40 protein-coding genes and 2 pseudogenes (1 of these 42 only partly in view) are annotated in these 56,189 nt (G+C 41.8%); 20 read left to right on the top strand and 22 right to left on the bottom strand.

Translation table 11 applies throughout. The features are described from left to right. Window positions 1-206 (top strand): transposase family protein (locus tag AC5YCI_RS09665; RefSeq protein WP_496128521.1); only part of this gene is annotated, 206 nt, incomplete at its 5' end. Window positions 207-750: 544 nt separating this feature from the next. Here the strand turns inward: AC5YCI_RS09665 and AC5YCI_RS09660 are convergent. Further along, complete coding sequence (locus AC5YCI_RS09660) at window positions 751-1,842, bottom strand: transcriptional regulator (protein WP_370982439.1); 1,092 nt, start codon at window positions 1,840-1,842, stop codon at window positions 751-753. Between the two features lie 233 nt (window positions 1,843-2,075). Next, window positions 2,076-3,050 carry a lipoyl synthase gene (gene lipA, locus AC5YCI_RS09655; protein WP_496175495.1) on the bottom strand — a complete coding sequence of 325 codons (975 nt, stop codon included), beginning with the start codon at window positions 3,048-3,050 and terminating at the stop codon, window positions 2,076-2,078. Between the two features lie 342 nt (window positions 3,051-3,392). On the opposite strand from lipA, the gene AC5YCI_RS09650 reads away from it, so the two are divergent. From AC5YCI_RS09650 to AC5YCI_RS09625, 6 genes and pseudogenes are all read left to right on the top strand, one after another. Then, window positions 3,393-4,355 (top strand): thiamine pyrophosphate-dependent dehydrogenase E1 component subunit alpha, encoded by a 963-nt coding sequence (locus AC5YCI_RS09650; RefSeq protein WP_180058618.1) that lies wholly within the window; start codon window positions 3,393-3,395, stop codon window positions 4,353-4,355. A 15-nt stretch (window positions 4,356-4,370) separates the two neighbouring features. Beyond that, entirely contained in the window at window positions 4,371-5,390 is a 1,020-nt protein-coding gene (locus AC5YCI_RS09645) for an alpha-ketoacid dehydrogenase subunit beta (RefSeq protein ID WP_317098440.1), read from the top strand. Between the two features lies 1 nt (window position 5,391). Beyond that, entirely contained in the window at window positions 5,392-6,927 is a 1,536-nt protein-coding gene (locus AC5YCI_RS09640; RefSeq protein WP_496175494.1) for a dihydrolipoamide acetyltransferase family protein, read from the top strand. A gap of 11 nt (window positions 6,928-6,938) precedes the next feature. Next, the gene (gene lpdA, locus AC5YCI_RS09635) at window positions 6,939-8,339 is read left to right on the top strand and encodes a dihydrolipoyl dehydrogenase (protein ID WP_180058620.1); all 1,401 of its coding nucleotides are present in this window, start codon (window positions 6,939-6,941) and stop codon (window positions 8,337-8,339) included. Window positions 8,340-8,350: 11 nt separating this feature from the next. Then, window positions 8,351-9,136, top strand: coding sequence for an acetoin reductase (locus tag AC5YCI_RS09630; RefSeq protein ID WP_180058621.1), 786 nt, complete (start codon window positions 8,351-8,353; stop codon window positions 9,134-9,136). Window positions 9,137-9,157: 21 nt separating this feature from the next. Then, a pseudogene (locus AC5YCI_RS09625) lies at window positions 9,158-9,802 on the top strand (alcohol dehydrogenase catalytic domain-containing protein); the annotation flags it as partial. Between the two features lie 570 nt (window positions 9,803-10,372). Here AC5YCI_RS09625 and AC5YCI_RS09620 read toward each other — a convergent pair. Then, window positions 10,373-11,725: an MFS transporter gene (locus tag AC5YCI_RS09620; RefSeq protein ID WP_496175493.1), complete on the bottom strand. Its 1,353-nt coding sequence runs from the start codon at window positions 11,723-11,725 to the stop codon at window positions 10,373-10,375. 300 nt (window positions 11,726-12,025) lie between these two features. Between AC5YCI_RS09620 and AC5YCI_RS09615 the strand changes: the two genes are divergently transcribed. From AC5YCI_RS09615 to AC5YCI_RS09600, 4 genes are all read left to right on the top strand, one after another. Beyond that, window positions 12,026-13,276 (top strand): dienelactone hydrolase family protein, encoded by a 1,251-nt coding sequence (locus AC5YCI_RS09615; RefSeq protein ID WP_144723749.1) that lies wholly within the window; start codon window positions 12,026-12,028, stop codon window positions 13,274-13,276. 80 nt (window positions 13,277-13,356) lie between these two features. After that, on the top strand, window positions 13,357-13,887 hold the full coding sequence (locus tag AC5YCI_RS09610) for a flavin reductase family protein (protein ID WP_144723750.1): 531 nt from the start codon (window positions 13,357-13,359) through the stop codon (window positions 13,885-13,887). A 75-nt stretch (window positions 13,888-13,962) separates the two neighbouring features. Next, entirely contained in the window at window positions 13,963-15,048 is a 1,086-nt protein-coding gene (locus tag AC5YCI_RS09605; protein ID WP_496175492.1) for an LLM class flavin-dependent oxidoreductase, read from the top strand. Window positions 15,049-15,114: 66 nt separating this feature from the next. Next, window positions 15,115-15,978 carry a hypothetical protein gene (locus tag AC5YCI_RS09600; RefSeq protein WP_144723752.1) on the top strand — a complete coding sequence of 288 codons (864 nt, stop codon included), beginning with the start codon at window positions 15,115-15,117 and terminating at the stop codon, window positions 15,976-15,978. Between the two features lie 115 nt (window positions 15,979-16,093). Here AC5YCI_RS09600 and AC5YCI_RS09595 read toward each other — a convergent pair whose 3' ends face one another. The 4 genes from AC5YCI_RS09595 to antA all read right to left on the bottom strand — a co-directional run bounded on the left by AC5YCI_RS09595 (window position 16,094) and on the right by antA (window position 20,259). Beyond that, window positions 16,094-17,113: an AraC family transcriptional regulator gene (locus tag AC5YCI_RS09595; RefSeq protein WP_496175491.1), complete on the bottom strand. Its 1,020-nt coding sequence runs from the start codon at window positions 17,111-17,113 to the stop codon at window positions 16,094-16,096. A 160-nt stretch (window positions 17,114-17,273) separates the two neighbouring features. After that, window positions 17,274-18,311 carry an anthranilate 1,2-dioxygenase electron transfer component AntC gene (antC, locus tag AC5YCI_RS09590; protein WP_496175490.1) on the bottom strand — a complete coding sequence of 346 codons (1,038 nt, stop codon included), beginning with the start codon at window positions 18,309-18,311 and terminating at the stop codon, window positions 17,274-17,276. Between the two features lie 10 nt (window positions 18,312-18,321). Next, window positions 18,322-18,816, bottom strand: coding sequence for an anthranilate 1,2-dioxygenase small subunit (antB, locus tag AC5YCI_RS09585; RefSeq protein ID WP_144723755.1), 495 nt, complete (start codon window positions 18,814-18,816; stop codon window positions 18,322-18,324). A 3-nt stretch (window positions 18,817-18,819) separates the two neighbouring features. After that, complete coding sequence (gene antA, locus AC5YCI_RS09580) at window positions 18,820-20,259, bottom strand: anthranilate 1,2-dioxygenase large subunit (RefSeq protein WP_496175489.1); 1,440 nt, start codon at window positions 20,257-20,259, stop codon at window positions 18,820-18,822. A gap of 271 nt (window positions 20,260-20,530) precedes the next feature. On the opposite strand from antA, the gene AC5YCI_RS09575 reads away from it, so the two are divergent. The 4 genes and pseudogenes from AC5YCI_RS09575 to AC5YCI_RS09560 all read left to right on the top strand — a co-directional run bounded on the left by AC5YCI_RS09575 (window position 20,531) and on the right by AC5YCI_RS09560 (window position 28,668). Continuing rightward, entirely contained in the window at window positions 20,531-21,484 is a 954-nt protein-coding gene (locus tag AC5YCI_RS09575; RefSeq protein WP_144723757.1) for an aldo/keto reductase, read from the top strand. A gap of 321 nt (window positions 21,485-21,805) precedes the next feature. Further along, window positions 21,806-22,738 (top strand): annotated as a pseudogene (locus tag AC5YCI_RS09570) (IS5 family transposase). 253 nt (window positions 22,739-22,991) lie between these two features. Beyond that, the gene (locus AC5YCI_RS09565; protein WP_496175488.1) at window positions 22,992-24,326 is read left to right on the top strand and encodes an ISNCY family transposase; all 1,335 of its coding nucleotides are present in this window, start codon (window positions 22,992-22,994) and stop codon (window positions 24,324-24,326) included. 1,213 nt (window positions 24,327-25,539) lie between these two features. Continuing rightward, complete coding sequence (locus AC5YCI_RS09560; protein WP_496175487.1) at window positions 25,540-28,668, top strand: efflux RND transporter permease subunit; 3,129 nt, start codon at window positions 25,540-25,542, stop codon at window positions 28,666-28,668. 409 nt (window positions 28,669-29,077) lie between these two features. Here AC5YCI_RS09560 and AC5YCI_RS09555 read toward each other — a convergent pair whose 3' ends face one another. The 5 genes from AC5YCI_RS09555 to AC5YCI_RS09535 all read right to left on the bottom strand — a co-directional run bounded on the left by AC5YCI_RS09555 (window position 29,078) and on the right by AC5YCI_RS09535 (window position 34,461). Next, window positions 29,078-29,713, bottom strand: coding sequence for a tetratricopeptide repeat protein (locus AC5YCI_RS09555; RefSeq protein WP_496129503.1), 636 nt, complete (start codon window positions 29,711-29,713; stop codon window positions 29,078-29,080). A gap of 223 nt (window positions 29,714-29,936) precedes the next feature. Continuing rightward, the gene (locus AC5YCI_RS09550) at window positions 29,937-30,797 is read right to left on the bottom strand and encodes an isochorismatase (protein WP_496129504.1); all 861 of its coding nucleotides are present in this window, start codon (window positions 30,795-30,797) and stop codon (window positions 29,937-29,939) included. Between the two features lie 9 nt (window positions 30,798-30,806). Beyond that, window positions 30,807-32,441: a (2,3-dihydroxybenzoyl)adenylate synthase gene (locus AC5YCI_RS09545; RefSeq protein WP_496175486.1), complete on the bottom strand. Its 1,635-nt coding sequence runs from the start codon at window positions 32,439-32,441 to the stop codon at window positions 30,807-30,809. 1 nt (window position 32,442) lies between these two features. After that, window positions 32,443-33,669, bottom strand: a complete 1,227-nt coding sequence (locus AC5YCI_RS09540; RefSeq protein ID WP_496129506.1) for an isochorismate synthase — start codon at window positions 33,667-33,669, stop codon at window positions 32,443-32,445. Between the two features lie 21 nt (window positions 33,670-33,690). After that, window positions 33,691-34,461 carry an SDR family oxidoreductase gene (locus tag AC5YCI_RS09535; protein ID WP_496129507.1) on the bottom strand — a complete coding sequence of 257 codons (771 nt, stop codon included), beginning with the start codon at window positions 34,459-34,461 and terminating at the stop codon, window positions 33,691-33,693. A gap of 261 nt (window positions 34,462-34,722) precedes the next feature. On the opposite strand from AC5YCI_RS09535, the gene AC5YCI_RS09530 reads away from it, so the two are divergent. Genes AC5YCI_RS09530 through entS form a run of 4 tightly spaced genes read left to right on the top strand, consistent with a single transcriptional unit; the run spans window position 34,723 to window position 44,465 of the window. Continuing rightward, on the top strand, window positions 34,723-35,916 hold the full coding sequence (locus AC5YCI_RS09530) for an alpha/beta hydrolase-fold protein (RefSeq protein ID WP_496129508.1): 1,194 nt from the start codon (window positions 34,723-34,725) through the stop codon (window positions 35,914-35,916). After that, the gene (locus tag AC5YCI_RS09525) at window positions 35,913-36,128 is read left to right on the top strand and encodes an MbtH family protein (protein ID WP_496129509.1); all 216 of its coding nucleotides are present in this window, start codon (window positions 35,913-35,915) and stop codon (window positions 36,126-36,128) included. Before AC5YCI_RS09530 ends, AC5YCI_RS09525 begins: the two co-directional genes overlap by 4 nt. A gap of 10 nt (window positions 36,129-36,138) precedes the next feature. Continuing rightward, window positions 36,139-43,236, top strand: a complete 7,098-nt coding sequence (locus AC5YCI_RS09520; RefSeq protein WP_496175485.1) for an amino acid adenylation domain-containing protein — start codon at window positions 36,139-36,141, stop codon at window positions 43,234-43,236. After that, entirely contained in the window at window positions 43,233-44,465 is a 1,233-nt protein-coding gene (entS, locus tag AC5YCI_RS09515) for an enterobactin transporter EntS (protein ID WP_496175484.1), read from the top strand. The genes AC5YCI_RS09520 and entS overlap by 4 nt, the downstream gene beginning before the upstream one ends. Window positions 44,466-44,565: 100 nt before the next feature. Here the strand turns inward: entS and AC5YCI_RS09510 are convergent, their stop codons facing one another. The 7 genes from AC5YCI_RS09510 to aptA form a co-directional block, all read right to left on the bottom strand. After that, window positions 44,566-45,216 carry a 4'-phosphopantetheinyl transferase family protein gene (locus AC5YCI_RS09510; protein ID WP_496175483.1) on the bottom strand — a complete coding sequence of 217 codons (651 nt, stop codon included), beginning with the start codon at window positions 45,214-45,216 and terminating at the stop codon, window positions 44,566-44,568. A 117-nt stretch (window positions 45,217-45,333) separates the two neighbouring features. Further along, window positions 45,334-46,947 carry a PepSY-associated TM helix domain-containing protein gene (locus AC5YCI_RS09505; protein ID WP_496175482.1) on the bottom strand — a complete coding sequence of 538 codons (1,614 nt, stop codon included), beginning with the start codon at window positions 46,945-46,947 and terminating at the stop codon, window positions 45,334-45,336. Window positions 46,948-46,949: 2 nt separating this feature from the next. Then, entirely contained in the window at window positions 46,950-47,234 is a 285-nt protein-coding gene (locus AC5YCI_RS09500; protein ID WP_496175481.1) for a hypothetical protein, read from the bottom strand. Beyond that, window positions 47,224-47,487, bottom strand: a complete 264-nt coding sequence (locus tag AC5YCI_RS09495; RefSeq protein ID WP_496175480.1) for a hypothetical protein — start codon at window positions 47,485-47,487, stop codon at window positions 47,224-47,226. The genes AC5YCI_RS09500 and AC5YCI_RS09495 overlap by 11 nt, the downstream gene beginning before the upstream one ends. A 142-nt stretch (window positions 47,488-47,629) precedes the next feature. Then, complete coding sequence (locus tag AC5YCI_RS09490; protein ID WP_496175479.1) at window positions 47,630-49,024, bottom strand: amino acid permease; 1,395 nt, start codon at window positions 49,022-49,024, stop codon at window positions 47,630-47,632. Window positions 49,025-49,118: 94 nt separating this feature from the next. Beyond that, window positions 49,119-50,654 (bottom strand): CoA-acylating methylmalonate-semialdehyde dehydrogenase, encoded by a 1,536-nt coding sequence (locus tag AC5YCI_RS09485; RefSeq protein ID WP_496175478.1) that lies wholly within the window; start codon window positions 50,652-50,654, stop codon window positions 49,119-49,121. Window positions 50,655-50,664: 10 nt separating this feature from the next. Then, complete coding sequence (aptA, locus tag AC5YCI_RS09480; protein WP_496175477.1) at window positions 50,665-52,023, bottom strand: omega-aminotransferase AptA; 1,359 nt, start codon at window positions 52,021-52,023, stop codon at window positions 50,665-50,667. 103 nt (window positions 52,024-52,126) lie between these two features. Between aptA and AC5YCI_RS09475 the strand changes: the two genes are divergently transcribed. Further along, entirely contained in the window at window positions 52,127-53,050 is a 924-nt protein-coding gene (locus AC5YCI_RS09475) for a LysR family transcriptional regulator (protein ID WP_496129519.1), read from the top strand. 25 nt (window positions 53,051-53,075) lie between these two features. On the opposite strand, the gene AC5YCI_RS09470 is transcribed toward AC5YCI_RS09475, so the two are convergent. The 3 genes from AC5YCI_RS09470 to AC5YCI_RS09460 form a co-directional block, all read right to left on the bottom strand. Next, the gene (locus AC5YCI_RS09470) at window positions 53,076-54,452 is read right to left on the bottom strand and encodes an amino acid permease (RefSeq protein ID WP_496175476.1); all 1,377 of its coding nucleotides are present in this window, start codon (window positions 54,450-54,452) and stop codon (window positions 53,076-53,078) included. A gap of 281 nt (window positions 54,453-54,733) precedes the next feature. Next, complete coding sequence (locus AC5YCI_RS09465) at window positions 54,734-55,645, bottom strand: bestrophin family protein (protein WP_496129521.1); 912 nt, start codon at window positions 55,643-55,645, stop codon at window positions 54,734-54,736. An 82-nt stretch (window positions 55,646-55,727) separates the two neighbouring features. After that, window positions 55,728-56,189: the final stretch of a purple acid phosphatase family protein gene (locus AC5YCI_RS09460; protein WP_496175475.1), read on the bottom strand. It continues 1,233 nt past the right edge of the window; 462 of the gene's 1,695 nt are visible here — the last part of the coding sequence; the start codon falls outside the window, past its right edge; it ends in the stop codon at window positions 55,728-55,730.

The following is a 56,189-nucleotide window of genomic DNA, read 5'->3' as shown; positions in this document are numbered from 1 at the left end:
TAAAGAAAAAGAAGAATTTCCCGTTATTTAGTGTTGAGAAAAAGTACAATAAACTGATTGGAAAAATACGAGTTGTGATCGAACACATCAATAGTCAATTGAAAACATTTAGAATATTAAGTGAACGCTATCGAAATAGACGGAAAAGATTCGGTTTACGCATTAACTTAATTGCTGCACTGGTAAACCGAATAAACTTGCAATAACCACTTTCGCAAGAGATCTAATTAAATTTATGTTTAATAAACAACAAATTTAATTACTTAGAGTACTAAAGTTATAACTTGTAAAATATTTGGTTCATGAACCTAGCTATGAATAGATATTTTCCTACTAAAAAGGTCTTAAGAATAGACTAAATTTGTCTAGAAGAGTGGGGGCTATTCACACCTCATTGAAACCCCTTTAAGAAAGGGGATGCCGATCCTCTATACCACCAACGGTGGGTGAAGCTTGTCAGCATTCTTAAATATTTATCGTCACCATCACGGCATAGACGTGCGCTTATGGTAAATCATACTTACATAACTTAGACCTATAAGATTTGGCGGTTTTAACTATTAAAGCTGTAGTAATGGCATGGATACACCTTGCAGCGACAAACTAGGTGTCAAAGCTGGGTAAGTGAATTACTAGACTTCACTGTATTTAGTTCTCAATTTTAAGTTTTATTAAAGGAAGTATGAAAATCATACTTCCTTTTCAATCTGCTTCACAATAAAACTTTAGAGTTGAAGCAACAGATCAAATCTAAATCAGATTTGAAAAATAATTACGGTGGATACTGTCCTGTGGTAATAACTCTAATAAACGCTGTACCGCATCAATTCGGTCATGTGTTTGCCCAATAATTCTTAATAATTGATCGATATCCTTTATTTGATAGATCAACTGGCTTAAACGGGCATCAAAACAATGTCTCCAAGTGCTGAGTAAAGGGCTTTCTGATTTAGAGAGAAAGCTACCTTTATATAGCGAGAATGTACTGGAAATAAGATTTGCATTTAATGATTGTTCAGCGCGTAAAAAATCACATTGGACTTCACAGCTAAGCCTATAAATGCGAGCCTCAATTGAATGAGGTAATAGGCTACGAAGTTGTGAAACCTCAGCCTTTAGGGTTTTTAGGCTGACACTACGCTCACCATAAAGGGCATAGTGTAACTCTTCTAAGCCAATGCCATGGGGATGCAAAGCTAAAATGCAAAGTATTTCAATTTGACGGTGACTCAAGTTCAAGGTATGCCCATTAAATTGAACCCAAGGCGAGCCTAGCGCCTTAATGTATAAAAAATTTTGCTGTTCAAACTTTATGGCTCGTTGTATTAAATCCGCACAGCGTTCAACTGCAAGCAGCCCCAAAGGAGTATGTTTTTTATATTTTGTGGAAAGGTTAATAATGCCATGAAATTGCCCTGATGTCGGATCCCAGATCGGCGCGGCATAACAAACCCAATCTCGAACACTGTCCATTTGGTTTTCATGAGAATAGACACAACTTGATATTTGGCTGTTCAACGTCATACCAATCGCATTGGTCCCAACAGCCTGTGTAGACCAATGCCCACCCTCAATAAAATGAACCTGTTCGGCAGAAGAAAGCATTGCAGAACTACTCCATGTCCATAAGAGAGTCCCGTGATGGTCTGTAAGACCAATAGCCATATCTGAATCTTCCGCTATTTTGAGTAAGTCAGCATAATTATGTTGGATAGAGCGGCGAAATAAAGACGTTTTATCTTCTGGAGGTAAGGCTAAAACAGGGGCGGTATGTACAGTATGTTGATTAATTAAATGGGTTGTTTGCAGATTTTTTGCAGATGCGGTATTGAACAGGTTCATATCATATTCCTTTATGATGAGACTGTAATATTTTTAAATTTTAGAAATGAGTTTCCAAATTTATAGTCATTTACGTCATTTCTTCTTGCCTCAATTTTAAATGCTTTTATCTTTGCTTGGTTAAATCATATCTTTTGGCTTTACCAGTCCTTGAGTTACTTTAAAAGTGTTCTTATGAGCTGAAAATGACTATTTCCATCTGAAATGTTAATAAACGTAAATAGGATGAAAATTCATTCGCTCATGTAAGGGCTAGGCACAGCTTCACCATGATACTGACGGTCTGCAAAATAACTTGATCGTACTAATGGCGCACTCCAAATATTTTTAAACGCTAAGCGCTCTCCATGTGTTTGATAATGCTTAAACTCTTGCAACGTAACAAAACGATGAATTGGCGCATGAGATTTAGATGGCTGTAAGTATTGACCGATTGTGACATAGTCTACTTGATAATCTTTCAAATCATTTAATAACACAATAACCTCAGCCTCGACTTCTCCTAAACCGACCATCAAACCACATTTCGTTGGAATTTCAGAACAGTAGTGTTTAAATTTTTTGAGTAAATCCAATGAGTGCTTATAGTCAGCGCCTGGTCGCATGGCTTTATACAGACGTGGAACGGTTTCAATATTATGATTAAAAACATCGGGTGGGTTTTGGCTCAGAATCTTCAGGGCAATATCTGCACGACCACGAAAATCAGGAACCAAAATTTCTATCAGAGTCTCTGGACTGGTTTGACGAATTTCTCGAATGCAATCTGCAAAATGCTGTGCACCACCATCTTTTAAGTCGTCTCGATCAACAGAAGTAATCACGACATACTTTAAGTTTAGATTCTTGACTGTTTCAGCCAGATGCTTTGGCTCATTAGGATCTAGGATATTAGGACGACCATGTGCGACATCACAGAATGGGCAGCGTCGAGTACAAATATCTCCCATGATCATAAACGTTGCAGTCCCTCCGCTAAAGCATTGTGGCAAATTGGGGCAGGCCGCTTCTTCACAAACCGTATGTAGTTTCTGTTGTCGTAATAAATCCTTAATGATTTGAACTTCATCAGGTTGACTAATTTTAGTCCGAATCCATTCTGGCTTTTTCGGTGTCGTTTCCGTTGGAACAACTTTAATTGGAATACGCGCCATTTTTTCAGCGCCACGTAGCTTCTTTCCAGTTAATAATGTGTTATTTAAATCCATTACAAACACTCCATCGTTTAAAATAATTAATATAGATCCCGATATTAAATAAGCTCTTTTAGGTGCTTTAATAATATTAAAACAGTGCAAAAAACTTATCATATAAAATAAAGGTTGGTTAAAGGTTTGTTTTCATATGTGATTTAACTACTGTAAAATTTTAAAAAATTTTTTAAGTTCTTAACCTTCTGTTTTTAATATTTTTCTCATCTTTTTATGCATTATATTTTTTTAGTCTAATATGAAATTAAATAAAAATATATTTATATAAATATACGGTTTAAAAATTCAACCATTAATTTTTGGATTTTCTTTTAAGCGTAATTAATAAGGAACAAAGATATGCAATTAACGGAAGAGCAATTGCTAGCAGCATACAAAAGAATGCGCGACATTCGTGAATTTGAGGATCGACTTCACGATGAAAATAATACAGGTGATATTCCCGGTTTCATCCATTTATATAGCGGCGAGGAAGCTGTTGCCGTAGGGATCTGTGAAAATTTAACAGACAAGGACTTCATTACATCAACGCATCGTGGTCATGGACATTGTATTGCTAAGGGCTGTGACATTCATGCCATGATGTTAGAAATTTTTGGCAAAGATGATGGTTTGTGTCGTGGTAAAGGCGGCTCAATGCACATTGCGGACTTAGATAAAGGCATGCTCGGTGCAAACGGTATTGTGGGTGGTGGTCCACCTTTGGCTATTGGGGCAGCTTTAAGTGCTAAAACACTGAAAAATGGTGGGATTGGTCTATCTTTTACCGGTGATGGCGGGTCAAATCAGGGCTTAACTTTTGAAGCCATTAATATGGCTGTCGTGTTAAAGCTCCCTGTCATTTTTGTTTTTGAAAACAACGGTTTTGGTGAAGGCACTGCACACGACTATGCCGTAGGCAGTAAAGACATTGCAGGCCGAGCAGCAGGTTTTGGCTTACCCGCTGAAAAAGTAGATGGAACAGACTTTTTTGCTGTGTATGAAGTTGCACAAAAAGCCATTGAACGTGCCCGCTGTGGTGAAGGTCCGAGTGTGATTGAAACGGTAACCAACCGTTTTTATGGACATTTTGAAGGTGATCCGGGGCTTATTCGTTCCAAAGAAGAACTGGATTATGTCAAAGAACATAAAGACCCATTGAAAATATTCCGTGAAAAAGTCAAGGATAAAATTGACGAAGCCAAACTGGATGCGATTGATGCCCAGTCTAAAGCCAATGTAGACGATGCCGTTGCAAAAGCACGCGCAGCTCAGTACCCAGAAGTCTCTCAGTTACTTACTGATGTTTACGTCTCTTACTAAAGGAATAGTAGAAAAATGCCAAATAAAAGTTATCGAAACGCGATTAAAGAAGCAATTGAATTAGAAATGCGCCGAGATTCGAGTGTCATTGTGGTCGGTGAAGATGTTCGTGGTGGGCATGGTGGCAAAAATACAGATGACAATAAACTGGAAGGTTTTGGCGGTGTACTTGGTGTAACCAAAGGCTTATGGACTGAATTTGGTTCTGAGCGAGTCATTGACACCCCGATTACAGAATCGGCGATTATTGGTATGGCGGCAGGTGCTGCTGCAACTGGTTTAAGACCTGTGGCAGATTTAATGTTCATGGATTTTTACGGCGTGTGTTATGACATGCTGTATAACCAAGCGGCTAAATTCCGCTATATGTTTGGTGGCAAAGCCAAAGCGCCACTCGTTGTAAGAGGCATGATCGGTGCAGGTTTTTCCGCAGCAGCGCAGCATTCTCAGTCGCCATATAACGTGTTTGCCTCAGTGCCTGGTTTAAAAGTGGTGGTGCCTTCAAGTGCCTATGATGTGAAAGGGTTGTTGATTCAAGCCATTCGAGATGACGATCCAGTAGTCTTTTGTGAGCACAAGTTGTTGTACGACATTAAGGGCGAAGTGCCAGATGAGGCCTACACTATTCCTTTTGGTGTCGCAAATTACACCCGTGAGGGCACAGATATCACCATTATTGCCTTAAGCCTGATGGTGCATCGTGCCAATGAAGTTGCTGACAAGCTCGCAAAAGAAGGCATTTCGGTTGAAGTGGTTGACCCTCGCACCATTTCTCCATTAGACGAAGATGGCATCTTAGAGTCTGTGGCTTCAACAGGTCGTGTGGTGATTGTAGATGAATCTGCGGCGCGTTGCGGTTTCGGACATGATGTGGCTGCACTCATTGCACAGAAAGGCTTTCATTTTCTTAAAGCACCAATCGAGTTAGTCACTCCACCACACTCACCCGTACCATTTTCACCAGTATTAGAAAAAGAATGGCTACCAAGTGTAGAACGCATCGAACAGGCTGTACGTAAGACGTTGGAGGCTTAGGATGAGCGAAATTAAAACCTTAGAAATCCCAAAATGGGGTTTGTCCATGGAAGAGGGCACGATTGCCCAATGGCTGATTCAAGAAGGTACTCAATTTAGTAAAGGACAGGAAATTTGTGAAATTGAAACCACAAAAATCGTCAATGTTCTGGAAGCGCCTTTCGATGGCTTGCTACGAAAGATTATTGCTAAAGATGGTGACACGCTGGTCGTAGGAGGAGTCATTGCAATTTGTGCAGACGCTCAAGTTTCCGATGCAGAAGTTGAAGCATTTGCACAGTCCTTAGGTGGAACACCTGCTGTAACTGAAAATAAAGCGGTAGCAGCGGTTCCTGAAAAAGTAGCTGTAGCTCAAGTTGAAACCAAAGTACAAGCTGCTCCTAAACAGAACAGTGTTGGTAATGGATCAAAAGCTGTGGCTCAGGGCGGATATTCTATTCCTGCTGCGTTACAAGGCTTCCAACAAAGCGATGATATTTTTGCAACGCCACATGCCTTGAAATTGGCTGAAAAGCATAATGTAAACTTGTCTCAGATTACTGGTTCTGGACGTGAAGGTCGTATTAGTGTTCACGATGTTCAGACCGGAGTTCAAGCTGCTGGTGGTTCTTGGCCAGATGTGCGTCATCAAGCCAGTACGAAAGCCGCGAAATCTAAAGCAGATGATAGTTATGTTCTAGCAACACCTGTTGCCCGCCGTTTAGCAAAACAATGGGGTATTAATTTGCATGATTGTCGTGCATCGGGTTCACGTGGACGAGTTTGCAAGGAAGATGTTGAAGCTGTATATCAACGTGAAAACCCTGTACAAGCTCAACATGCTAACCATGCGCATCCAACAGAGTCAGCAAAATTTACCGCTGTGGCTATGAATGGTATGCGTAAAGCAATCGCTTCACGGCTACAAGCGGCAAAACGCAATGCACCACATTTTCGCTTAACGATAGACTTAAATGTTGAGTCGGTTCAGGCTTTGCGTCAGCAAATTAACAGTACCGTACCGCAAGTCAAGCTGTCCATTAACGATATGCTGATTAAAGCGGCTGCGGCTGCACTGATCAAAGTTCCACAGGTTAACGTTCAGTTTGATGAAGAAAATCAGCAAATTTTACAGTTTGAACAGGCTGATATTTCGGTTGCTGTGGCAATCGAAAACGGGCTGATCACACCAATTATTAAAGCAGCGAACCGTAAATCTTTGGCGCAAATTTCCAATGATATGCGTGATCTGGCGACACGCGCCAAAACTGGGAAATTAGCACCTGATGAGTTTCAAGGCGGTAGTTTCAGTATTTCCAATTTGGGAATGCTTGGTATTCAACAGTTTGATGCCATTATTAACCCACCTCAAGGTGCAATTCTGGCTTTAGGTGCAGTAGAGAAACGTGCTGTCGTCGAAAATGATGAGATTGTTGTTCGTGAAATGGTGACCGCAACATTGTCTTGTGATCATCGTGTCATTGATGGTGCGTTGGGTGCTCAATTCCTATCGGCATTTAAGCAGTTTGTTGAAAAACCTGCATTGATTTTGGTGTAGGAGGAATAGCCATGTCAGATACACAATTTGATCTTGTGGTTATTGGTGCTGGTCCTGGAGGATATGTCGCTGCGATTCGCGCAGCGCAACTGGGATTAAAAACGGCAATCGTTGAAAAACAACACTTAGGCGGAGTGTGTCTTAATTGGGGATGTATTCCAACCAAGGCATTATTGAGCGGGGCTGCGCTTGCGCAGCAGTTCAAACATGCTGGGCAGTTTGGCTTTACGCTTAACGCGATTGATTTTGACATTCAAAAACTGGTCCATCATAGCAGACAGGTTTCTGAGCAACTGGTGCAAGGTATCGGTCAATTATTGAAAAAAAATCAAATCACTGTTTTTAACGCAGCAGCCCAGTTTATTGCCAAAGAGCAATTAGAGCTTACAGATGCGAATGGTCAAAAACAGCAGATTTCTGCACCGCATATTATTGTCGCAACAGGTGCACGTGCGGCCAATTTGCCTCATATTCCTGTAGATGGCCATCAGGTCTGGAGTTATAAAGAGGCTTTAGTTCCAGAACAATTACCAAAATCTTTACTGGTCATTGGTTCGGGGGCTATAGGCAGTGAGTTTGCAAGCCTATACCAAGACTTAGGCTGCCAAGTCACCTTGGTTGATATTGCAAAGCAGATTCTCCCTAGCGAAGACATTGAAGTTTCGAAGTATGTAAAAAAGCAATTTGAACAGCAGGGTATGCAGGTTTTAACCGAAGCGACTGTAAAAAAAATAGAAACTGATCAGGCTCAAGTACATTGTCATATTGAAACTGCCACAGGTGTGCAAATCATTACTGTTGAAAAGGTGCTTTCAGCTATTGGCGTGAAACCGAATGCTGAAAATCTTGGCCTAGACGCTTTGGGCATTGAATTTGAGGATGGTTTTATTAAAGTCGATTCATGCTGTAAAACCAATGTAGTGGGCATTTATGCAATTGGTGATGTCGCAGGTGCACCCTGTTTGGCACACAAAGCCAGTCATGAGGCCATTCTTTGTGTGGAGAAAATTGCAGGCCTAAGTCATGTACATGCTTTAGACCGTACACAAATTCCGGGGTGTATCTTTACCCATCCACAAGTGGCTAGTATTGGTTTGACAGAACAGAAAGCGAAAGCTGCGGGCTTGAATATCAATGTGGGTAAGTTTCCCTTACAAGCGAATGGTAAAGCATTGGCTTTGGGCGATAGCGCAGGATTTGTTAAAACCATTTTTAGTCAGGAAACGGGTGAATTGTTGGGTGCTCACATGGTTGGGCATGAAGTCACCGAACACATCCAAGGTTTTGCGATCGCAAAATACCTAGAAGCTACGGATGAAAGCTTAGCACAGGTCATTTTCCCTCATCCTACTTTATCTGAGGCGATGCATGAGTCGGTCTTGTCTGCGATGCAACGTGCAATTCATATCTAAGGAGTCGCAACATGCCTAGGGGTTTAAACAATAAAGTTGCATTAATTACGGGTGCAGCACAAGGAATTGGACGTGGTATTGCCTTACGTTTAGCGCAAGAAGGTGTTCATATTGCTTTGGTCGATCTTCATCAACAAAAGTTAAATGTTGTTCAAAAAGAGGTTGAAGCCTTTGGCGTAAAAGCCACTACATTTATTGCGGATATTTCAGATCCAATACAAGTCAGTCATGCAATTGATCATGCCGAATCGACACTTAATGGTTTTGATATCATGATCAATAATGCAGGTATTGCACAAGTTAAAGCTTTGGCAGAAGTAACACCGAATGAATTTAACCAAATTATGAACATCAATGTCGGTGGTGTACTTTGGGGGATTCAAGCTGCAGCAAATAAATTTAAACAACGCCAACAGGCTGGAAAAATTATTAATGCATGCTCAATCGCAGGTCATGAAGGTTTTGCTTTACTCGGTGTTTATTCGGCAACTAAATTTGCAGTTCGTGCATTGACGCAAGCAGCGGCTAAAGAATATGCCAGTGCTGAAATTACTGTAAATAGTTATTGCCCAGGTGTTGTAGGCACAGACATGTGGGTCGAAATAGATCAGCGGTTCTCTGAAATTACAGGTGCACCAATTGGTCAAACGTATAAAAAATATGTAGATGGTATTGCTTTAGGACGTGCTGAAACACCAGATGACGTGGCTGCATTAGTTGCATTTTTAGCCAGTGAGGATGCAAACTACATTACAGGTCAGTCTATTTTGACAGATGGTGGAATGGTTTACCGTTAATATCAACATAAGGAATACAGAATGAAAGCAGCTCGTTTTTATGATCGAGGGGATATTCGAATTGAAGATATCCCTGAACCGAAAGTACTTCCAGGCACAGTGGGAATTCAAGTTGCATGGTGCGGTATTTGCGGTACAGATTTACATGAATTCATGGAAGGCCCTATTTTTATTCCACCTTGTGGTCATCCACACCCAATTTCGGGAGAATCTGCACCTGTAACAATGGGACATGAATTTTCAGGCGTAGTTTATGCAGTTGGTGAGGGTGTAGACGATATCCAAATTGGACAACATGTCGTAGTTGAACCCTATATTATTGCGGATGATGTCCCGACTGGCCTGAATGATAAGTATCATTTATCAAAAAATATGAACTTTATTGGTTTAGGCGGACGTGGCGGCGGTCTTTCTGAAAAAATTGCAGTTCAACGACGTTGGGTACATCCTATTTCAAATGATATTCCCTTAGATCAGGCCGCATTGATAGAACCTTTATCTGTCGGTCATCATGCCTATGTCAGAAGTGGTGCAAAAGCTGGCGATATAGCACTGGTTGGTGGAGCAGGCCCTATAGGCTTACTTTTATCAGCCATTTTAAAGGCTAAAGGTCTCACGGTCATCATTACTGAATTGAGTGCAAAGCGTAAAGTGATGTGTGCTGAAATAGCAGGAGACATTCACTTGTGAGATTCTAGGCAGCCGACTTGTAAAAATCTTCTGCCATTTGATTTGGTGTCTTAAAATGTAGACCTTTCTTTTTATAGAATAAGACCTTAAAGAAAACCTATTTAACTGAAGCAAACATAAAAGTGCATTACTAATTTGACAGATAATAAAACCTGATTTAATCTATATCAGAAATAATGAACAAGTTAGCAGGTGTATTATATTTAACTTATGTTCACCTAAAGTCTAATTCATAATATAAATTAATTAAAACCACATATATTACAAAATCTTATGTATATTTTTTTGATTTTAGAAAAAATCCACTTCATGAACTTAGCATTTTCAAGTTCTTATATTACTTATGAATCGCTTAGACAAAATTTTGTAGGTGAAAATATCTTGATAGCATTTGAAATTATTTTAGTCGTTAAAAGCCAGAAAATAAAAAAGCTTCTACTTTGAAATCACAGAAATTTCTAACTCAAGTCCAGATATACTGACTAAAACATAAAAGAGATCACAGTTCTGCTGTCATCTTTTTTAATGTCTAAATTTTAATTAAGATTATGATATTTCAAGCTGAGTAATAGGTTCTACTTTTAAAGTTACTTGATGATTTTCATACATAACTTTTGCCAATAAAGCAAAGAATGAAATGGCTGCGGGAATTGCCAGTACAAAGAAAATCTGCGCCAGTCCGAGTTCATAACTAAAAATTAAAGAACCATAAAAAGCACCGAGAATTGCACCGGTACGTCCAATACCATGCATCCAGGAAACGCCAACTGCACGACAGGATGTCGGATAGGTCATGGCAGCTAGTGGTAATAAAGAAGATTGTGCACCCACCAGAAGCGCACCGATCAGAAAAATTGTGATTCCCAGTAATAGTACATTGCTATGTACCAAGCCTGCGATGATGAAAAATAGAACAGCAATCAGATAAGCATATTTCACCACTTTCGTTGGGTTGATTTTATCCATATACCAGCCCATGATGATGGCTCCAATGACACCACCAAAAGGGAAAATTGCCGTAATTAAACTGAATTGCTGGGTACTTAATCCTGCTGTTTTTAGAATGGTTGGCATCCAGCTGGTTAATAGATAAAAGACCAATAAACTGGTAAAACAACAAGCCCATAAAGAGATCGAATTCCAGCGATATCCAGCCCAAAGCACTTTAACCGGGTTTTCTATGATTTCGGTTTGAGACTCACCCAAAGATAGTTTGGCAGTAGGGTTTAAAAGTTGACCTTCGATTTGACTAAGAATGACACGTGCTCGCTCATGCTGGTTAATCTTCACTAAATATTGCACAGACTCAGGCAATTTCATGAATAAAATAACTGCGAGCACAAGAGGAATGATACCGCCAATCATAATGACAATTTCCCAGCCAAAATGATCGAGTAAATACGCAGAAAGCACCCCACCAAAAGAAATACCAAGCATAAAGCCACAGCCTGCCAGCCCAGTTAAAAAGGCTTTCCGTTTTACGGGCATATATTCAGATACCAGAGTACTAATATTCGGCATTGCAGCGCCTAAACCAAGACCGGTAATAAAACGGTACAGCATCAGTTCATGCGTCGTGCTGGCAAATCCACATAAAATAGTAAAAACAGAAAATAGAATACAGGTTGTGACAATTAAACCTTTACGGCCAAATTTATCGGCCAATGGCCCTGAAAATAAAGCACCTAAACACATACCGACCAGTGCAGCACTCATCACAGGGGCAAGGGCAGGCTTACTGATTCCCCAATCCTCAATCAGCTTGGGTGCAATAAAACCGATAATGCCTGTATCTAAACCATCACAGAAAAAGACCAGAAAACCAAAAGCAAAGACCATCCACTGAAAGGGAGAAAGTTTTTCTCGGTCAATGATGTGCTGAGGTTGGATTATTTGCATGCTCACTCCTTCATTCTACTGTTTTTTGAGTAATGTCAAAACAAAGCTTAAGAAGCGTGCTTTGTTCTATTCACTTTGATTGAACGAAAGAATGGAAATTTCCACTATCCAAAAATATACAGGTCTACATCCATTTTTAGCATTTAAAACTATATATATGATTTGAAATAAAATTTTATCAATACGCTAGAATCTGCCCTGTTCAAAACTTTATGAAAACGGATAAAACGTACAAATTTTATGGATAGTTTTCGAGGGTTTTAATCTACAAGATAAATTCAAGACAGAGGAGATCAGAGAATGACAGGTTCTTATATTACGATTGAAAACGGGGATAAAAAATTCAATGCTTACCTGGCTGTGCCAGAAGCTGGTAAGGGTCCGGGAATTGTTTTATGTCAGGAAATCTTTGGCATCAACAGCGTAATGCGTGAAAAAGCCGATTTCCTTGCGGAAGAAGGTTATACCGTATTGGTTCCAGATTTATTCTGGCGTGCTCAGGCAGGCATTGAGCTGGGTTATACCGAAGCTGATTTCGCAAAAGCATTTGAGCTTTATCAAGGCTTTGATGAAAACCTTGGTGTTGAAGATATTAAAGACACGCTAGCAACTTTAAAAACTTTAGATGAATGTGATGCTGAAGCAGGTTTGGGTGTAGTAGGGTATTGCTTGGGTGGTAAATTGGCTTACCTGGCTGCATGCCGTCTGCCTGAAGTGGCATGTGCTGTAGGCTATTACGGCGTAGGTATTGAAAATAATCTGGACGAAGCGAAGAATATTCAAGGCAAGCTTGTACTCCATATGGCTGAACTTGACCAATTCTGCTCAGCTGACGTACGCACACAAATTACTGAAGCGTTATCAGCCTATAAAAAGCATGTGAAAACATTCCTTTACCCGAATGTTGATCATGCCTTTGCCCGCCCGCATGGCGATCACTACCACAAACCAAGTGCTTTAATTGCTCACGAACGTACAGTCACTGCTTTACGTAAAGCGATTGGTCCTGAATACGACTTGGAAGCCCTGTGGGAAGATCACTGCAAATACGAATTTGAAACCCGTGATGTGCCAGCAACGATGGCGACTATGGTGGCAGAACCCTATGTCAACCATATCCCAACATTGACTGGCGGTGTAGGTTACGCACAGCTTTCACGTTTCTACCGTCATCACTTTGTACACAATAACCCGCAGGATATGAGCTTAATCTCGATCTCCCGTACTGTGGGTGTCACCCAAGTAGTAGATGAATTCATCATGCGCTTTACCCATGATCAGGAAATTGACTGGCTTATTCCTGGCATCAAACCAACCGGAAAATTTGTTGAAATTCCAATGCTGGGTGTTATCAAGTTCCGTGGTCCAAAACTGTGCCATGAGCATATTTATTGGGATCAGGCGAGTCTTTTAGTACAGCTCGGTTTGATCGATCCAACAGGTTTGCCAGTAGCAGGTGCAATTACCGCACACAAACTTCTTGATGAGACCTTACCTTCTAATGAATTGATGCCAACCTGGCCATCAAGTGAAGGGAAGCCAATCGACTGATTTGCCTGAAGGCATTACCGAATGGGTAGATCAGTCAACCTCGGCAAAGCTGATCTACTCCTTAAAATTCTGGAGTAATTATGAAACAGACACAACGTTTCTTAGCAGAAGAAGCAGATAAAAAACAACTACGCGGTTTATTAGGTCAGTTTGCAACAGGCGTTACTGTGGTCACAACGACTGGTCAAGACGGGCGTAAAGTTGGTATGACAGCAAATTCTTTTACATCCGTCTCTTTAGAGCCACCATTAATTTTATGGAATATTGCAAAAACGGCAACTCATCTGGATGATTTCCGGAAATGTGAGCATTTCGCGATTAACATCTTAAATGAACAGCAAGAGCAAACCTCTAATCATTTTGCCAGATCTGCAGCTGATAAGTTTAATTCAATTGATCAGGTGGAAGATGTTTTAGGCATTCCGGTGTTATCGGATGCTTTAGCGACTTTAGTATGCAAGAACTATCAGTGGGTTGAAGCGGGAGATCACTACATTATTCTGGGTCAAATTGAACATTGCAGTATAAATTCTGGCAAACCGTTGTTATTCCATAACGGTAAATATCATCAAGCGAAGCTTCATCCTGTTCATTTGGAACAATGTGCTTAATTAATTCTATTCAAATCTAAATCAAGCAATTCATTTATAGGCATTGCGCTTAAGGCACAGTGTCAGGGGGAAGTCATGTCTAAACATCCATTTTTAGAAACCAATAAATTCCTGCTCGGTACTTTTGCGAGCAACTGTTCTGGTGGGATGACCATTTCAAAACTGCCTGAAGGCTGGGATGCGAGCTGGGAAAAAAACCTGAAGTTAGCTCAACTCCTTGATGATGCGGGTATCGACTTTATGCTGCCAATCGCACGTTTTACCGGTTATGGTGGTGAAAAAGATTTCCAAGGCACGGTGCTTGAAACCATTACCTGGGCATCGGCTCTTTTAGCCAGTACAAAAAATCTGGTCGTATTTGCTACGATTCAAACTGCAGTCAACCATCCCATGGCGGTAGCCAAACAAATTGCGACCATGTCTAAAATTGGTCAGGACCGTGTAGGTTTAAATATTGTCGCAGGCTGGAACAAGCCTGAATATGACGCACTCGGTCTGGAATTGCCGGATGATCATGAAACTCGCTATGGCTATGCCCAAGAGTGGTATGACCTGATTAAAAAAGTCTGGGAAAGTGAAGAATCCTTCGATTTTGATGGCAAATATTTTAAAACCAAAGGCAGTTACGGCAAGCCCCGCCCAAATTATGTTCCACCGATTTTTAATGCTGCGGGCTCAAAAAACGGGCGTGACTTTGCCATCAATAATGCGGACTTCCTGTTTACCCCAGTATCTGATTTAGAGCGTTCAGCAGAAGAAGTAAATGAACTTAAACAGGCTGGTTTAGAGAAGGGACGTACGACCAATGTCATGACATTCTCGCATGTGATCTGCCGTCCAACGTTGGAAGAAGCCCAAGCTGAATGGCAACGTCAATTAGATAATGCGGACATTCCAGCCTTAGATAACCTGATGAACCTCATGTTTGCCCATGCACAAAGTTTCCCGGCTGAAATCCGTCAGCAATTGCGTGACCGTATGGCGGTTGGTCATGGTGGGTTCCCATTGGTTGGTACACCTGAGCAAGTGGCAAAAAGCATTGAAGATTTACATCAAGCAGGCTTTAGCGGTACGACCATATCTTTCCTGGATTATGTCGAAGAATTCCCTTACTTCCGTGACAACGTTCTGCCACTGCTAGAAGCAAAAGGGGTGCGTTAATTTTTCACCAAGCCAATCGTTATAACGGTTGGCTTTTTTTATGCACTGTAAAAAGGAAATGTATACATGCAATTTCTGAATATGGCCTTGAAAGGCCTGGGGTTGGGTTTAATCACTGCAGCAAGTATAAATACGCAGGCAGCAGAGTGGAGTGATACCTCCATTGCACTCAGTTACGGAACCGAGTTTTCAGAACCGTTTAAAAATAATGAGGATGGTAGCGCTTTTGAAATTGAAAAGCATATTATTTCATTGGTACATGTGAGTGGTTATAAATACGGCAGCAATTTCTTCCAGGTCAATCTTCATCAGTCAAACAATGAACCAAATGGCAATGTGTCTGGCGAAGGTGCTCAGGAAGCTTATGTCATCTACCGACATACTTTTGATTATGAAAAAATCTTTGGCACCATTCAGGATAAACCTGATTTTCTACGAGGGGTCGGTTTTATCGTTGGTGGTGACTGGAATACTAAAAATGATGATTACGGCTCTAACCGTGAGATGTGGGTCGCTGGTCCAAGTATTATGTTTAATGTCCCAGGATTTTTAAACTTCAATGTTTTGGGCTATTATGAAAGTAATAAGCCAAATGTCATTGATGGTAAATATACCTACGATCCATACCTGGCATTGCAACTTTCCTGGGGTCTTCCAATACAAAAAACAGGATTAGAATTTAATGGTATTGCGGTCTGGATGAGTGAAAAAGGAAAAAATGAGTTCGGGGGAGATACCAAAGCTGAAACCTTTATTGATACCTCAATCATGTATGACATTGGCAATGCTTTAGGTGCAAAGGCACAAACCTTTAAAATAGGGCCAGCTTATCAATATTGGAAAAATAAATACGGGAATGATACTAAAGGTGAGGCAGGCAAGGGGGCAACTGCAAGCGTACCAATGATTCGGGCAGCCTATCATTTTTAAGCATAAATCTTTGTAATGAAAAAAGAGGTCTCAATTTGACCTCTTTTTTGTGACTTATAAAAAAGGAAGCATATCTGAAAATCAATATGCTCCCAAAATATGGAAATAGAAGAAATTATCGACGTGTTAAAAGTGCTTGTTGTTGCAACATCGATTTACGAATGGTATCACTTGGGCTTTCACCAAATTGTTGTTTATATTCAATCGAGAAACGCCCTAAATGATTCACACCCCATTTCATGGCGATATTGGTAATATTCTTTTTATCCTGAGCTAAGGACAATTCTTGATAAATACATTTTAAGCGGTAATAGCGGATATAACTGTTAAAGGACACTTTCATACGATCACGAAAAGCTTTAGATAGTTTTTGCTTAGATACACCAGCAATATGTTCGAGATCCTCACTGCAAATATTATGCTGGATGTTGTCGTGAATATATTTTAATGCACGTTTAAGAAACTCTGGATCGTTGTTATGATTGTCACTGAGTAGATAGCTGTAATTATGGGGTTGTGACAATAACAGAGATTTGACAAGAATTTTTTCAAAATCATGTTTGATTTCATTCATTAAACAATCAAACTTCATCTCCTGTTTGCTATAAGAACCAAAATATTCGAGCAGATTCCACCATGCATTGATGCGTTCATTCTGTCCCGACATAATATGTTCAAATTCGATCGGGGCATTGAGTGGACGTTGAATTAGGTCCGAAAGTGTATTTTCAAGCAGCGGTTTAGAAATGGAAATAAAAGACTGAATACAATCACGTTCAATCTCAATTTCAAACTTGTCGAAAGGCGACACAATGGCTGCATTACCGTGACTGGCTTCAAAAACACCCTGTTCCTGACGAAAAATAGGTTTCCCGATTTTAGGGCGGGTAATGCAATAAAAGTGCATATCCTGTTGATACTGCGTCTTAAATACAACGTCCTTACCATAGATTAGATCACCCATGATGATGCCGCCCATCTGCTCACCTTGAAAACTGAAATTCAAAGGCTGGTCATGTGACAAATCCACTAGTTCATGGGGACCAATAATCTGATTAAGACATTGATTTGCTGTATCAATCGAGTGTGTGGAAGAATGGATGGTATGCTTCAAAAAATGGGCCGCTACGTTCATCTTAATACCAAAGTAAGTTAATGAAAAAACCTACTAAAATAGGTGCAATTTCCATTCCAAATATTTATATTTTTTAATATTTCAAAAATAAAAAAGCTGCCTACTTAGAAAAGTTAAGTGAGCAGCTTCTTTTAAAGAAGGTCAATCTAAAAATTAAGTGTTATGCAGCCTCTAATTGACCTGTAGCAGCAATAAATTTCTCGCTATAAAAATGACAGTTTTCAATCTGATTTTCGGTTAAATATGCCTTTAATGCTTCGACCAATGCAGGCGGGCCACACACATACATATCGAAAGCATTGGCTTTTAATTGATCAGGAGCTAAATGATCCTGAACATAACCCTGTAAGCCTTGCCAGTGATCTATTGGACGCGAAATCACTGGATAATAAACCAGGTTTGGAAATTTTTCTTTATAAGCTGCAATACGTTCCTGTTCACATAGATGCGACTCATATCGTACTGCATAATACAAATGAATCGTTTGATGACTTGCCGAGATCTGATCCAGCATTGCCAGAAAAGCAGAAAGCCCCGTACCACCTGCAATAAAGTAAAGTGCCTTTTCTGGTGCACCTTCTCTTAAATAGAAACTGCCAAAGGGCACTTCAAGCTCTACAGTCTGGCCAACTTGGCAGTGTGATTTTAAAAATTGTCCCATCAAGCCATCGGCTAAATAACGAATGAGAAACTGTAGTTGATTATCTTCAGTTGGCGCATGTGCAAAAGAATAGGCGCGGTATAGGCCTGTTTCAGGAACATAAATACGTGCATATTGTCCTGCCAAAAACCGAATTGGTTGTGAATACTGGCTGGCATCTAGTTTTAAAATGACCGTTTCATCTGATACCCATTCCAGTGCAGTGACTGTTGCCTGAACTTTTAATGCTTCACCCGCCTGACAGAATGTAGAAGCATGATCAAAATAGAATGCCGCATTGGATTTTAGACGTGTCTGACAAGCTAAAATCTTACGATCCTTTAAATCCTGTTCAGTCAGTGCATCTTCGTCGACATAGTCCTGTTCATACTGACCTGAGTCACAACGACCTTGGCAAGTCGCGCAGACACCTTCACGGCAGTCTAAAGGTAAAGTGATTCCTTGACGCACGGCGGCGTCAAGTAGAAGCTCATGATCTTGTACATCAATAAAAAATGTTTTGCCATCGGCAAAATTCAGTGCCGCAGTATGTCCCATACCCAACTCCTTATACGTGATAGAAATCGAGCACAGAGTCGATTTTGTCATTGAGTAATAAGGTATGCTGACGACGAATACGGAAATCTCCATCATCGGTACGACGTAAGGTATAAGTCACTAAACCATAGAAATAACCTTCTAGACCTTGACGATTATAGAATGTGTTCCAGTTGGCTTTGACTTCAAGTAAACCATCTTCACGTTGTTGGACTTGTATGTTATTGATGCTATGTACAGTTCGAGGTAATGGTGTTGCAGAAGCAGCTTTTCCTGTACGAATACGGAATACACGATCTTCTAAACCTGTGCGGTCTTCATAATAGATATACGACAAGCCTTGGTTTGGATTTTTGACATATTCATGTTCATTAATCCACTGTGGAATATGATATTCACTGTCTTCATCATACAGATCAAGGTAAGCATCCCAATCATATGCATCACAAAGCGCTGCTTTACGGTATAAGAATTGGCTAACTGCAAATTGTAATTCCATAGACATGACTTAAACCTCCTCCACAGAACATGAATCTTTGGTGCATGCTCCGCCTGGTACGAGTGCATCCTCATCTGTCATTTTTAATGCATTTTGATTTAAGCCTTGAAGCATTAGTTGTTTCCAATGGCCATGCTGATTGACATATAAACCTTCATGGGTAAATTCTGTTCCGATCATCACAGGATTGATATCTAGATCTTTAGCATTGTGGTTTTGGGTGTAGCACCAAGTATGATGACCGCGTGAGATATCACTCCAACGTTCCAAGCGTGCCTGGAAGCCACGTTGCTGTTCTCTAAATTCGACCAAATCATCTGGTGTACCTAGACCTGAAACGTTAAAAAAGTCTTCAAATTGACGAATCCGGTTACGACGATCTTCCGCGGATTCACCTTTAACCCCTAAACACTGGCTAATGACTTCAGTTTTATTCCAGGCAACAGGACGCACAATTCGGATTTGCGAGCTGATTTGGTCCATAAAGAACAAACTTGGGTACAGGTTCAAATTACGTAAGCGATGCATGGCCCATTCAGCACGCTTTTGACCATATTTCTCGACCAGATATGGCATTACCGTGCTGTAGCCTGGACGTACCGCTGGGTTTGGCATATCACTGAATAAGACGCTGTGACCATTTTTAAAACTGAACCAGCCATCATCTGTTTCGCCATCACCAGCCCCTAATTTGCTGTAATCCAGGGTATCTAGTTCATTGCCTTTGGCTGCATTCACTTGCTGGCGATGTTGTACAGTTGATACATAGTTATAGTGAACCGTGCTGACATGGTAGCCATCTAGGCCATTTTCATTTTGTAATTTCCAGTTCCCAGCAAAGGTGTAACTAGACTTACCTGGCAAGACTTCGAGTTCACCAGTAGGGGATTGCTCTACCATCAGATCCAGAAACACTCTGGCATCGCCTAGAAAATCTTCAATCGTATCAGTCGCTGTCGTATCTAAGCTGACAAAGATAAAGCCACGATAGTTCGCGATACGGCCTTGTTTTAAACCCCGTGTAGACTTGTCAAAATCAGGCGCATATTCACCAGGGGCTTTGACTTTTACCAGACGACCATCAGACTTATAGCACCATGCATGAAACGGACAGGTAAAGGTAGATTGGTTACCTTTAGAAGCACGGGTTAGGGTTGCACCACGATGTTCACAGGCATTGATCAGGGCATGCAGTTCACCTTGTCCATCACGAGTGACAATAATCGGCTGACGACCAATTTGTACCGTAAGAAAATCATGATTGTTTGGGATTTCACTTTCATGACAGGCATAAATCCAGACTTTCTCGAAAATATGCTTCATTTCCAGTTCAAACAGATCGGGTTCAGTGAACATGTCACGAGCAATACGGAACACGCCATCTTGAGGACGGAAATCGACACAGCTTTCGACGAAATTTTGCCACTCAATATTGGTTTTTGAGGTCATTTTACCCCCTCCATTCAGTCAATTACTTTTTCTCGATTGAACATGGATACAACCCATTACTCTATCCGTTTTCTTCTAATCTTTATCCATTTTCAAAGTTACTCATCTGCATTCTAGTATTTATAAAAATACAACTTTACTTAAGCATAAAATGGATAATCTTAGGCAAAATTATGGATGTTTAAAATCCTATATATAGGCTATACCTTATCGATATATTTTAAAATTCAGCAAGTTGATATGTATTTTTATTACATGATGAGGATATAAAATGACAAAGCGTACTTTGGGAAATACAGGTTTAGAGATTGCACCAATCGTTTTTGGTGGCAACGTATTTGGCTGGACCATTGACCAGCAACAAAGCTTTAAGGTGTTAGATGCATTTTTCGATCATGGTTTCAATGCTATAGATACAGCGGATTTTTATTCTATCTGGGCTGAAGGCAACCAAGGTGGTGAATCGGAAACAATTATTGGTCAATGGTTAAAACAAAGCCCCAGCAAACGTGATGATCTCGTTCTGTTTACCAAAGTCGGTTTGGATATGGGTATTCCAGGACATCAGGGGCTATCTAAACGTTGGATCATGCAAGGGGTAGAGGATTCTCTCAAACGTCTAAATACCGATTATATCGATTTGTATTTTGCTCATTGGCCAGATGAAAATACGCCTTATGAAGAAACCTTGGCTGCTTTTGATCAGCTTAAACAGCAAGGGAAAATTCGTGCCTATGGCACGTCAAATCTAGATGCGACACAACTTCAACAATCGATTGAAGCAGCCAAAAAAATCAATGTACCTCATTATCAGGTGCTACAGCCCGAGTATAATCTATATGATCGTCAAGGATTTGAAGAACAACTCAAACCAATTTGCCTTGAACATGAAATTGGCGTAGTAAGTTATTACAGTCTTGCTAGTGGTTTTCTTTCAGGTAAATATCGCGGTTTAGATCAAATCAAAGGCAGTAAACGTGCAGAGAGTTTAAGCAAATACTTTACACCACGAGGTGAGCGAATTTTAAAAGCACTGGATTTAGTGGCAGAACGTCATAATGCAAAACTTGCTGATATTGCTTTGGCTTGGGTGTTAACACGAGAAGGTATTACAGCACCGATTGCAAGTGCAACGACAGTTGAGCAGATTGAGAGTTTTAGTAAAGCGCTAGGATTAAAACTAACAGCAGATGATCTTCAAATACTTGAAGTGGATTCACAGTAGACAGAGTAATCAATAATCTAAGTTGATGAATAACGATAAAGCTGAAAATGAAATGTCTGTGAAAAGCTCTAATTTCATTTTTAGCTTTAATTTTTGTAGGAAGTTTCAAAATTAACTTTTATGGAAAGCTCTTTATAAAGAGGAGATTAAAGCTTATAAATATCTTTAATAATAGAAGGTTTGATATTTGAAGTAGGTAATCATTATAAAACATCATTTGAACATTAATAAAATCATGAATTTGCCTATGCCTATATAGTTTTAATAGGCTTTGTTGCACAAACCTATCTGTAAAGGGTTTTTCAGCGATATAATTTCCAAATGAAGAAGCCTACACACAAAATCTACCGCACAACCAATTGGCCCGCATATAACCGAGCACTCATTAATCGCGGAAATATTGCCATTTGGTTTGATCCTGCTACGCAATGGTATGTGCCATCAAAAGGCAAATAAGGACGAAATCAAACCTACTCCGACGCAGCTATCCAATGCTGCTTAATGATTAAATCTCTATTCCGTTTGTCTTTACGTATGGTCACTGGCTTTGTGCAAAGTCTGATTAAACTTTGCGGATTAAATTGGATAGCTCCAGATTACACCGCGCTTTGTAGAAGACAAAAGCATATTGATATTGTAATCAGCTACCAAAAAAGTAGCGATGGGCTGCATCTACTCATGGACTCTACAGGCATGAAGTTTCTAGGTGAGGGCGAATGGAAACGCAAGAAACATGGACCTGAATATCGTCGCCAATGGCGTAAACTTCATATTGGTATAGATGCTAAAACCCTACAAATACGAGCAGTTCAGCTTACAACCAATAATGTCAGTGATTCACAGGTGCTTGGTGATTTACTTAATCAGATTCCACAAGATGAGCAGATTAACTCTGTTTATACCGATGGAGCTTATGACACCAAGCAATGCCGTCAGGTCATTGCAGATCGGCAAGCGCATGCGGTGATTCCACCTAGAAAAAATGCGAAACCATGGAAAGATACAAAGAGTAGCTCGTTAGAGCGAAATGAATTACTTCGAATAATTAAACGTTTAGGCAGGACACTATGGAAAAAATGGTCAGGCTATCATCGGCGAAGTTTGGTTGAAACTAAGATGCACTGCATTAAATTATTAGGAGATAAACTCAGTGCAAGGAGTTTTGATAGCCAAGTGAATGAGATCCATGCACGTGTAGCAGTCCTTAACAGATTTACTGAATTAGGTCGACCACTTACCCAAGTTACGCCTTAAATTTGGCTCAATTAGGGGCGCTTTGCATTTCAAATCTTTGTGCAACAAAGCCTAATAAAAATAGCTATTTAAGTTATTGAATTTAGGTGAGAGTAAGACAATTATGAAGTTATTGTTAGGTGTATCGGATTTAACATAATCTATATTATACGAAATTAGACTGTTAGAACCCATTCAAAATGTCTATATTCTCACTAATAAAAATGTCTAGTTTATGATGGGTTAACCATCATGGACTGGATATGAAATATAGATGCTGATCACTATGTCTGACAAAGAAATTCAACGTCTTGCTGTTCTGCAAGACGTTCGAGATCAACGTATTACACAAGTCCGTGCTGCTGAAATCCTCAATCTTTCAACCCGTCAAATTACCCGGTTATTACAGAAGCTCAATCAAGATGGTGTTTCAGGTATGGCGCATGCCAGCCGTGGTCAACCTGGCCATCGTCGCCATGATGATTTATTAAAATCAAAATGTCTTTCCATTATTTCCGAACATCTGCTGGGATTTGGACCTACCTTGGCCCATGAGAAGCTCAGCAGCATATTTGACCTGAATATCCCGGTAGAAACGCTTCGGCGCTGGATGACTGCAAATGACCTCTGGATTCCGCGATCCAAGCGCCTTAAACGTCCATATCAGCCACGTTATAACCGTGATTGCTTCGGTGAGCTGATCCAGATTGATGGCTCATATCATGACTGGTTCGAAGGACGCGCTGCTAAGTGCTGTTTATTGGTGTATATCGATGATGCCACTGGAAAGCTGTTGCATCTGCGCTTCTGTGAGGCAGAAACGACCTTCGACTATATGCTTTCAACCCGAGCCTACATTGAACAATACGGTAAGCCTCTGGCCTTTTATAGCGATAAACATTCGGTCTTCCGAGTGAACCAGAAATCGAGCCAGGACAGCAAGATCACGCAATTTGGCCGGATTCTGAATGAGTTAAACATTGATATTATCTTTGCCAACTCACCACAGGCTAAAGGTCGCGTAGAACGCGCGAATAGAACCCTTCAAGACCGTTTGATCAAGGAGATGGGTCTGGAAGGCATCAGTTCAATTGCCGAAGCCAATTCCTGGTTACCCTGCTTTATTGGGCATTTCAACCAGAAGTTCGCCAAGTGTGCGCGAAATTCAAAGAACTTACATCGTCCGCTAACAGAGTCTGATGCTGAGCTGGAGGATATATTCACCTGGCAGGAACCGCCTAAGGTCACGAAGAACCTCACCATCACCTATGACAAGTGTATTTATCTGCTTGAACCGACAGAGCTGAATCATAAGCTTGTTGGGCAATACATTTCATTTCTGGAGTACCCGGATGGTACTGTGGCAATCATGCATGAAGGACGGAAGATCAACTATAGCGTCTTCAATAAACTGGCTGGACTACAGCAGAATGAAGTGGTTGAGAATAAAAGATTAGGTTCGGTCCTGGCCCATATCCAGCAGCAGCATGAAGAATTGGAAAAACAGAATAAATGTTCAAGAACAAATAAAAATATGCCAAGCCGTAAAGCTCAGAAAGCCGATATTGAACAAAGAAAGTTAAATCCTGTGCTTGACTCTTGTGGTTAAAAACAGGACATTTTAAATGGTTTATCGCATAGACATTTTAATTGGTGAATAACATAGACTTGTAACTCCAAAATAGAAATGTCCGGTTTCTCCAAAGTAAAAATGTCCGCTTTTAGAAAAAGTTATAAGCGGACTCAAAAGCTACAAGATCAAATGAATGACCTAATTCTTTTGTATAGCGAGTAGCTGCGATGAAAAGCGTCACCAATGATATTTCAATTGCGTTTTAAATTTTGTCTTGCAATGCTTAAAACAAAAATAAGCTATAGATATTTGGCCTATAGCTTGAGTAGTTTGAGATCTAGTTTTAAACCACCGCTTATAAAATTTTCGGCGAGTTTTTAAATACAATAGCCATCCTCAACCAAACTAATCACAGGTAAATCTAAAGCCTTGAGTTTGGCAGCAACTTACGCAAACCAAGCAGTACTAAATTGCGCTGAGTCGCCAGATCCATCACAGACTCAATTATGACCATTTAATTGCATAAAAGTATGCGCTGTACTGTGCCGAACACCATTCACTCTATCATCAAGATATCCAAAACTTAGAACAAATTTCAGGCCATGATTTTATTGCCTTTCAGAGTGATCAACTCGATGATCCTGCCTCAGCGCTGTATCACTTACGTCAGAAAATTTTGGAGCAAAATCGTCTTTTAGTCAGTCAATACCAATAATTTAGATGAATTGATCCACTTTATTCGTAGTGGTTTTGGCATCGGCTTTTTGCCACAACATGTGGTACATCATCATCCAGACGGCATCTATTTAAACAATTATCGCCGTTTCCTTATATTCGCGTAGTGCCTATTTATGTGATGTGGCATCAAGATCGTCTTTTAAGCATAGCACAACAATATTTGCTGCATGATTTACATCTAGCTTTTAGTAAAGACAGTTAGTCTTAGAATCATTTGATATTGAAACAAAAATAAATGATAATTAATTTCACTTAAAATTAATTATCATTTAAATGTTGTCAGATTTAGAGCTTATCCTGATCTTATTGATCATATTATTCACCAGCCAAATCAGTTGTTCACTAGTTCTTTATCTATTCTAGATGCATTATTTTTAATTTAATATCAATAAAACCAATAAAATATAGCTCAAATAAAAATGATTATCATTATTGTTTATGATGAATAAACATCCTATGATGGTGGAAATCGAACGTAATTTCCCCCTATTTTTGTTCAAGTGAATGCACTATGCTGCCGCGATTTTTTATTTATCATCCAATTTTTGCCAGTGTCATTGCACTTGCGATGCTTATATTTGGTAGTTTTGCCTTGTCGAAGATGGCAATTGAGCGTTATCCCAATATAGCCCCACCAACAGTCAGTGTCGGTGCCAATTATCGAGGTGCCTCAGCACAAACGGTTGAAGAAAGTGTCACTCAGGTTTTAGAACAACAAATTAAAGGCTTAGAGGGCTTGTTATATTACACATCCAAAAGCGAAGCCAACGGTCGTAGTCGAATCGATTTACATTTTGAGCTCGGCACAGATATCGACCAAGCGCAAATTCGTGTACAAAATGCCATGAACGCTGTACTCAATAAACTCCCTGAACCCGTGCAACGTCAAGGCTTAAATATTTGGAAAACCACCGGTGATTTGCTGCTGATTGTCGGCTTATACGATAGCAAGGGCTTAGCTAACAATATTGATCTGTCTGATTATATGATCAATTATTTTCAGCAACCGCTGAATCAAATTACAGGAGTGGGTGAAGTCGATATTTTTGGCTCCTCCTATGCGATGCGTATTTGGCTGAATCCACACCAACTAAGAAATTACGCTTTAGTCGCCAGTGATATAGAACAGGCTTTGACTGATGCCAATACGCAAATCGCAGCAGGTGCGATTGGGTCGATGCCAAACTTAGCCGAGCAACGCATTTTTGCCAAAGTCAGTGCAGGCTCACAATTAAAAACGGTGGCTGATTTTGAAAATGTAATTTTAAAAGCGGATGCCGATGGTCGTGTAGTGCGTTTAAAAGACGTCGCACGCGTTGAAATGGGCGCTGAAAATTACACCACCATCAATACTTTAAATGGCTACCCTTCAGCAGGTTTAGGAATTTACTTAACGCCGGATGCCAATGCGATCAGTACCTCAAAGCAAATTAAAGCCAAGATAGAACAACTCAAACCCTACTTACCAGAAGGTTATCAAGTGATTTATCCACGAGATAACACACCATTTATTGAGGAATCTATTCAACAAGTCATGATGACTTTAATTGAGGCGATTATTTTAGTGGTCGCGGTAATGTATTTATTTTTACAAAATTGGCGCGCCACTTTAATCCCAACCATTACGATTCCCCTTGTCATAGCAGGCACCGCTTTACTGTTATACCTCATGGGGATCAGTATAAATACCCTCACTTTATTTGCTTTGGTCTTAGCCATTGGCTTATTGGTAGATGACACCATTGTTGTCGTTGAAAATGTTGAACGGCTCATGCATGAGCAAGGTCTTGAGGTCAAACAGGCATGTTTAGCATCGATGCAGGAAATGAGCGGTGCATTAATTGGTATCACCTTGGTCTTGAGTGCGGTTTTTATTCCGATGGCATTTTTTACTGGCTCAACAGGTGTGATCTATCGCCAATTTTCCATCACCTTAGTGACAGCCATGCTGTTATCGCTCTTCGTGGCAATGTTCATCACGCCTGCGCTGTGTACCCTCTTGCTTAAACCATCGCCTAGGCCAAGATGGGCAGTTTACGTTGAATATGGTTTAAATCATATTCGGGATTATGCGACAAGAATTGCGCAATGGATGTTAGCGTATAGAGTTTGGATGCTCACGAGTATTGTCGTGCTGAGTCTTGGATTAGCTCTGCTCTATCGTCATCTACCGACTAGTTTTATTCCGAATGAAGATCAAGGCTTACTGGCACTGCAATATCGGCTGCATGAAAGTGCTACTTTGAGTGAAACACAGGCTATTGGTCAACAAATTAATCAGTACTTATTGTCTCAACAGGCGGTGGAGAGCGTATTACTGATTAATGGTCAAAACTTCTCTGGCAATGGTGCGCATTTAGGCATGGCCTTTGTTTCACTCAAACATTGGGATCAGCGTAGGTCAAAAGCAGATGCTGCCACAGCTTTAAGGCAACGTTTTATGCAGGATTTGCAAAGCGTCAATGCTAAAGTCATGCTGAGTTTACCCGCAAGTGTTTCAGGTCTGGGTCAATCCAATGCATTAGAGTTTTGGCTACGCGATGTCCATGGTCAAGGTCGTCAAGTTTTACGGAAAAAGCTAGAAGCATTGCAACAACAAAAAGCCGTGCATTACCAAGATTTAGGATCTGTAGCACCAGAACATAAAGCTGAAATTTTTATCGATATTGATCAAAATAAAACTAAAATGTTAGGTATTGAGCAACGTGATATTCAAAATACTTTAGCAAGTGCATGGGGTAGCCGTTATATCGGAGATTTTATTGAACGTGGTCGTATTAAACCGATTATCTTACAAGGTGATGCGCCCTATCGTTCTGATCCACAGTATTTAGGTGACTGGTATGTGCGCAATCATCAAGGGCAAATGCTGTCTTTAGCGCAGTTTGCAACACCAACGTGGACAGGCGGAGCAGAAAGTCTGCATCGTTTTATGGGACTTGCTGCCTTGCCCATGGAAGCCTTTGTACAATCACATGCGAGTTCAGGGCAAGCCATGCAGGAAATTCGCACGCATATTCAGCAATACCGTGGTATTGATTTGGCTTGGAGCGGTTTATCTTTACAGGAGCAACATGCCCAGCATCAAGCACTTTTTCTGTATCTCATTTCCATTTTATTTATTTTCATGTGCTTAGCAGCATTATATGAAAGTATTAAAATTCCATTGGTGATTTTATTGGGCTTACCCCTTGGGGTCATGGGCAGCATTATTTTTGCGACCTTATTTAAATTACCTAATGATGTTTATTTCCAAATTGCCTTACTGACAGGGATTGGTTTGTCTTGTAAAAATGCCATTTTAATTGTTGAATTTGCAACAAAAGCGTTAAGTCTCGGTAGGAGTGCCCGTCAAGCAGCGCTCGCAGCTTTGCAACTGCGTTTACGCCCTATCCTGATGACCTCTTTAGCCTTTGGGGCAGGTATTGTTCCCCTGATTTTTGCCACCGGTGCTGGCGCAGTGAGTCGACATGAAATTGGACTCAGTATCTTAGGCAGTGTGCTGTTTGGTACCTTATATGTGCCACTTTTTACCGTGTTGCTGTTTGTAATGATTTATGAATTATCTTTTACTCAAATCTCAACTCGCGTCAAGCGAGCCCAAAAGAGCCACTTAAATAACCTCACTTCTAAAAAATGAATCACGCCCTATGGCTTATCTTTACTTAAACATACGGGTGAATAACGCTCGCTTTGGTGCCAACTGATCAAAGCAAGCTGTTAATTAAGGCCTAAGAAATGCGGATCATCTTTTTGTGCATTGGCATGCAAATGATCTAAAACCTGCTGTGAATGGTGTAAAAAATTGCTGCATCATGATTTTTAATACTGTCAGCAAAGACAACTGCGATATTAAAATCATGCTATAGCTCAATCACCTATGCCACTTATCCTTGAGCCGTCGGATCCACATCAAGGTATACGTGGATCCTTAGCCCTCAGTTCTCGCGTATGCAGAGCAGCTAAGTGATCTTCTGTGTAGTGAATATTGCAATGTTTGAGATGCTTGTTAGGCAAACTAAGTATCAACTGCCTTATGGATAGTAGCTTTAGCTATATAATACAGGGATCATGAGACGACTCAGCATTTCATCAGCACCCGCCCAGCCATGCTGATCAGCTTTGGTAAACCAATAACGAGCCAAACTTAAGTCTTGTTCGATCCAAGTGCCATTAAAGTATAACAGCCCTAAACTCCACTCCGCCGCTGCTATTTCTTGTTCAGCCGCTTGGGTATACAGTTGAATCGCTTGGGGAATATCTTGTATGACCCCTAAACCTTGTTCATATTTATCGGCTAAGTTATTCATGGCAGGATAAAAGCCACGTTCTGCGGCATAAGCATAATATTCAACTGCTAATTGCATATCTTCAGTTTCATAAAACACACCCAGTACATAGACTGCCGCCAACTGACCTTCAGCGGCAATCTGTTTTAAGGTGTCTAAATCAATCTCTTCTGGAAAATCGTGTGCATTGAAGTCGCCCCATGTTAAGGCCCAATAGTATTGAGCTAAAAAGGATTCATAGTAGCAGGCTGCTACCCAAAACCATGCCCGTGCACATGCTAAATCCTCTGCAGTTGCTCGTTCTTTTAAGGCATATTGTAACCCGATCTCAATTTGTTCATATACGCTAAAATTGCGTGCCTGTTCAAGCACGTCTTGGATACAAATTTCGCTCATTACATGCCCTTGTGTCATTCTTGGTGTACACCGTGCCAATCAATGCGGTGTCTATTGATATCAATCTTGTGTTTGGCAGTGTAACAGCTTCAATGTGTGAAATTTGGCTTATTGTCTTCTACTGCAGCGCTATCAGTCTATTTATGTGTGAAGTGCAGGTTGTATTGCTGATTAAAGGTAAAAAACCCAAGCATGCGCTTGGGTTCTGATGTGAAATATAATATTAGGCCGCCAGCTTATTAAGCCATGCAGCTAAAGTAGGTTGTTCAGCCAAATCTTCAAAACTGACTTTCGCCCCGGCAGCCTGCCACTCACCTACTAAGGTCATTAAGCGAACTGAATCGAGCCCTAACATTAAGAGGTCATCTTCGAGTTCAATTTCATCAACAGGCAATTCTAAAGCTTGACTGACAGCAACGATAATCTGATGCTCCTCAAGTAACGCTTTTGTCTGCCAAGCTTGTGTGATGTTTTGCGTTGCTTCAACTTGTGCACAACGCGTGCTGGCATATTGCAATGCCAAATCATGCTCTTTACGGCTAAAATCTGCTAAAGCATCTCCCACTAAGAAAGGCTGAATATTCAGCATAAATGCTTCAGCCGCACTCATTAAACAACCAATATGTGCATAAACCCCACAAATGACCAGTTGATCACGTCCCCAAGATTGCATGCGTTGTTCCAGATCGGAAAATTTAAATGCACTATAACGCCATTTTGTGAGCACAATATCTTGCTCGGCAGGTTGAACAGCATCATGAATTTTGGTGATTTCAGGGTCAGCTTTTAAGCCCGTACCCCAAAAATCAGTGAGGAGTTGGCGATGCTCTGGTGTTTGATCTCCCGGCTGAGCGGTATAGACCACCGGAATACCTTGCTGGCGTGCAGCGGTAATTAAAGCTTGGCTATTACGCAATAGTTCTGGAATAGGTGCTGCATCTAGATCATAAAAATCTAAGAAATACTGTTGCATATCATGCACCAAAAGCACAGATCGCTTAGGATCTACATTCCACTGAGTTTTATTGTTAAAAAATTCCTGCGGCTTTGGCATGGCATAGCTGTTAATTTTTGGAATACTCATATGAATCTCTTAAGCGGGAATAGGATTTAAGCGCTGACGTAGGCATTTTTTATCAATTTTGCCAAACGCCGTGTAAGGGAAATGATCGAGGAACTCAATGCGATCTGGAATTTTGTAGGTTGCAAGCCCATAATCTTGAAGATATTGGCGTAGCTGCATGGCTTTGCGGACTGGGCTTGGATCTCCCTCTTGGGCTTGCCAAGCGACAAAGGCACAACTTTTCTCCCCTAAGAGGTCATCAGGCATGGCAACTAAAGCCACCAAACGTACCTGTGGATGGGTAATCAGCACTTGTTCCACTTCTTCAGTGGCAATTTTTTCCCCACCACGATTAATTTGCTCTTTGGCACGTCCCTCAACCACGATGCAACCGTCTTGACGTATGCGAACCAAATCACCTGTGCGGTAAAAACCATCTGGGGTGAAAGCATTTTGGTTATGTTCAGGTGCATTAAAGTAACCACGAATCGTATAAGGACCACGGGTCAGCAGATGGCCGACCTCCCCGGCTTTGACCGGCTGATCGTCATCATCTAAGACTAAAATTTCATCATGTGCAGAAATCTTCAGTCCTTGGGTATGAATAATTTGTTCTGCCGTCATATCAAAACGGGTGTAGTTGACTAAACCTTCTGCCATACCAAACACTTGTTGCAAATTGACCTTAAACTCATGAATCAGTCGTTCGGCCACTGCATTCGGTAAACGTGCGCCTCCTACCTGTAAACAGCGCAGTTGGCTTAAAATAGGATCTTGATCCCTGGCTGCTTTATCCATCCAAGGACGTACCAATGCAGGGACTAAACAAACATCCGTCACTTGATACTTTTTGATACGTTGAAATGCGGTCTCAGGACTTGGATCTTGGCCTAAAATAACAGCCCCACCTGCATAGAAAATACCCAGTGCACCGGCCGAGCTCATCGAAAAGTTATGCGCTGCAGGTAAAACCATCAATAAACGCGACTGATCGTCTAAACCACAGATGGTTGCACTTTCACGGACACTGTATAAGTAATCATCATGTGTACGTGGAATCAGTTTTGGCGTTCCTGTACTGCCACCTGAAAGCTGCAAAAATACCACTTCATCTGCAGAGCTTGTGGCACAAACATGCGGATCAATGGCTGTATTTTGCATGAGCTTTGCCAAGTCTAGATGGTGTGCCGCATCGCCTAAAATAAATACGTGTTTTAAGCAGCTATGTGCGGCTTGAACTTTATCAGCTAAAGCACGGTAATCGAATTTTTGTGTGCCCAAATCTGCTGCAAAGTAAGCGGTGGCTTGGGTTTGCCCCACAAAGCTTTGAATTTCATTATAGCGATGGGCGGCAAGTGCCATAATAGGCACCACACCTAAGCGAATGAGCGCGAAAAATAGCGCATAGAATTCAGCACAATTGGGTAATTGTAAAACAGCTTTATCCCCCACTTTAAAGTAAGGCGCTAAGGCTGTGCTGGTTTGCGCCACTCTTTGTTCGAATTGTGCATAGCTCCATTGCTGATGTTCATCAATAATGGCGATATGTTCAGGAAATTTGTGGCAACTCTGCTGTAAAAACTCGGTTAAATTTTGTCCTTGCCAATATCCCAACTGTCGATATTGTTGGGCATATTCTGCAGGATAAGGTACACAACCGTTCATATTAAGACTCCAAAACTGCCTGTATATCTGTTGGATTTAATGCGAAACCATCTAAAACAGTACGCAACTTCGCGGCGGTTTCAGCATGTTCTGCTTCAGGTTGCGAAGCGCTGACAATGCCTGCCCCTGCAAATAAACGCGCAATGCTGTGCTGAATACGGGCACAGCGGACAGTCACCGACCATTCACCATTGCCCTCACAATCTGCCCAACCCATGGTGCCGGCAAATAATTCACGGTTAAATGGTTCTAAAGCTAAAATTAATTCTTTGGCAGTGTGTGTCGGTTGACCACAAATGGCAGGCGTTGGATGCAGGTATTGCACTAAGTCTAAGACATGGGTGTCTTTAGATTTAAGTTCACCTTGGATCTGTGTAGCTAAATGCCAAAGACGTTGCGTACGAATGAGCTCAGGCTGCTTGGGAATATTCAACTTGCTACAAAAAGGCGCCAGCGTATCGGCAATCATTTCAATCACCACCCGATGCTCGTGTTGATCTTTATGAGATTGCAGTAAGGTCTGGGCATTGGCCTGATCCTGAATCGGATCTAGATCACGAGCCAAGGTTCCGGCAACCGGCTTACTCCAAATCTGCCGCCCCTGTTTACCGACTAAAAGTTCGGGACTTGCTCCCATAAACCAGCCATGCTGCTTAGGATCATTGGCCACAGCATAACTGTAACCTTCAGGATTAGCTTGCGTGAGCTGTTGCAATAAAGCTGAAGCATCAATCGGTTGATCGAACTCAAGTTCTAAGATCCGTGCTAACACAGCTTTACTCAGCTTGCCCGCCTGCATTTCATCCACCAAATATTGCACTTGTGCCTGATAATCTGTGCCTTGAGGGATATAACTGGCATATTTCAGGGTTAAACTGTGCAGCTGATGATAAGGTTGATACAGTAATTTTTGATAGACTTTGATCTGATCGAGCAACATTAGATTTACATCGTGCGAGGATGCAAATGGAATACCGCCCATTAACATAGTTTTGCTATCACTTTGAGCCTGTGCATTGGATAAAGCCTGTTTAGCCGTACTGATCCAGTCACTGAGCTTAGAGTTAGGACTGACCTGAATGTCAGCGCGTTTTTTTTCACCTGTTAAGATATATTCAGGTGTTGCAAATAAAAAACCTGCATTTTCTTGACACTTAAGCACCTCATGTGCCCAAGCTGTATGTTGACAGCTGTGTTGTTCTGCAGCGAATGCCGTTAAAATACTCATCACCATTCCTTGTTTAAATATTTAGACCCCAAGCGTGGCCCCACCATCAATCACCAATTCTTGCATGGTAATTTGTCCTGCCTGTTCAGATAAAAAGAAACGTACGGCATGGGCAATATCCTCTGCCTCGGCCATTTTCCCTAATGGAATACCGGTTCTAAATTGGTTAAGATCACCGGTTAAAATTGAAGCAGGTGGTTCATCCCCATCCCAAAGCTGTTTTTGCATGTGTGTTAAGGTTGAACCGGGTGAAACCACGTTGACACGTACCCCATAAGGTGCCACTTCAAGCGCAAGGTTACGGCAATAATGGCTTAAAGCCGCTTTAGTCGTCGCATATAGTCCTAAATCCATACGTGGCATGCGCGCACTATTAGAACTAATGGTGACAATTGACCCTTGGCGTTTTTGACAAAAGTGCGCCGCACATTGCTGACTTAAATAAATCGGTGCCAAAACATTGACTGCAAATGAATGCTGCCAGTCCTGAGCCTTTGCCTCTAATAAACGGGTCATTTTTAAAATTCCCGCTGCATTCACTAAGGCATCTAAGTCATATTGTTCAATCAGACCTGCAACTAAACTCTGGGTCGCATCATAATCGCGAATATCCTGACAAATGCCTAACCAACGCGCGCGCAGCTCTTGGGTTAACTGTTGTTCAATTTGCCAATGCTCAGGAGGTGCTTGGCAATCCAGACCAATAATTCGATGTCCATCTTTTAATAAACTTAAAGCCACTGCAGCACCCATTCCTTGTGCTGCACCTGTGATTAATATCGTTTTCATCATGTTTTCTCCGTACGCCTGAACAGCGTCGCGAAGAATAATGCAAACAATTCTCATTATTATCAAGAGCCATGACTATGTTTCCTGTTGCCCCCCTGCCCGTATTGATCAACACGCAAACAATTTCTTAACTTAAGTATTTGATTTTTAAAAATACATGAAAATTACCGTTTTTTTAATTGATTATAATGATAATTATTTTCATTTACTATTGATATTCATTCTTGTAGGTTAACCTAGTTTTTGCTTCAGGACTTGAGCAACATGCAACCAGAATGCATTCCCTTATTTCAACATCCATTTTTTGCCCGCAATGATTTTGCGACTGAGGCATGGTGGCAAGCGTTTCAACAACCTTTACAATTCAAACAACATGAAAATAGTCAAACTTGCGTTTTTTTATGGCGACAACATGATGATATTCAACATGTTTATATTGACGTTTATTCACAAACACCAAGTATTTATCAAACTTGGAATGCCTTTAAAAAAATTCCAGACAGTGACGTTTTTTACTACACACTGGAATTACCGCATGACTGGTCTGGCAGCTATGTCATTGTAGAATCAAACACACCTGCCCCAAACAGCACAGATAAACGAGAGCGACGTCTATGGTGGCAGGCGCAATTACAACACAGTGTACAAGACCCGCATAATCTTTATCCCGCCTATCGGGCCAGTATGGCGCGCTTGGTAAATCAATGCCATTTAAATGGCGCTTATTTAGATCAAAAAACTTCGGATTTAATTTCATTTCAGCTTGAAGTAGATGACCTTTCTATCCAAATGGCAACCATGGGTGAGCTAACAGCAGAGAGTCCCACTGTAATTTTATTGGATGGTCAGTGGTGGTGTCATGATTTATCCATTCTGAATCAAATTGCTCAGCAGACTCAAGCACAGACCTGGCAAGCGGCACGCTATATTTTCATTCACACCCAACAACGTCAAAAATATTACGGTTGTGTAGATGCCTTTCATCACATTCTCGTCCAACAGCTCTTCCCTTATCTTCAAGCCATTGATCCTAGTTTTAGTCCAAAACACTTTATTTTGGTGGGTCAAAGTTTGGGGGCCACAGCCGCACTCTATCTTGCCTTAAATAATACTCAACATATTCAAGGTCTGATCTTACAGTCAGGGGCGTACTGGTGGTCAGATTTTTCCCAGAGTCACTATCTTTTTCAAGGCAGTACGCTGTTACAGCACCTACAACGTGCGCCACAGACACTCAGCCATGTTAAGCATATTTCAATCAGTGCGGGCAGTTTAGAAACAGACATGCGCCAAGATGCTGTGCATCTGTTTCAAGCTTTACAACCCACGACCCAAGTTGAATTTCAAATCTTTTCTGGTGGCCATGATGCGATTCATTGGCGTAAGGATTTATTACGTCAACTAGATATTCATCTTAGCGCCAATCCCCTTTCCCATCGCAAGGAACGATGCATATGAGTACTTTACAAGACAATTATATTAATCCATTTGATCATGAGGGTTATCGCTTTTCAGTGCTAAAAAATCAGCAAGGCGAATACAGCCTATGGCCTGAAATTCAAGAAATTCCTGCAGGTTGGCAAGTCGTGTTCGGGCAAGCATCCCGTCAAGAATGCTTGGATTATGTGACGCAATCTTGGACACAAATTAATCCATTTGCGCAAGTTTAAGGAAGATATCATGAATCAAAAATTATCTGAAGATGTAGCCTATCTACAACAACAATGGCCTTTACAATCTGCCCAATTGGGTATTTTTCTAGCCGACCATCTGTCTGAAGTAAATGATCTATATAGTATCGCGCACTGTCTAGAGTTGCCTAAAGATCTCAACCTAGAGCAATTTAAACAAGCCATTCAGCTAGGCTTAAATGAGGCTGACAGTGTGGTGGCTGATTACTCAAGTGACCCAGCAGCGCCCTATTTAAAATTGGCGCATAAACACATTGAGATTGAATGTTTTGATTTTCGTCATTTATCCCAAAAGCAGGCTTTAGAACGGCTTTGGAGTTGGATGCCATCTGATCGTGAAGCAGCTAAATCTCTCAAAGATCAAGGTGCCAGCTTATATCGTCAGGTCTTGTTTATTACCCATGATAAGATCTTTTGGTATCAACGCTATCATCATATTATGTTAGATGGTTTTAGCTTTATTCATCTGAGTAAACGTATTGTCCAACTCTATCAAGACATTCACCATAATCGAGCCATTTCAGCCTCACCTTTTATCTCCTTGGTTGAGGTGCACCAAGAGCGTGAAGCCTATTTAGCCAGTGCTGCATTTACGCAGGATCGTGAGTTCTGGCAAGGCTATTGTCGCGAATTGGCCACGCCAATCACACTATCGACTCACCATCGCACCGCGACCACCACTGCACATTTTATCCAACATCAACTCAAGTTTTCAGCTGGCATTTTGTCAAAAATCCAAGCCTTAAGTGCGGCGCATAAACTCGCTTTACCTGATATGGTGATGGCATTGTCATTACATTATCTACACAAAATGACTGATAAACGTGATTTGGTGGTCGGTATTCCCTTTATGCGCCGCCTCGGCTCAAAAGCCTTGCGTTCAACTTTACCCACCGTAAATGTCTTGCCGGTACAATTCCATGTTGAAGTAGAAGCGTCATGGTTAAGCTTAGCACAGCACGTAAAAGCCGAAATGCAACGTGTACGCCGACATCAAAAATACGATGCCGAACAAATTTTACGTGATCTCAATGCCATTGATGTACATGAACGCCTTTATGGTCCGATCTTAAATTACAAAGCATTTGATCAAGCACTTGATATCGATGGTGAGAGCATTCATACCCATCATATCTCGACCGGTCCAATCGATGATTTTGAATTTTCATTCATGCTACAAAATGGTGAATTAGTCATTGAATTACGTGCCGATGCAGAACGTTACCGTCTGACTGAGCTTAAAGCACATGCTGAACGTTTGACGTTATTGCTTGAACAGGCGCTATATGCACCAGACGCTGCCTGTCAGAGCTTCAATTTAATTTCACCTGCTGAACAAAGATTACTCCGTGAGTGGGGTACAGGACCGGTGTTTCGTCATCCAGCACATTATAATAATTTACTGGATATTTTTTATGAACAAGCCAATTTATATCCAGAACGCATTGCGATTGTCAGTGGTGAACGACCCCATTTAAAGCAGCTCAGTTTTGCCCAAGTAAAAACGCAAATTAACCAGCTGACACGTTTTTTAAAGGCCAAAGGTGCTGGGCGCCAGACAGTCGTGGCTGGTGCGATTTCACGTTCTAGCGATTCAATTATTTTGATGCTGTCGGTACTCAACTCAGGGGCCAGCTTCTTGCCCCTCGATTTAGATTATCCAATTGAACGCATGCACATGATGTCTGAAGATACACATCCTTTGTTTGTGGTGACCACACAAGCGCTCAGTCAAAAACTGCCAAACAATATGCCGCAGCTCTATTTAGATGATGCTGCCGTACAAGCAGAAATTCAGGCGCAATCGGCTGAGGATATTACAGCTCAGCAACGTCAGTTTGACTTTCAAGATGTGGCCTATGTGATCTTTACTTCAGGCAGTACAGGACGTCCTAAAGGCGTGATGAACACCCATGGCTCCTTGGTCAATTTAATTCTATCGCACCGTCCAAGTATCTACCTGCCTGCTTTACAAGCAGTCAATACGCGTTTCCCTGAGCGTACGTTACGTGCGGCACATACTCATTCATTCTCCTTTGACTCTTCTTGGTTACAGGTCTTTTGGATGATTTGGGGACAAGAGTTACATATTTTTGATGAAAATATGCGCCGTGACGCCTATGCCTTAGTGCAAGAAATTCAAGCCCGTCATATTGATACCCTCGATTTACCGCCTTCTTTTTGCGCACAAATGATGAGCAATGGCTTATTCGAGCCGGGGCAACATCATCCAAGCCTGATTTTAATTGGTGGTGAGGCAGCACCTGTGGCCTTATGGCAACAGCTCAATGCACAGCCCAACTTAATCGCGCATAATCTATATGGCCCGACCGAATATACAGTGGATACTTTCCGTGCAGAACTTAAACTCACACAACGTCCAGTGATTGCCAATCCAATTGCCAATACACAAGCTTATGTTTTAGATGCGTATTTACAACCTTGCGCAACTGGCGTGATTGGTGAGCTTTATATTGCCGGTTATGGTATTGCCAATGGCTATTTAGGCCGTGCCGATTTAAGTGCAACACGCTTCGTGGCCAATCCATTTATGTCAGGTCAACGGATGTATCGTACAGGTGACTTAGTCCGTTGGAATCATCAGGGCAAACTTGAATTCATGGGCCGCTGTGATGATCAAATTAAAATTCGTGGTTATCGGGTCGAAATTGGTGAAGTCGAAAATGCCCTGTCATTGTTAGAAGACGTAGAAAGTGTCGTCGTCATCGCTGAGCCTATTCATAACAGTCACCGTCTACTCGGTTATTGTGTGGTGAAAGATCGTGATTTAAATGAGCAGCTTGCTACAGCGCTGGCAGCACAGTATTTAGCCCAATTACGCCAAAATCTACCTGATTACATGGTGCCATCAGCACTGATGGTCATGGCAGAGTTTCCACGTAATGTCAGTGGTAAAGTGGATAAGAAAGCGCTGCCCAAACCTCAGGTCAGTGTACAAAGCCGCCAAGCTGAAACCGCTGAGCAACAATTACTCTGTGATATTAGCGCCAAAGTACTCAAATTAACCCGCATTGGCATTGATGATGACTTCTTTATGGTCGGTGGGGATAGTATTTCTGCCATTATGCTGTGTACCCAATTGCGTGAACACGGCCTGATCTTAAAGCCAAGTGATGTATTTCGCTTAAAAACCATTGCCGCTATGGCCAAAGTTGTACAAAAACCAACTGAAGCCAAGCCAAGCATCAAAGCACAAGTACTCGATCAAGCCACTTTAAATGCCCTACAACAGCGTTATTCTGCCCAACATTTTCGCTTTTTACCTGTACTGCCCTTACAAAAAGGCATGTTATTCCATGCGCAAAGCAGTCTAGAAGCCGACTATCAAGCCTTTACCCGCTTAAGCCTCGACCGTCATATTGATATGCCACGTTTGCAGTTGGCCTTGAATTTGGTCTTACACAAACATCCACATTTAGCCGGTTGCTTTGATAGTCAATCGAGTGACGAGGCTGTGTTTGTTTATCCATATCAAGATCTACACGATTGGCCATTACAACATCTCTATGTCTCTGAAGATCAGCTCGAAGTACACATTGAACAAGCGCTGCATACACCAATGCAAGTTGATCAGTGCTACGGTTTAATCCGTGCTGTGGTACTACACACCCCATCACGTGCAGAACTCGTGCTGATTGTGCATCACCTGATCACCGATGGTTGGTCAACCCCACTGTTTATGCAAGATTTGCTTGCTGCCTTTACTCATTTAAAACCTTTACCACCGTTATCGCACAGCTATGACAGTGTGATTCAGGCGCTTGTACAACGTGATCTGCAGGAAAGCCGCAGTATTTGGCAACAAGATTTGCACACCTGTTCAACGACCCTTTTATTTGATCAGGTGAATCAAGCGGTCCAAGAGCAGCGTATATGTTTAAATCGCAGTTTGACTCAAGCCCTACAGCAACAGTTACGTCAGCGCGGCATTACCTTAAACGTGTTTATGCAAATGCTGTGGGCGATGACTTTAAATAGCTTTAATCACCAGCAGGATGTGGTCTTTGGTACCCCTGTAGCGGGTCGTTCTGCGCCTATTGATGGCCTAGATCAACAGATTGGACTATTTCTAAATACGATTCCGGTACGTGTCCAACTTGATCCACAAGCAGATCTATGGTCACAATTAGATGCGCTGCAACAGTTACATATGCGCCATCTTGAGCATGACGGTTTAGGCTTAAATGCCATTCAAGAAATCTGTGCTCAAGGCCCATTATTTGACACATTATTGGTGGTTGAAAATTATCCTGATCATCAATATTTACAGCAGGCTCTAGGTGATGCGCACATTACCAATCTCACCAATCGTGGCTATAGTCATTATCCACTGGCGTTATTGGTCATTCCAGATCAAGAGATTGAATTATTACTTGAACAACGTGGCGTATTACAAGCACCTGAAGCATTGTTACAACGTTTGGTTAGTTGGATTGAAATCGCCTTAACTCAGCCTGAGCAAGCGATTAGCGCTTATCCGCTGCTAGATACACAGGCCGCCGCTTTGATTCAACAGGTCAATCAAACAGCATATCCTGTACCGCAAATCACGTTGCAAGCGTTATTGCGTGAGCAAGCCCTTCAAACACCGGATCAGATCGCCTTAGAAGATGCAATGCATTGCCTGAGCTTTGCACAAGTACGCGCCCAAGTTGAGCATTTAGCCGCGCAGCTACAATCGCATGGTGTTGGTCCGGGTGAGATTGTTGCGGTAGCCTTACCACGATCTGTGCATTTAAGTATCGCAATTTTAGCGGTGATTGAAGCCGGTGCGGCTTATATGCCGATTGATGTGCAACATCCGCTGCAGCGTATTGAGTTTATGTTACAAGATGCTAAGCCGAAGGTACTCATTCAAGCAGATACACGCTTCAATGCGATTGCTGCTATGCCGAGCGTTATTTTTGACCAGTTAGCCGCTATTGAGAGCCAAACTCAAAGTCTTAACCCCACACAAATTAGCCCTGCCCATCCGGCCTATTTAATTTACACTTCAGGCACTACGGGACGCCCCAAAGGGGTATTGGTGTCACACCAAGCGATTGTCAATCGTATTTTGTGGATGCAACATCAATATCCACTTGATCAACACGATTGTATTTTACAAAAAACGCCGTGTAGCTTTGATGTATCAGTGTGGGAGTTCTTCTGGTCGTATCTTGTTGGTGCGCGTCTGTATATGGCAGCGCCAGATGCCCATCGTGATCCACTGGCCTTAATCGAATGCATTCAACAGCACAACATTACGACTTTGCACTTTGTCCCATCCATGCTCTCTGTGTTTGAAAGTGCCGTGCAACAAGCACTGCATCCAACACAAATTCAAGCCCTGCCGCTGAAGCAGGTGTTCTGTAGTGGCGAAGCCTTAAGCTCACATCTAGCAAGCGCTTTCCGACGACATTTTAGTGCTCAACTGCATAATTTATATGGCCCAACAGAAGCAGCAGTCGATGTTAGCTACTTCCCTGCAGCACAAGATCAAGGGACAAATAGCAGCGTCGCGATCGGCTATCCGGTTTGGAATACTGAACTTTATATTCTAGACGCACATTTACGTTCTGTTGGTTTTGATCAGCAAGGCGAATTATATTTAGCAGGTGATCAATTGGCGCTGGGCTATTTAGGGCGCAGTGATTTAACTGCAACACGCTTTGTCGCCAATCCATTTAAAGCCGGTCAACGAATGTATCGTACCGGCGACATGGCACGTTGGAATAGCGATGGCAGCGTACAATACTTAGGGCGTAGCGATGATCAGCTCAAAATTCGTGGTCAACGTATCGAATTGGGCGAGATTGAACAACTGCTGCAAAGTTTAGTGCCACGGAGTGAAGTGGTCGTACATGCGATGCCAGTTGGCGAAACGACTGAACTGAGCCTAGTCGCTTATCTAAAAACAGCGTTAGAGGTAGATATTGATCGTCTGAAACATGCCTTAAGCCAACAGCTGCCTGCATATATGCTGCCACAGCATTGGGTCCGTGTAGATGAATTCCCAGTGTCACATAATGGTAAATTAGACCGTAAAGCTCTCCCACAACCTCAGCAACATGTGCAAGTCATGCGTTATGCTGAAACTGCCCAAGAGCAACAATTAGAGTCGATTTTCCAGAAGCTGCTCAATACACAACAACGTATTGGTGTAGAACAAGATTTCTTTAGCTTAGGCGGTCACTCAATTTTAGCCATGAAATTGGCGATCGAAATTCGTAAACGTTTTGATCAAAACATTGCTATGCAGCAACTGATGAGTCATGTCAGCATTGCACGTTTGGTTCATCTTCTCAATCATCAGGATACAAGTGCCAATGCCAGCACAGATCCTGTATTTACGATTCGTGAAGGTTCACAACGACCAATATTTTGCTTCTACCCAGGTTCAGGCTCGGCTTGGCAATATACTGCGCTTAGCCCTTATATCGATGCTGAGATTGGTTTGATTGGTTTACAATCGCCACGTCCTGATGGTTTATTGGCACGCAGTGAGAGCATGCAACAATTGGTCAGCGCACAGCTTGAGCAAATTCAAGCATTACAACCGCATGGCCCTTATAGCTTACTCGGATACTCATTGGGGGGGACGGTTGCCTACAGCGTGGCAGCCGCATTACAAGCCCAAGGTGAACAAGTTGATTATTTAGGCTTACTCGATACCTATCCAGCAGAAATTCATCAATGGCAAGAAGAATCCATAGAAGAAAAAAATGCTGAAGCAGAGCAATTACAATTCTTTGCTGATTTAATGCTCGATGCCGATCCCGAATTGTATGCTGAGGCAACACGTATGCAAGAGGATATCTTTGCCAATTATCGTGATGCTGTACGTTTATTAAAACCTTATCAAATGCCTCATTTTAAGGGACATCTATATTTAAGCGTGGCTGAACGTGGGTTGCTCAACTATATTCAGCCAGAACAGGTATGGACACCTTTGGTCGATCGTCTCACGATCACGTCCTTAGCGGAGGCCAGTCACAGCACCATTTTATCACCAGCGCAATTAAAAACTTTAGGACCAATTTTAAATGCTCAAATTGTTGCAGCACGCCGTGAGGCTAAAGCATGAAATGGCTGACTGATTTTAGTTTACTTAAAACTAATAAAAATTTTCGTCATGTGTTTTGGGCCAGAACTTTATCCTTACTCACAATTGGTATGCTCGTGGTTGCCATTCCCAAACAGGTGTATGACCTGACCGGTGATTCATTGGCGGTGGCATTTGCCACTGCCTGTGAAGGTATTGCGATGTTTATTGGCTTATTGTTAGGCGGTGTATTGGCCGATCGTTATGAACGTAAAGGGTTAATTGTTTGGGCGCGTAGTCTATGTGGTCTCGGTTTTGTCGGTCTAGGCATCAATGCGATGTGGTCAGATCCTTCACTTTATGTAATTTATAGCCTTGCCGCTTGGGATGGCTTCTTTGGCGCGATTGGTGTCACGGCCATGATGTCCATCATGCCGAGTATTGTTGGGCGTGAAAATATTATTCAGGCCCGCGCAATTAGTATGCTGTCTGTACGTTTAGCGACCGTTATTTCGCCAGCTTTAGGCGGTATCTTAATTGCCTCTTCCTCTGTTGCCAATGTCTACTGGATCTCTGCAATTGGTACACTGATGACCGTGCTCTTGCTGCTGGCTCTACCGCAAATGCAACCCAAATCCAACGCCCAGAATGAACATCCTCTGCAACAACTCAAACAAGGCTTTGAGTTTATTTTCCGCAATAAAATTGTTGGCAGTACCATTTTAATTGGAACCTGTTTAGGTTTTAGTAGTGCGATTCGTATTTTATTCCCCGAGTGGAATGCTGTTCAATTTGGGGGGTCTAGTACTAGTTTAGGACTCATGTATGCTGCTGTACCCTTAGGTGCAACTTTCGCTGCACTCTTTAGTGCGTGGGCGAAAGAGATTCAGCGTCCGGGCTTGGTGATGCTTTATGCCTGTCTGGGGGTATTCAGTTGTATTATTTTCATCAGTATGACGCCTTGGCTGATTTTGTGCTTAGTATGGTTATGTACTTTTGGTTATTTAATGTCTGTTGCCAACTTGCTGCAATACAGTATTGTACAAGGACATACACCGGATGAATATTTGGGCCGTATTAACTCAATTTGGCTGGCACAAGATGCATCTGGGGATTCTATTGCCGCCACCGGATTAGGTGTCCTCACCCGCTTTTTACCTATTTCAAGCAGTCTATTTTGCTTTGGTATGCTCAGTCTCAGCTTTGGCTTACTGTGTTTAATCAAGCTACAAGGCATGCGCCGTGCTGCTATTCAAGATCCGAGTCTTTAGACTTACTTTAAAAAAAGACCCGATTGGGTCTTTTTTAATGCTTGTCTGTATATTTAAATCTTAAGCATTGTGACTTCAATCTGCTTCGGATTGCATAGCTTTAAGCACTGCTCATTGCTGAGTCTTCAGGCTGCAAAGGCATTTTATTGATAAGATCACTGACCATCGTTGCGATAAAGTCTGTGTCAGCATACCAATAACCATAATATTCACGCTGTAATTGATGCTGATGTTGGATGTCTGCGGTAAAACTTAAACTTAAGGTTTGCGTCGCTAAATCAATATCTACAATGTAGGCCTCTAAAAAATCAATGTATTGCTGCACTTTAGGATAGATGGCCTTATACAGACTTTCCTTGATCGAGAAGACTAAAGTCAAATATTCTGTCCAAGAGAGTTGCGAGGCAAGGTTCGCATACAGTTGCTTTTCATGCGCATGTAGTAATAAATCAGCACTTTGCATCGCAAATTCAGCGTCAACCCAATATTCAAGATCTATACCGAGATAATCGGCTTGCTGAGTTAAGGCAACAATTACATCAGTTGCACAATGACTAATACTCCCGAGCCAACCTGTAGGCCACTCAGGTAACGGATAATGGAACACATTTTGAGTATCTTCTATACCCTGCTGTTGCAAAATTTTCGCAGCAAGACAACGCCCTGTTAAAAACTCATCTTTTCGTGTGATCGCCGCTTGTTGTAAAGCACCAGGGAGTTTTTGAATATGGGCAGCTTGATTTGTTAACACAGTATGTTCAAGTAGAATATATGGAAATAATAACTGTTTAATATGATTGATAAATTGCATAACATGAGTATTTAAAGCGCGTATAAGCCTGATTGGGCTTATACGCAATTGAGATGTTTAAGCTTTTTCTAATGCCCATAAACTGCCAGGTTCTGCAGTTATGGCACGTTTTTTCGCATTTTTGTAAAATTGGAAAAATAGAAAACTCAATAGAATGGCCACCAGATCAATACTGATGCTATCTGCGTGGTACCACAAACCGCTATTCGGCCATAGATATGCCACCAAGGACGATATTGGAATCAGCATTAATATCATTGCAATGCTACATAAGATCTGCGCTAAGGCACGCTGATAACCAATCACAAAGGTATATAAAGTGACAATCATGAATATTGCATAGTAACTATACATATAGAGATGATTGATACTATTCACTTCCATCCAGATATGCGCCAATCTGCCCACCAACATGCTGGTTGCTATCGCCAGTACACAGCCTAAACAAGTACCAATGGTAAGATTGGCAAGAAAAATCACATCTTTACGTTGCTCTGGTACAGGATCCTGTGGGCGCTTTTGTTTACGTGCACGCGTTTCTATCCATAAAATATTGCCTGAATAGAATAAGAATGCCCCACCAATTCCTAAAATAAAGTAAATCCAGCGCACGCCATTGCCGCCGTAGCTGCCAAAATGCATACTAAATAAGGCATTAATCAACGTATTGGCGTGGTCTGTTTGAGTGTTAATTCCACGATGATCATACACCTCCACATTGTAAGGATTTAAACGCATAAAGTCGTTATTTGCCCCACGTAGTAGCTGTGATGAACTATATAATGCAATGCGTGCATTGGCTTTTTGTGGTTCATCTAAACCACTAAATTGAATGTATTTCACCTCATATTCTGGCGCAAATTGCTGGACTTTGGCCAAAATTTGCTGCACATCAATATGCTGTTGTTGAATCTCAATGACCTGAGCCGGTGCTCGTGCAAAAGGCGACTCGCCTTTTAAAGCCAATTGCCGAATAGAATCATAAAAATAATCATGGAAGGCAAAGACCACAACGGTAAAACTAATCACAATATGAAATGGTAAACTACTAATACCAATCACATTATGTGTATCTAGCCAAAAACGCTTCTTATTTTTCCCCGGACGAATTGCAAAATAATCTTTGACCAATGTCGGCAGTAAAATAATTAAACCCGACATTAAAGCCAGAAAATACAGTGCTGCCACCACGCCCATGACGTACACCCCTAAGGTGTGATGTCCGGCCATGCCCGGAATCCCTGCAGTTTCATGCAGTTGTTCAATCAGCCAGCCCATTTTGGAGAGATTTTCTTGACTGCTGATTAACTCACCTTGGCGATCTAGACTGGCCAAGTGCGCTGTTTGCAAGGTATTAAATCCCTCACCTCGACCTTGGCGTTCAGTCCATGTGATCGGTGCATGATGAAACTCTTGCGAGGAAATATTCAGGGTAAAGCCTTTTTGTGTTGCAGGATACGCCTGTTGTACTTGGGCAATGAGTTGATTATATTGGTCCGCTTGAATATCAGGTAAGACTTGTGTTTGTGGCGTACCCCAACGACTCAAATCATGTTGGAACATGCTCAAGCCACCGGCAAAGAAGCAAATAAACAGTAAAATTCCAGAACAGACGCCAACCCAAGTATGCATGGTTTTGGAGAGTTTCATAAGATCGCTACGAACTTTCATCGTTAACCTCGCAGCGTAAAGATCAGCGTATAGCTGAAGAGATTGATGACACTCATCACCACCACCATGCGCCAGCCGGTTTTAAAGTAAAAACAACCGAAGAGCAAAATTAAAAATAAAATGGCAATACTCCACATCCCTATTTGCGCCAATACATCGAGCGCCATAAATGGTTTAAACAGTACAATCATTAAATTGGCTAATCCCACCGCGAGTAGCAGGCTTAAGCCTGTACCCAAAATACTTTTAAGCCACCAATCAGGTTGAATTTGAACTTTAGGCTTCATGGCTTAATCCTTTTTTGACTAAGCCAATAAAAGGCATAAAGCTCCACACAGTCATGGGTAGAATCAGCCAAGTCAGCAGTGCAACTGCTTTAGGCAGGCTCAAAAATAATAAGATTGCGGCGATGAATAATATGACCACCCCACTCCACATCCCGACTGTATTGAAGGATTGTTGCAACAGCATTTGATTCGAATGGGATAAATACACCAATATTGCCCCGACTAAAGTGAATATATAGGCAACGGTATGCATCCTTGGCCCCTTTTTATCATGATGCAGGAATTATCAATTAAATGATAATTATTATCAAATAAAAAAGATAATATTTAATTTATTGAGCCATGTGCAATAAAAAAAGCCTCCGAGATTGGAGGCTTTCTTGAGGTGTTAAAACTTAGGACTGTTTAACGATCTGCTTAAGAGGAACGTGACGTTCTTGACGACGCCGTGTCACAATAATACCTAATACCACAACCACCGTGGTAATGCCCAGTGACAACATGGTTTCATAGCTATATTCTGGTGAGAAGAACATATAGCCCAGAACACTTAGAATCACAGCGATCACAAACCAAGTCAGCCACGGAAATAACCACATTTTAAAGGGCACTTCAATGTTGTTTTGAATGTAGTGACGACGTAAACGCAGTTGCGATACCGCAATCACTAAATACACCAATAAGGCAATCGCACCTGTGGTCGACAATAAGAAGCCAAAGACTTGCCCTGGGAACATATAGTTGGCTAAACAAGCCAATAAACCAATCACTGTTGAAGACAACACCGCCATACGTGGCACGCCTTCTTTGGTGAGCTTCGTCATGATTTTAGGTGCATCACCACGCGTCCCTAAGGAAAACAGCATGCGCGATGAAGTAAACAGTGCCGCGTTCATACAGCTGGCGACGGCAATAAACACCACAGTATCAATAATCAGTTTAGTCCCTGGGACATTAAGCGTCATTAGTACATATTGGAAGGTGCCATATTGTTGTAATAAGGGTGAACGCCAATCGACTAAAGACACTGCCAAGAAAATAGATACCACAAAGAATAAAATAATGCGATATAGGACTAAATTGGTGGCTTTTTGGATTTTCTCCTGTGGATTCTTGGCTTCAGCTGCGGCAATCGATAAAATCTCCACGCCAAAAAAAGAAAATGCGGTAATTAAAACAGCTCCTAGTACACTGCCAATACCATTAGGCATAAAGCCTTCATTTTGAATGAGGTTGGCAATACCACTGACCTCGGGTGCTAATGGCCAAAAACCCAGTACCGCCATGAGCGCCACTGCGATAAAGCCAACAATCGCCACCACTTTAATCAGCGCAAACCAAAACTCAAATTCCCCAAAGTTTTTCACGCTAAAGAAATTGGCTAAGCTGAGGAAGACCACAAACCCAAAGGCAAATAGCCATGCAGGCACCATAGGAAACCATGAGCTTAAAATAGCTGCACCAGCAATGGCTTCAATGGGAATGACCAACACCCAAAACCACCAATAGAGCCAACCAATGCTAAAGCCTGCCCAAGGGCCAATCGCTTTACGTGCATAGGTAGAAAATGAACCTGTATCAGGTTGCATCACCGCCATTTCCCCCAGCATACGCATGACTAAAAATACCAATACGCTGGTTAAAATATACGAAATCACCACTGCTGGGCCTGCTTTGGCAATCGCAGCAGAGGAGCCAATAAATAGACCTGCGCCAATCACGCCGCCTATGCTAATCATCATAATATGACGATTACTCAGTCCTTCAGGAAGTTTGGTTTCGGGTTGCATATCAGGGCTTCCTTTATTGTTTTATTTTTACATGAGAGATACTCGGGTTGAAAAAAATAAGGGAAATGCACAGCATTTCCCTTAAATTGTAGGTTTAGTTTAATGTTGGCATTGAAAATTGTTTGGCTTCACGCACATGCGCAGATGGCCAGCGCTGAGTAATGGTTTTACGTCGTGTGTAGAAACGTGCACCATCTGGACCATAGGCATATAAGTCACCAAATAATGAACGCTTCCAACCACCAAAGCTATGGTATGCCACGGGCACAGGTAATGGTACATTGATCCCCACCATTCCCACTTGAATATGGCTGCTAAAATAACGCGCGGCTTCACCATCACGGGTGTAGATACAGGTGCCGTTGCCATACTCATGCTCGTTAATGAGTTGCATCGCTTCTTGCATGGTCGCAACACGCACAATTTGTAGCACTGGACCAAAAATTTCTTCTTGATAGCTTTGCATATCTGGCGTGACTTGATCAATTAAAGTTGGACCCACAAAGAAGCCCTTTTCAAAGCCTTGTGGTGCAGCACCACGACCATCCACCACGATTTTAGCACCTTGCTGTTCTGCACTGGTGATATAACCTTCTACTTTGGCTTTATGAGCGGCACTAATCACTGGACCAAAATCGTTGTTGGTATCGGCGTAATTGCCATATTTAAGTTTTTGAATTTCAGCCTGTAATTTTTCAATTACCACATCGGCAATTTCATCGCCAACTGCGACTGCAACAGACAAGGCCATACAGCGTTCGCCAGATGAACCAAATGCAGCACCAAGTAAAGAGCTCACTACATTATCGACATCGGCATCAGGTAAGATAATGGCATGGTTTTTCGCTCCACCTAGTGCTTGGCAGCGTTTACCTGTGGATGTGGCAGTCGCATAAATATATTCAGCAATTGGGGTCGAACCCACAAAACTTACCGCTTGAATACGACGATCATGCAATAGCGTATCGACGGCCTCTTTATCACCATTCACTACATTAAATACACCATCTGGTAAACCGGCTTGTTGAAGTAGCTCTGCTAAGAATAAGCTTGCTGATGGATCTTTTTCAGAGGGTTTTAAAATAAAGGTGTTACCGCAGACAATCGCCATTGGGAACATCCATAGGGGCACCATTGCGGGGAAGTTAAATGGGGTGATACCTGCCACCACACCTATCGGCTGAAATTCACTCCATGAGTCAATATCAGGTCCTACATTTTTACTAAATTCACCTTTTAAGAACTCTGGCGCACCGCAGGCATATTCAACGTTTTCAATACCACGTTGCAACTCACCTGCAGCATCATGCAAAATTTTACCATGTTCTTGCCCAATCAAGGCGCAGATCTCTGCACTGTGTTGCTCTAACAGTTCTTTAAACTTAAACATAACACGTGCGCGTTTAATCACTGGGGTATCACGCCATGCAGGAAAAGCTGCAGCTGCAACCGCAATCGCTTGCTCAACAGTTTTACTGTCTGCCAGTGCCACTTGTTTGGTTATTTCGCCTGTCGCTGGGTTATAGACGTTTTGGGTGCGTTCGCTATGCTGGAGTACTTGTCCGCCAATAAAATGGCCTACTACATTGGTGTTTTGTTGTTCTTGATCAAATTTTTCATTAAAGTTCATGTGTAATTCCTTAAGCGCTACATGCTGTTTTTGTTGTTGCTTCAAGTTGATATAGAGTGTCACCGACCGCATTGATCAAGCGATCTAAATCTTGTGCTTTGGCATTAAACATGGGTCCAAATTGCAGCGTATCTGCACCAAAACGGACGTAAAAGCCTGATTGCCACAGTTTGAGTCCCGCTTCAAATGGACGAATGGCTGCATCACCGTCACGTGGGGCCAGCTGTACCGTGCCAATCAAACCACAGTTACGAATATCGACAATATGTGGTGTACCTTTTAAGCCATGCAATAAGCGCTCAAACTCAGGTGCTAGCGTTGCGGCACTTTCAATCGCCTGCTGCTCTTCTAAGGCTTGAATGGTGGCTAAGCCCGCAGCACAAGCCACAGGATGTGCGGAATAGGTATAACCATGCCCAAATTCAACCATATGTTCTGCTAAATCTTGTTGCATAAAGGTTTGATAAATCTCACGCGTTGCGACCACGCCACCTAAAGGAATGGCACCATTGGTGATTTGTTTGGCAAAGTTTAAGATGTCAGGTGTCACGCCAAAATATTCTGCGCCAGTCCACGCGCCTAGGCGCCCAAAACCTGTAATCACTTCATCAAAAATAAGTAAGATATTGTGTTGATCACAGATTTCACGTAGACGTTTTAAGTAGCCCACCGGAGGTGCAAGACAACCTGCAGAGCCTGAAACAGGCTCTACAATTAAAGCGGCAATATTCGATGCATCATGTAACTCAATGAGTTTTAGCATCTCATTGGCAAGTTCGACTCCACCCGTTTCAGCACAGCCTTGATGGAATTGAATATGCGGCTGTAAGGTATGTGGAATATGGTCGGCATCTAACATTTGACCAAAGGTTTTACGATTACCCCCAATACCACCTACACTCGTCCCCCCCACGTTGACGCCGTGATAACCACGGGCACGTCCAATGAGTTTAGTTTTGCTAGGTAAACCTTTGGCACGCCAGTAGGCACGCGCCATTTTTAGGGATGTATCGGCTGATTCTGAGCCTGAATTGGTAAAAAATACATGTTCTAGACCAGCAGGCATTTTTTCTACGATTTTTTCTGCTAATTTAAACGACCAAGGATGAGCAAATTGGAATGCCGGTGCATAGTCAAGTTGAGATAATTGTTGTGCCACGGCCTGCTGAATTTCAGGTACACAATGACCTAAGCCACATGTCCATAAACCAGACAAGGAGTCGTAGACTTGGCGACCGTGTTGATCCTGTAAATAATGCCCTTTGGCACCTACAATTAAACGTGGATCACGTTGAAATTGTCGATTGGCAGAAAATGGCATCCAATGTGCTTGGTAATTGAGATCGTTTAAATTATTGATATCGTTCATATCCATCTACTTATTGTTGAATTTATACTTTGAGTGTAGATGGATCAGAGATAGAGATAAATTTAGATTCACTTACGTTTAGATATAAAAAAGTTTACCTAAAATGAAAAACACTAAATTACAGCAAATCACGGATTTTGATTTAAAACTGCTCAAGATTTTTAAGACCGTTGCCGAATGTCGCAGTTTTACCGCTGCTGAAAGTGTGCTGGGGATTAGTCGTTCTGCCATTAGTTTACATATGACTGATTTAGAGAATCGAATTGGATTGCGTTTGTGTCAACGGGGTCGCGCAGGGTTTGCTTTAACAGAGCAAGGTCAAGAAGTCTTAGGCTATTTTGAAGAGCTTTCGACAGCAGTTGAGCGCTTTAGGAGTAAAATCAATCAAATCCATAATCAGTTAAAAGGTGAACTACATTTGGGTTTGATTAATAATTTGGTCACCATGCATCATGATCTAATTACCGAAAGCCTCGCGCAATTGACCGAAGAAAATCCTGATGTGTGCCTAAATTTAAGTATGAGTACCTTATCTGATATTGAATGTAAGGTACTGGATCAACGTTTGCATTTGGGCGCTGTGCCTTTGGTCACGCCACTTGCGGGCTTGGACTATACGCCCCTTTATGCTGAAGATTCATCTTTATACTGTGCCAAACAACATCCGCTCACTCAGTTAACAGACATTAACTTAAATGACTTGGGGCGCTGGCCTGCAGTGCGACCCAATTATGCAATGCCAGATAGCGCAATCCGCTTACACCAACACTTAAATTGTACCGCAACCGCAACAGACCGGGAAGGCATCGCATTTTTAATTTTAAGTGGAAAATTTCTAGGCTTTTTGCCCGATCACTATGCAAAAAAATGGCTCGATGATGGTTTAATCGAGCAAATATTGCCACAAAAAATGCACTACACCACCGAAATTTGCATGATTAGTCGTAAATCAAATTCGACCAATTTGATTGTCGAGCAATTCTTTAAGTATTTACAACAAGCACAGCAACGCTATCAAGCAGCATAAAAAAGGCAACTTACGTTGCCTTTTCTTAGTTGGGTTCATGCTGCCGATGACGCGTGACATAGAGGCCACAGATCACCACCAGCAAGGTCACACCAAAAGACATCAATGTTTCGTGACGATACAGCGGGGAAAATAACATGTAACCCAACACCATGACAATGATCGCAATCACTAACCACGTGAGCCAAGGAAACAGCCACATTTTAAAGTCAGGCGTTTGCCCTTGAGCGTCTAAGTGGTAACGTAAACGTAACTGAGAAATCGCAATGACCAAATACACCAATAAAGCAATAGCACCAGTAGTGGAGAGTAAAAATGTAAAAATTTGACCAGGGAATAAATAATTTGCCAAGCAGCACACCATCCCAACCACAGTTGAGGCAATGACCGCCACACGTGGTACCCCTTTCGCATTCACCCGTGTCACGATACGCGGCGCATCATGCCGTGCACCTAAAGAAAATAGCATGCGTGATGAGGTATATAATGCTGCATTCATACAGCTGGCTACAGCGACAAATACCACAGTATCAATAATCAGTTTTGTCGCAGGCACGTTGAGGCTCATGAGCACATATTGAAAAGTACCTAGCTGCTGTAACTCTGTTGCCCGCCAATCGACCAAACATACAGCTAGGAAGATAGACACCACAAAAAATAAAATGGTGCGATACAGCACCAAATTAGTGGCTTTACGGATTTTTTCTTGTGGTTTTTCAGACTCTGCTGCTGCAATGGATAAAATTTCTACCCCAAAAAATGAGAATGCGGTAATCAGCACGGCGCCTAGTACACTGCCAAAACCATTGGGCATAAAGCCGCCATGACTAAATAAATGACTGATGCCACTCACTTCAGGCGCTAAAGGCCAAAGGCCAAAGACTGCTAGTGTACCAATGACAATAAAACTCACGATCGCAATGACTTTGATAAGTGAGAACCAAAATTCAAATTCACCAAAATTTTTAATACTAAATAAATTGGCAAAACTTAAACCTATCACAAAGAAGAGTGCATACAGCCAACTGGGCAACAATGGAAACCATGCATGCAAAATATGTGCACCGGCAATGGCTTCAATCGGAATCACCAAAACCCAAAACCACCAATATAACCAACCAATGGTAAAACCAGCCCAATGCCCAATGGCTTTACGCGCGTAAGTTGCAAATGAACCGGTGTCTGGTTGCATCACCGCCATTTCGCCTAACATTCGCATCACCAAAAACACCATCACACTGGTGATTAAGTAGGAAATCACCACCGCAGGACCGGCTTTGGCAATGGCAGCAGAGGAACCAACAAACAGTCCCGCGCCAATCACGCCCCCTAAGCTAATCATCATAATATGACGATTACTGAGTCCTTCTTTAAGTTTCGGTGTGATGTCTTGTTGCTGCATCCCCTATTCCTTTTGCGCTTAAATATTCATTCAACAAAAAGGGAAATGTTTGACATTTCCCTTTTTGGCCAGATTTAGACAAGGTGCTAAATTGCATTGATTCTATCATTACATGATTTTTGTATGTGAGACTAAATTTGACTTCATCCGCTGAGGTATTTGAATTTGCGCATTTTCCCGGCAATTTTTCGTCCTGTTATGCTCAGTAAATCATTTTTTTATTTGTGCTGGATGATTCCTATGAGGCATACCAAAAATACTTAGGCTATTTTTTAGCACGTTTAAGTGAGCTGAGATCGATGTGCAGTGGTTGCCGCAGGTACAGCATCGCCCAATGCACTACGCATTTCGCGCTCGATTAACCGCACAATCGAGTCAAGCGCCAAATCATTATCTTGTAGGCCAAAGGGTTCTTCTAATTCATTGCTTAAAGCATCTAAGCCTAAAACCAAATAAGCAATCACACCCACCAGTAAAGGCGCCCAAATCCCCAAACTATTACTGAGGCTAAACGGTAAAATTAAACAAAATACATATACCGCACGGTGCAATAACACCGAATAGGCAAAAGGTAATGGTGTACTGGCAATACGGTCACAACCTGCATGAATATTGCCAAGCTCAATGATATGCTGGGTAAGACCTTGATAAACAATATCGCTGATTTGACCGGTGTGGAGTTGTTGCACCAGATCTTGCTGAATTTTTTCTAAAAGATATTGAGCAGCATTAATATGCGTAGATAAGCCATCAAACGCTGCCGCATCTAAGGCCACATGCGCACGGTAAGACTCAAAGTCTTGCGTATTACGACGTAATCGATCACGCAGTAAATGAGTAAATAACATCACTCGATACATCAAGACACGGCGCTCGTTGGGTGCAAGTACATAACTATCGCGGCTGATATGGCGTGAATTGGCAATTAATGCTCCCCACAGCTTACGCCCTTCCCACCAGCGTTCGTAACATGCATTATTACGAAAACTTAAGAAAATCGATAGAATTACCCCAAAAATGGTAAATCCGATGGCAGGTACTTCCGGCAAAGCCACAATGCTCTGCCGAGCCAGATAGACCAAGAAAGCTGAAATGAGCAGTACAAAAACCAATGCACCCAACACCTTGGGCAAAATCGTGCCATACCAAGCAAACAATAAGCTAAAGCTATTATTTTTATCGCGAACAATCATAATACAGAAGATCGATTTAACATCCTGCCACCTTATGAAGTTTCATCCAAAAGTTCAAGTCCATGAGGTGGCCAGATCGCGTTTAAGGCTGAACATTCACCTGAATGACATGATCGTAGATTTCTTGACTAAACTGACCGGTCGGACGACCATCTTCATGCATCATCGGCAATACATAACGAGGTTCAAAGCGCACTTGATACTGACCTGCCGTAGTTGGCTGTACCTTGACATGCAAAAAGCCATAATGTTTCCCGCCTTTGACGAGACGTTGACCTTCCCAAATTTCATCAGCATCACCATGTGCACTCCAATGCGTTGCTTGTGCTTGCTCAGGTAATAGATCAAAAGGTACATAGTCTGTTGTTGGTACATAACCTGGACCACGCAGACCATCGCCTGCAATCCCCACATCCCAATAATGCACACCATCTAAAGTCACGGTCTCAAGTAATTCGTTGTGACCAGAAAATACAGCTGTCACTTGGTATTGACGCATTAAATCATGATAAACACGCATAGGCAGGCCTGATTGGTTATCTTC

Source organism: Acinetobacter sp. CY17 (assembly GCF_059515825.1).
Note: the sequence above shows the minus strand (reverse complement) of the source record. Positions and strands in the feature narration are given on the sequence as shown.

Excerpts from the sequence above, each read along its gene's own strand:
- AC5YCI_RS09660 (WP_370982439.1), bottom strand. The coding sequence starts at position 1,842 with ATGAACCTGTTCAATACCGCATCTGCAAAAAATCTGCAAACAACCCAT.
- lipA (WP_496175495.1), bottom strand. The coding sequence starts at position 3,050 with ATGGATTTAAATAACACATTATTAACTGGAAAGAAGCTACGTGGCGCT.
- AC5YCI_RS09650 (WP_180058618.1), top strand. The coding sequence starts at position 3,393 with ATGCAATTAACGGAAGAGCAATTGCTAGCAGCATACAAAAGAATGCGC.
- AC5YCI_RS09645 (WP_317098440.1), top strand. The coding sequence starts at position 4,371 with ATGCCAAATAAAAGTTATCGAAACGCGATTAAAGAAGCAATTGAATTA.
- AC5YCI_RS09640 (WP_496175494.1), top strand. The coding sequence starts at position 5,392 with ATGAGCGAAATTAAAACCTTAGAAATCCCAAAATGGGGTTTGTCCATG.
- lpdA (WP_180058620.1), top strand. The coding sequence starts at position 6,939 with ATGTCAGATACACAATTTGATCTTGTGGTTATTGGTGCTGGTCCTGGA.
- AC5YCI_RS09630 (WP_180058621.1), top strand. The coding sequence starts at position 8,351 with ATGCCTAGGGGTTTAAACAATAAAGTTGCATTAATTACGGGTGCAGCA.
- AC5YCI_RS09620 (WP_496175493.1), bottom strand. The coding sequence starts at position 11,725 with ATGCAAATAATCCAACCTCAGCACATCATTGACCGAGAAAAACTTTCT.
- AC5YCI_RS09615 (WP_144723749.1), top strand. The coding sequence starts at position 12,026 with ATGACAGGTTCTTATATTACGATTGAAAACGGGGATAAAAAATTCAAT.
- AC5YCI_RS09610 (WP_144723750.1), top strand. The coding sequence starts at position 13,357 with ATGAAACAGACACAACGTTTCTTAGCAGAAGAAGCAGATAAAAAACAA.
- AC5YCI_RS09605 (WP_496175492.1), top strand. The coding sequence starts at position 13,963 with ATGTCTAAACATCCATTTTTAGAAACCAATAAATTCCTGCTCGGTACT.
- AC5YCI_RS09600 (WP_144723752.1), top strand. The coding sequence starts at position 15,115 with ATGCAATTTCTGAATATGGCCTTGAAAGGCCTGGGGTTGGGTTTAATC.
- AC5YCI_RS09595 (WP_496175491.1), bottom strand. The coding sequence starts at position 17,113 with ATGAACGTAGCGGCCCATTTTTTGAAGCATACCATCCATTCTTCCACA.
- antC (WP_496175490.1), bottom strand. The coding sequence starts at position 18,311 with ATGGGACATACTGCGGCACTGAATTTTGCCGATGGCAAAACATTTTTT.
- antB (WP_144723755.1), bottom strand. The coding sequence starts at position 18,816 with ATGTCTATGGAATTACAATTTGCAGTTAGCCAATTCTTATACCGTAAA.
- antA (WP_496175489.1), bottom strand. The coding sequence starts at position 20,259 with ATGACCTCAAAAACCAATATTGAGTGGCAAAATTTCGTCGAAAGCTGT.
- AC5YCI_RS09575 (WP_144723757.1), top strand. The coding sequence starts at position 20,531 with ATGACAAAGCGTACTTTGGGAAATACAGGTTTAGAGATTGCACCAATC.
- AC5YCI_RS09565 (WP_496175488.1), top strand. The coding sequence starts at position 22,992 with ATGCTGATCACTATGTCTGACAAAGAAATTCAACGTCTTGCTGTTCTG.
- AC5YCI_RS09560 (WP_496175487.1), top strand. The coding sequence starts at position 25,540 with ATGCTGCCGCGATTTTTTATTTATCATCCAATTTTTGCCAGTGTCATT.
- AC5YCI_RS09555 (WP_496129503.1), bottom strand. The coding sequence starts at position 29,713 with ATGAGCGAAATTTGTATCCAAGACGTGCTTGAACAGGCACGCAATTTT.
- AC5YCI_RS09550 (WP_496129504.1), bottom strand. The coding sequence starts at position 30,797 with ATGAGTATTCCAAAAATTAACAGCTATGCCATGCCAAAGCCGCAGGAA.
- AC5YCI_RS09545 (WP_496175486.1), bottom strand. The coding sequence starts at position 32,441 with ATGAACGGTTGTGTACCTTATCCTGCAGAATATGCCCAACAATATCGA.
- AC5YCI_RS09540 (WP_496129506.1), bottom strand. The coding sequence starts at position 33,669 with ATGAGTATTTTAACGGCATTCGCTGCAGAACAACACAGCTGTCAACAT.
- AC5YCI_RS09535 (WP_496129507.1), bottom strand. The coding sequence starts at position 34,461 with ATGATGAAAACGATATTAATCACAGGTGCAGCACAAGGAATGGGTGCT.
- AC5YCI_RS09530 (WP_496129508.1), top strand. The coding sequence starts at position 34,723 with ATGCAACCAGAATGCATTCCCTTATTTCAACATCCATTTTTTGCCCGC.
- AC5YCI_RS09525 (WP_496129509.1), top strand. The coding sequence starts at position 35,913 with ATGAGTACTTTACAAGACAATTATATTAATCCATTTGATCATGAGGGT.
- AC5YCI_RS09520 (WP_496175485.1), top strand. The coding sequence starts at position 36,139 with ATGAATCAAAAATTATCTGAAGATGTAGCCTATCTACAACAACAATGG.
- entS (WP_496175484.1), top strand. The coding sequence starts at position 43,233 with ATGAAATGGCTGACTGATTTTAGTTTACTTAAAACTAATAAAAATTTT.
- AC5YCI_RS09505 (WP_496175482.1), bottom strand. The coding sequence starts at position 46,947 with ATGAAAGTTCGTAGCGATCTTATGAAACTCTCCAAAACCATGCATACT.
- AC5YCI_RS09500 (WP_496175481.1), bottom strand. The coding sequence starts at position 47,234 with ATGAAGCCTAAAGTTCAAATTCAACCTGATTGGTGGCTTAAAAGTATT.
- AC5YCI_RS09495 (WP_496175480.1), bottom strand. The coding sequence starts at position 47,487 with ATGCATACCGTTGCCTATATATTCACTTTAGTCGGGGCAATATTGGTG.
- AC5YCI_RS09490 (WP_496175479.1), bottom strand. The coding sequence starts at position 49,024 with ATGCAACCCGAAACCAAACTTCCTGAAGGACTGAGTAATCGTCATATT.
- AC5YCI_RS09485 (WP_496175478.1), bottom strand. The coding sequence starts at position 50,654 with ATGAACTTTAATGAAAAATTTGATCAAGAACAACAAAACACCAATGTA.
- aptA (WP_496175477.1), bottom strand. The coding sequence starts at position 52,023 with ATGAACGATATCAATAATTTAAACGATCTCAATTACCAAGCACATTGG.
- AC5YCI_RS09475 (WP_496129519.1), top strand. The coding sequence starts at position 52,127 with ATGAAAAACACTAAATTACAGCAAATCACGGATTTTGATTTAAAACTG.
- AC5YCI_RS09470 (WP_496175476.1), bottom strand. The coding sequence starts at position 54,452 with ATGCAGCAACAAGACATCACACCGAAACTTAAAGAAGGACTCAGTAAT.
- AC5YCI_RS09465 (WP_496129521.1), bottom strand. The coding sequence starts at position 55,645 with ATGATTGTTCGCGATAAAAATAATAGCTTTAGCTTATTGTTTGCTTGG.